The organism is Microbacterium sp. zg-YB36 (assembly GCF_024623575.2).
In the GTDB taxonomy this organism is placed as follows: domain Bacteria; phylum Actinomycetota; class Actinomycetes; order Actinomycetales; family Microbacteriaceae; genus Microbacterium.
The window spans coordinates 1,452,215-1,507,515 of record NZ_JANJFD020000001.1 but is presented as its reverse complement, the minus strand read 5'-3'; the positions used below and the strand labels follow the sequence as shown (position 1 = coordinate 1,507,515).

Annotated in this window: 59 protein-coding genes and 3 tRNA genes (2 of these 62 running past the window's edge); 47 read left to right on the top strand and 15 right to left on the bottom strand. The window is 69.4% G+C overall.

Annotated features, from left to right (window positions below):
• Positions 1–1,662, top strand: partial view of a 2-succinyl-5-enolpyruvyl-6-hydroxy-3-cyclohexene-1-carboxylic-acid synthase gene (gene menD / locus NQ151_RS07765; RefSeq protein ID WP_257527625.1) — the 3' portion only. It extends 123 nt beyond the left edge of the window; 1,662 of the gene's 1,785 nt are visible here — the last part of the coding sequence; its start codon lies beyond the left edge, outside the window; it ends in the stop codon at positions 1,660–1,662.
• Positions 1,663–1,712: 50 nt separating this feature from the next.
• Positions 1,713–2,576: a polyphosphate kinase 2 family protein gene (locus NQ151_RS07760; RefSeq protein WP_257507898.1), complete on the top strand. Its 864-nt coding sequence runs from the start codon at positions 1,713–1,715 to the stop codon at positions 2,574–2,576.
• Between the two features lie 183 nt (positions 2,577–2,759).
• Here the strand turns inward: NQ151_RS07760 and NQ151_RS07755 are convergent, their stop codons facing one another.
• Positions 2,760–4,013, bottom strand: a complete 1,254-nt coding sequence (locus tag NQ151_RS07755; RefSeq protein ID WP_285891941.1) for an isochorismate synthase — start codon at positions 4,011–4,013, stop codon at positions 2,760–2,762.
• Between the two features lie 29 nt (positions 4,014–4,042).
• Between NQ151_RS07755 and NQ151_RS07750 the strand changes: the two genes are divergently transcribed.
• From NQ151_RS07750 to NQ151_RS07670, 17 genes are all read left to right on the top strand, one after another.
• Complete coding sequence (locus tag NQ151_RS07750; RefSeq protein WP_257527623.1) at positions 4,043–4,603, top strand: DUF402 domain-containing protein; 561 nt, start codon at positions 4,043–4,045, stop codon at positions 4,601–4,603.
• A 9-nt stretch (positions 4,604–4,612) separates the two neighbouring features.
• A complete protein-coding gene (pnuC, locus tag NQ151_RS07745; RefSeq protein ID WP_257527622.1) occupies positions 4,613–5,230 on the top strand; it encodes a nicotinamide riboside transporter PnuC in 618 nt (205 codons plus the stop codon).
• Positions 5,223–6,293, top strand: a complete 1,071-nt coding sequence (locus NQ151_RS07740) for an AAA family ATPase (protein ID WP_257527621.1) — start codon at positions 5,223–5,225, stop codon at positions 6,291–6,293. The genes pnuC and NQ151_RS07740 overlap by 8 nt, the downstream gene beginning before the upstream one ends.
• Positions 6,294–6,302: 9 nt before the next feature.
• Positions 6,303–7,874 (top strand): AAA family ATPase, encoded by a 1,572-nt coding sequence (locus NQ151_RS07735; RefSeq protein ID WP_257507903.1) that lies wholly within the window; start codon positions 6,303–6,305, stop codon positions 7,872–7,874.
• Positions 7,871–8,527: a potassium transporter Kef gene (locus tag NQ151_RS07730; protein WP_257527620.1), complete on the top strand. Its 657-nt coding sequence runs from the start codon at positions 7,871–7,873 to the stop codon at positions 8,525–8,527. Before NQ151_RS07735 ends, NQ151_RS07730 begins: the two co-directional genes overlap by 4 nt.
• Positions 8,524–10,380 carry a VWA domain-containing protein gene (locus NQ151_RS07725; RefSeq protein ID WP_257527619.1) on the top strand — a complete coding sequence of 619 codons (1,857 nt, stop codon included), beginning with the start codon at positions 8,524–8,526 and terminating at the stop codon, positions 10,378–10,380. Before NQ151_RS07730 ends, NQ151_RS07725 begins: the two co-directional genes overlap by 4 nt.
• Complete coding sequence (locus tag NQ151_RS07720; protein WP_257507906.1) at positions 10,373–10,981, top strand: phosphohydrolase; 609 nt, start codon at positions 10,373–10,375, stop codon at positions 10,979–10,981. Before NQ151_RS07725 ends, NQ151_RS07720 begins: the two co-directional genes overlap by 8 nt.
• Complete coding sequence (locus tag NQ151_RS07715; RefSeq protein ID WP_257527618.1) at positions 10,974–12,362, top strand: AMP-binding protein; 1,389 nt, start codon at positions 10,974–10,976, stop codon at positions 12,360–12,362. The genes NQ151_RS07720 and NQ151_RS07715 overlap by 8 nt, the downstream gene beginning before the upstream one ends.
• 66 nt (positions 12,363–12,428) lie before the next feature.
• Positions 12,429–13,103, top strand: a complete 675-nt coding sequence (gene ubiE / locus NQ151_RS07710) for a bifunctional demethylmenaquinone methyltransferase/2-methoxy-6-polyprenyl-1,4-benzoquinol methylase UbiE (protein WP_502883569.1) — start codon at positions 12,429–12,431, stop codon at positions 13,101–13,103.
• 62 nt (positions 13,104–13,165) lie between these two features.
• Positions 13,166–14,227, top strand: coding sequence for a polyprenyl synthetase family protein (locus tag NQ151_RS07705; RefSeq protein WP_257507909.1), 1,062 nt, complete (start codon positions 13,166–13,168; stop codon positions 14,225–14,227).
• A 61-nt stretch (positions 14,228–14,288) separates the two neighbouring features.
• The gene (locus NQ151_RS07700; RefSeq protein WP_257507910.1) at positions 14,289–15,662 is read left to right on the top strand and encodes an FAD-dependent oxidoreductase; all 1,374 of its coding nucleotides are present in this window, start codon (positions 14,289–14,291) and stop codon (positions 15,660–15,662) included.
• Positions 15,663–15,721: 59 nt separating this feature from the next.
• Positions 15,722–16,714 (top strand): alpha/beta hydrolase, encoded by a 993-nt coding sequence (locus tag NQ151_RS07695; protein WP_257507912.1) that lies wholly within the window; start codon positions 15,722–15,724, stop codon positions 16,712–16,714.
• Between the two features lie 357 nt (positions 16,715–17,071).
• The gene (locus NQ151_RS07690) at positions 17,072–17,422 is read left to right on the top strand and encodes a DUF4190 domain-containing protein (protein ID WP_257507913.1); all 351 of its coding nucleotides are present in this window, start codon (positions 17,072–17,074) and stop codon (positions 17,420–17,422) included.
• Positions 17,423–17,473: 51 nt separating this feature from the next.
• Positions 17,474–17,926 (top strand): hypothetical protein, encoded by a 453-nt coding sequence (locus NQ151_RS07685; RefSeq protein ID WP_257527616.1) that lies wholly within the window; start codon positions 17,474–17,476, stop codon positions 17,924–17,926.
• Positions 17,923–18,471 (top strand): J domain-containing protein, encoded by a 549-nt coding sequence (locus NQ151_RS07680; protein WP_257527615.1) that lies wholly within the window; start codon positions 17,923–17,925, stop codon positions 18,469–18,471. Before NQ151_RS07685 ends, NQ151_RS07680 begins: the two co-directional genes overlap by 4 nt.
• A gap of 47 nt (positions 18,472–18,518) precedes the next feature.
• Positions 18,519–19,982 carry a protein adenylyltransferase SelO gene (locus tag NQ151_RS07675; protein ID WP_257527614.1) on the top strand — a complete coding sequence of 488 codons (1,464 nt, stop codon included), beginning with the start codon at positions 18,519–18,521 and terminating at the stop codon, positions 19,980–19,982.
• A gap of 81 nt (positions 19,983–20,063) precedes the next feature.
• The gene (locus NQ151_RS07670; RefSeq protein WP_257507917.1) at positions 20,064–20,501 is read left to right on the top strand and encodes an SRPBCC family protein; all 438 of its coding nucleotides are present in this window, start codon (positions 20,064–20,066) and stop codon (positions 20,499–20,501) included.
• Positions 20,502–20,531: 30 nt separating this feature from the next.
• Here NQ151_RS07670 and NQ151_RS07665 read toward each other — a convergent pair whose 3' ends face one another.
• Positions 20,532–21,020 (bottom strand): YajQ family cyclic di-GMP-binding protein, encoded by a 489-nt coding sequence (locus NQ151_RS07665; RefSeq protein ID WP_257507918.1) that lies wholly within the window; start codon positions 21,018–21,020, stop codon positions 20,532–20,534.
• Positions 21,021–21,023: 3 nt separating this feature from the next.
• On the opposite strand from NQ151_RS07665, the gene NQ151_RS07660 reads away from it, so the two are divergent.
• From NQ151_RS07660 to NQ151_RS07650, 3 genes are all read left to right on the top strand, one after another.
• Positions 21,024–21,965, top strand: coding sequence for a bile acid:sodium symporter family protein (locus tag NQ151_RS07660; protein ID WP_257527613.1), 942 nt, complete (start codon positions 21,024–21,026; stop codon positions 21,963–21,965).
• Positions 21,966–21,975: 10 nt separating this feature from the next.
• The gene (locus tag NQ151_RS07655; RefSeq protein WP_257507920.1) at positions 21,976–22,467 is read left to right on the top strand and encodes an FBP domain-containing protein; all 492 of its coding nucleotides are present in this window, start codon (positions 21,976–21,978) and stop codon (positions 22,465–22,467) included.
• A gap of 84 nt (positions 22,468–22,551) precedes the next feature.
• Positions 22,552–22,636 (top strand) — tRNA-Tyr (locus tag NQ151_RS07650).
• A 147-nt stretch (positions 22,637–22,783) separates the two neighbouring features.
• Here the strand turns inward: NQ151_RS07650 and NQ151_RS07645 are convergent.
• On the bottom strand, positions 22,784–23,839 hold the full coding sequence (locus tag NQ151_RS07645) for a LacI family DNA-binding transcriptional regulator (RefSeq protein ID WP_257527612.1): 1,056 nt from the start codon (positions 23,837–23,839) through the stop codon (positions 22,784–22,786).
• A gap of 191 nt (positions 23,840–24,030) precedes the next feature.
• Here NQ151_RS07645 and NQ151_RS07640 point away from each other — a divergent pair, with 191 nt between their 5' ends.
• Genes NQ151_RS07640 through NQ151_RS07625 form a run of 4 tightly spaced genes read left to right on the top strand, consistent with a single transcriptional unit; the run spans position 24,031 to position 28,176 of the window.
• Entirely contained in the window at positions 24,031–25,377 is a 1,347-nt protein-coding gene (locus NQ151_RS07640; protein ID WP_257527849.1) for an ABC transporter substrate-binding protein, read from the top strand.
• 6 nt (positions 25,378–25,383) lie between these two features.
• Positions 25,384–26,349: a carbohydrate ABC transporter permease gene (locus NQ151_RS07635; protein ID WP_257527611.1), complete on the top strand. Its 966-nt coding sequence runs from the start codon at positions 25,384–25,386 to the stop codon at positions 26,347–26,349.
• Positions 26,346–27,170, top strand: coding sequence for a carbohydrate ABC transporter permease (locus NQ151_RS07630; RefSeq protein WP_257507923.1), 825 nt, complete (start codon positions 26,346–26,348; stop codon positions 27,168–27,170). The genes NQ151_RS07635 and NQ151_RS07630 overlap by 4 nt, the downstream gene beginning before the upstream one ends.
• A gap of 49 nt (positions 27,171–27,219) precedes the next feature.
• Entirely contained in the window at positions 27,220–28,176 is a 957-nt protein-coding gene (locus tag NQ151_RS07625; RefSeq protein WP_257527610.1) for a glycoside hydrolase family 68 protein, read from the top strand.
• A 43-nt stretch (positions 28,177–28,219) separates the two neighbouring features.
• Here the strand turns inward: NQ151_RS07625 and NQ151_RS07620 are convergent, their stop codons facing one another.
• A complete protein-coding gene (locus NQ151_RS07620; RefSeq protein WP_257527609.1) occupies positions 28,220–29,212 on the bottom strand; it encodes an NAD-dependent epimerase/dehydratase family protein in 993 nt (330 codons plus the stop codon).
• Positions 29,213–29,354: 142 nt separating this feature from the next.
• Positions 29,355–29,507: an endonuclease/exonuclease/phosphatase family protein gene (locus NQ151_RS07615; RefSeq protein ID WP_257527608.1), complete on the bottom strand. Its 153-nt coding sequence runs from the start codon at positions 29,505–29,507 to the stop codon at positions 29,355–29,357.
• A 107-nt stretch (positions 29,508–29,614) separates the two neighbouring features.
• On the opposite strand from NQ151_RS07615, the gene NQ151_RS07610 reads away from it, so the two are divergent.
• Positions 29,615–30,625, top strand: coding sequence for a hypothetical protein (locus NQ151_RS07610; RefSeq protein WP_257527607.1), 1,011 nt, complete (start codon positions 29,615–29,617; stop codon positions 30,623–30,625).
• A 3-nt stretch (positions 30,626–30,628) separates the two neighbouring features.
• Here the strand turns inward: NQ151_RS07610 and NQ151_RS07605 are convergent, their stop codons facing one another.
• Positions 30,629–32,209, bottom strand: a complete 1,581-nt coding sequence (locus NQ151_RS07605) for a phytoene desaturase family protein (protein WP_257527606.1) — start codon at positions 32,207–32,209, stop codon at positions 30,629–30,631.
• Positions 32,210–32,241: 32 nt separating this feature from the next.
• On the opposite strand from NQ151_RS07605, the gene NQ151_RS07600 reads away from it, so the two are divergent.
• The 4 genes from NQ151_RS07600 to NQ151_RS07585 all read left to right on the top strand — a co-directional run bounded on the left by NQ151_RS07600 (position 32,242) and on the right by NQ151_RS07585 (position 34,648).
• Positions 32,242–33,066 (top strand): inositol monophosphatase family protein, encoded by an 825-nt coding sequence (locus NQ151_RS07600; RefSeq protein ID WP_257527605.1) that lies wholly within the window; start codon positions 32,242–32,244, stop codon positions 33,064–33,066.
• 460 nt (positions 33,067–33,526) lie between these two features.
• A complete protein-coding gene (locus NQ151_RS07595) occupies positions 33,527–34,414 on the top strand; it encodes a M23 family metallopeptidase (protein WP_257527604.1) in 888 nt (295 codons plus the stop codon).
• A 64-nt stretch (positions 34,415–34,478) separates the two neighbouring features.
• Positions 34,479–34,550, top strand: a tRNA-Thr gene (locus NQ151_RS07590).
• 24 nt (positions 34,551–34,574) lie between these two features.
• Positions 34,575–34,648, top strand: a tRNA-Met gene (locus NQ151_RS07585).
• A gap of 51 nt (positions 34,649–34,699) precedes the next feature.
• Here the strand turns inward: NQ151_RS07585 and NQ151_RS07580 are convergent.
• Genes NQ151_RS07580 through NQ151_RS07570 form a run of 3 tightly spaced genes read right to left on the bottom strand, consistent with a single transcriptional unit; the run spans position 34,700 to position 36,326 of the window.
• Positions 34,700–35,014 carry a DUF6510 family protein gene (locus tag NQ151_RS07580; RefSeq protein ID WP_257527603.1) on the bottom strand — a complete coding sequence of 105 codons (315 nt, stop codon included), beginning with the start codon at positions 35,012–35,014 and terminating at the stop codon, positions 34,700–34,702.
• Positions 35,014–35,736 (bottom strand): ferredoxin reductase, encoded by a 723-nt coding sequence (locus NQ151_RS07575; RefSeq protein ID WP_257527602.1) that lies wholly within the window; start codon positions 35,734–35,736, stop codon positions 35,014–35,016. The genes NQ151_RS07580 and NQ151_RS07575 overlap by 1 nt, the downstream gene beginning before the upstream one ends.
• Complete coding sequence (locus NQ151_RS07570; RefSeq protein WP_257527601.1) at positions 35,733–36,326, bottom strand: sulfite oxidase-like oxidoreductase; 594 nt, start codon at positions 36,324–36,326, stop codon at positions 35,733–35,735. The genes NQ151_RS07575 and NQ151_RS07570 overlap by 4 nt, the downstream gene beginning before the upstream one ends.
• Before the next feature lie 200 nt (positions 36,327–36,526).
• Between NQ151_RS07570 and NQ151_RS07565 the strand changes: the two genes are divergently transcribed.
• The 3 genes from NQ151_RS07565 (at position 36,527) to NQ151_RS07555 (ending at position 38,450) form a co-directional block, all read left to right on the top strand.
• Positions 36,527–36,787, top strand: coding sequence for a hypothetical protein (locus tag NQ151_RS07565; RefSeq protein ID WP_257527600.1), 261 nt, complete (start codon positions 36,527–36,529; stop codon positions 36,785–36,787).
• Between the two features lie 72 nt (positions 36,788–36,859).
• Positions 36,860–37,603, top strand: a complete 744-nt coding sequence (locus NQ151_RS07560) for a histidine phosphatase family protein (RefSeq protein ID WP_257507939.1) — start codon at positions 36,860–36,862, stop codon at positions 37,601–37,603.
• A complete protein-coding gene (locus NQ151_RS07555) occupies positions 37,587–38,450 on the top strand; it encodes an NAD(P)H-hydrate dehydratase (protein WP_257507940.1) in 864 nt (287 codons plus the stop codon). The genes NQ151_RS07560 and NQ151_RS07555 overlap by 17 nt, the downstream gene beginning before the upstream one ends.
• Here the strand turns inward: NQ151_RS07555 and NQ151_RS07550 are convergent, their stop codons facing one another.
• Both NQ151_RS07550 and NQ151_RS07545 read right to left on the bottom strand, forming a co-directional pair.
• Positions 38,451–38,801, bottom strand: coding sequence for an MmyB family transcriptional regulator (locus NQ151_RS07550; protein WP_257527599.1), 351 nt, complete (start codon positions 38,799–38,801; stop codon positions 38,451–38,453).
• A 73-nt stretch (positions 38,802–38,874) separates the two neighbouring features.
• On the bottom strand, positions 38,875–39,234 hold the full coding sequence (locus NQ151_RS07545) for a DUF7882 family protein (protein WP_257507944.1): 360 nt from the start codon (positions 39,232–39,234) through the stop codon (positions 38,875–38,877).
• Between the two features lie 140 nt (positions 39,235–39,374).
• Here NQ151_RS07545 and NQ151_RS07540 point away from each other — a divergent pair, with 140 nt between their 5' ends.
• The 7 genes from NQ151_RS07540 (at position 39,375) to NQ151_RS07510 (ending at position 44,174) form a co-directional block, all read left to right on the top strand.
• Complete coding sequence (locus NQ151_RS07540) at positions 39,375–39,542, top strand: hypothetical protein (protein ID WP_257527598.1); 168 nt, start codon at positions 39,375–39,377, stop codon at positions 39,540–39,542.
• Between the two features lie 51 nt (positions 39,543–39,593).
• Positions 39,594–40,424: an aldo/keto reductase gene (locus NQ151_RS07535; RefSeq protein WP_257527597.1), complete on the top strand. Its 831-nt coding sequence runs from the start codon at positions 39,594–39,596 to the stop codon at positions 40,422–40,424.
• 269 nt (positions 40,425–40,693) lie between these two features.
• Positions 40,694–41,347, top strand: a complete 654-nt coding sequence (locus tag NQ151_RS07530) for a DUF2510 domain-containing protein (RefSeq protein WP_257507947.1) — start codon at positions 40,694–40,696, stop codon at positions 41,345–41,347.
• A gap of 3 nt (positions 41,348–41,350) precedes the next feature.
• Positions 41,351–42,148 (top strand): sulfite exporter TauE/SafE family protein, encoded by a 798-nt coding sequence (locus NQ151_RS07525; protein ID WP_257527596.1) that lies wholly within the window; start codon positions 41,351–41,353, stop codon positions 42,146–42,148.
• 40 nt (positions 42,149–42,188) lie between these two features.
• A complete protein-coding gene (locus NQ151_RS07520) occupies positions 42,189–42,638 on the top strand; it encodes a MaoC family dehydratase N-terminal domain-containing protein (RefSeq protein WP_257507949.1) in 450 nt (149 codons plus the stop codon).
• Positions 42,635–43,036 (top strand): MaoC/PaaZ C-terminal domain-containing protein, encoded by a 402-nt coding sequence (locus NQ151_RS07515; RefSeq protein ID WP_257507950.1) that lies wholly within the window; start codon positions 42,635–42,637, stop codon positions 43,034–43,036. The genes NQ151_RS07520 and NQ151_RS07515 overlap by 4 nt, the downstream gene beginning before the upstream one ends.
• Position 43,037: 1 nt before the next feature.
• Complete coding sequence (locus tag NQ151_RS07510) at positions 43,038–44,174, top strand: UDP-N-acetylmuramate dehydrogenase (RefSeq protein WP_257527595.1); 1,137 nt, start codon at positions 43,038–43,040, stop codon at positions 44,172–44,174.
• Between the two features lie 34 nt (positions 44,175–44,208).
• On the opposite strand, the gene NQ151_RS07505 is transcribed toward NQ151_RS07510, so the two are convergent.
• On the bottom strand, positions 44,209–45,408 hold the full coding sequence (locus NQ151_RS07505) for a pyridoxal phosphate-dependent aminotransferase (RefSeq protein ID WP_257507952.1): 1,200 nt from the start codon (positions 45,406–45,408) through the stop codon (positions 44,209–44,211).
• A gap of 284 nt (positions 45,409–45,692) precedes the next feature.
• Here NQ151_RS07505 and NQ151_RS07500 point away from each other — a divergent pair, with 284 nt between their 5' ends.
• The 5 genes from NQ151_RS07500 (at position 45,693) to NQ151_RS07480 (ending at position 50,516) form a co-directional block, all read left to right on the top strand.
• A complete protein-coding gene (locus tag NQ151_RS07500) occupies positions 45,693–46,592 on the top strand; it encodes an ABC transporter ATP-binding protein (protein ID WP_257527594.1) in 900 nt (299 codons plus the stop codon).
• Positions 46,589–47,398, top strand: coding sequence for an ABC transporter permease (locus tag NQ151_RS07495; RefSeq protein WP_257527593.1), 810 nt, complete (start codon positions 46,589–46,591; stop codon positions 47,396–47,398). Before NQ151_RS07500 ends, NQ151_RS07495 begins: the two co-directional genes overlap by 4 nt.
• Positions 47,399–47,440: 42 nt before the next feature.
• Positions 47,441–48,628: a sensor histidine kinase gene (locus tag NQ151_RS07490; protein ID WP_257527592.1), complete on the top strand. Its 1,188-nt coding sequence runs from the start codon at positions 47,441–47,443 to the stop codon at positions 48,626–48,628.
• Complete coding sequence (locus tag NQ151_RS07485) at positions 48,625–49,260, top strand: response regulator (RefSeq protein ID WP_257527591.1); 636 nt, start codon at positions 48,625–48,627, stop codon at positions 49,258–49,260. The genes NQ151_RS07490 and NQ151_RS07485 overlap by 4 nt, the downstream gene beginning before the upstream one ends.
• 140 nt (positions 49,261–49,400) lie before the next feature.
• Complete coding sequence (locus tag NQ151_RS07480) at positions 49,401–50,516, top strand: helix-turn-helix transcriptional regulator (protein WP_257527590.1); 1,116 nt, start codon at positions 49,401–49,403, stop codon at positions 50,514–50,516.
• An 18-nt stretch (positions 50,517–50,534) separates the two neighbouring features.
• Here NQ151_RS07480 and NQ151_RS07475 read toward each other — a convergent pair whose 3' ends face one another.
• The 3 genes from NQ151_RS07475 to aceB all read right to left on the bottom strand — a co-directional run bounded on the left by NQ151_RS07475 (position 50,535) and on the right by aceB (position 54,293).
• The gene (locus NQ151_RS07475) at positions 50,535–50,870 is read right to left on the bottom strand and encodes a YciI family protein (protein ID WP_257507958.1); all 336 of its coding nucleotides are present in this window, start codon (positions 50,868–50,870) and stop codon (positions 50,535–50,537) included.
• A gap of 131 nt (positions 50,871–51,001) precedes the next feature.
• A complete protein-coding gene (locus tag NQ151_RS07470) occupies positions 51,002–52,597 on the bottom strand; it encodes an isocitrate lyase (RefSeq protein ID WP_257527589.1) in 1,596 nt (531 codons plus the stop codon).
• Positions 52,598–52,628: 31 nt separating this feature from the next.
• The gene (gene aceB, locus NQ151_RS07465; protein ID WP_502883559.1) at positions 52,629–54,293 is read right to left on the bottom strand and encodes a malate synthase A; all 1,665 of its coding nucleotides are present in this window, start codon (positions 54,291–54,293) and stop codon (positions 52,629–52,631) included.
• A 180-nt stretch (positions 54,294–54,473) separates the two neighbouring features.
• Between aceB and NQ151_RS07460 the strand changes: the two genes are divergently transcribed.
• Positions 54,474–55,301, top strand: partial view of a helix-turn-helix transcriptional regulator gene (locus NQ151_RS07460; protein ID WP_257527847.1) — the 5' portion only. Its footprint extends 597 nt past the window's final position; the window shows 828 of its 1,425 coding nt (coding positions 1–828); the start codon lies at positions 54,474–54,476; its stop codon lies beyond the right edge, outside the window.

Here is a 55,301-nt window from a genome sequence, read left to right as displayed (position 1 = left end):
GTCGCAGCCGAATTGGAGACCCGCGGGCTCGTGCGGCTGCACGTGCGCATCGATGAACGTGTCGCGGGATTCACCGCGCTGGGACTCGGCCGCGAGTCCGGCGCACCCGCCGCGGTGATCTGCACCTCCGGTACGGCGGCGGCCAACCTGCTGCCGGCCGCACTCGAAGCCCACCATGCCGGCGTGCCGCTGCTGCTGCTGACCGCCGACCGGCCGCCGGAACTGCGCGGCGTCGGGGCGAACCAGACCACCCGCCAGCCCGGCATGTTCGCCGCGTGCGCCCGGTGGGAAGCCGACCTTCCGGTGCCGGACCAGACCGATGCCGACGGCTCCGGGCAACAGTCCGCGATGTTCCGCAGCGTCGCAGACGAGGCGTTCGCCGCCGCGATCGGCTGGGGCAACCGCCCGAGCGGACCGGTGCACCTGAACTTCCCCTCGCGGGAGCCGCTGGGCGGCGTGCTGCCCTCATGGCTGCTCGCGGCGCCGGTCGCGGTGGACGCCGACGACGTGCCGGTCGAAGAGCTCACGACCGATGAGGCATCCGGCGCGCTGTACCAGGGCGGCGGCGGCATCGGGCAGGCCGACGTGCCACTCGAAGCCGACGACCAGCCGCTGCTGCTGCCGGCGGGACGGCGCACCGTCGTGGTGGCCGGTGCGGATGCCGGAGCGGCTGCCGAAGAACTCGCGCACCGCGCCTCGTGGCCGCTCATCGCCGAGATCGTCAGCGGCGCCCGCTTCGGCCGCAACCTCGTGCACGGTTACCGCGCCCTGCTGCGCGACCCGCAGCTGGGTGGACGCGTGGAGCGCGCCGTGGTCTTCGGACACCCGACCCTCAGCCGCGAAGTGGTCGCGCTCCTGTCTCGTGACGACGTCGAGGTGCTCGCCGTACGAGGCCCCGGCGAGCCCCTCAACCTCAACGGTGCGACGACCGCGGTCGGTGCGATCGGCGTCGCCGCGGCCGAACCCGACCGGGAATGGCTCGGCCAGTGGATGCGCGCGTCGCGTGAAGCCTCCGTCGACCTCACCCCGCCCGCCCCGGACGCCGACGCACTGGCATCGGCCGAACCGGCGCAGCGCCTGGGGGCGATCGCCGCCGAAATGCAGGCCATCCGCGCGCCGCTGGACCGGGAGTCGCTCGTCGACGCGGTGTGGCGGGCCACCTGGCCGCACGATCGGCTGATGTTCGGCTCATCGCGCCTGGTGCGCGTGGCCGACGCGGTGCTGGGCGGCAAGAAGGTGCCGGTGCATGCCAACCGGGGTCTTGCCGGTATCGACGGCACGATCGCGACCGCGTTCGGCATCGCCGCCGCTTCGCAGAGCGGGGGAGGAGCCGGCGTCACGCGCCTGCTGCTCGGCGACCTCGCCTTCCTGCACGACGTCGGCGCGCTGCTGCTGCCGCCGGGTGAGGCCGAACCGCGCATCCAGGTGATCGTCGGCAACGACGGCGGCGGCACGATCTTCGACAGCCTGGAGGTCGCCGCGGTGGCCTCGACCGTGGCCATGGACCGGGTGCTGTACACGCCGCAGACGGTGCGGCTGGAGCAGCTGGCCACCGCCTACGGGTGGGAGTACCAGCGGGTGACCACGCGCGCCGCGCTCGACCAGGCGCTCACCGCTCCGGTCGGCGGACGCCAGATCATCGAAGTGCCGCTGCCGCGCTGAATCGCACGCGCACGGATGCCGCCGCACGCGGCATCCGCCATGATGACTGCATGACAGCGAGAAGTCAGAAGCACTGGAACGGCGACGTGGCCGAACTGCTGCGGGTGGGCGCGGGCTTTCGGCTCGCCGACGTCGACCCGGGCGCCACGCCCGGTTACGGCAGCGACCGCAGCAACGCCGCGCAGGACCTCGAGGCGGGGGCAGAGGAGTTCGACGAGCTGCAGGAGCGGCTGTTCGCGCAGAGCCGGGAAGACCCGACCAAGCCCTCGCTGCTGCTGGTGCTGCAGGCGATGGACTCCGCCGGCAAGGGCGGCATCGTGCGGCACGTCATCGGGGCGACCGACCCGCAGGGCATCCACCTCAAGGCGTTCAAGAAGCCCACGCCCGAAGAACTCGCCCACGACTTCCTGTGGCGCATCGACGAGCACGTGCCCGAGGCAGGGTACATCGCGGTCTTCGACCGGTCGCACTATGAAGACGTGCTGATCGGCAAGGTGCGCCAGCTCGCGCCGGCGGCGGAGATCGAGCGCCGATACGGCGCCATCAACGACTTCGAGCAGGGCCTGGTCGAGACCGGCACCCACATCGTGAAGGTCATGCTGCACATCTCGCCGGACGAGCAGAAGAAACGGCTCATGCAGCGCCTGGACCGGCCGGAGAAGCACTGGAAGTACAACACCGGCGACGTGGACGAGCGCAAGCTCTGGCCGCAGTACATGGACGCGTACCAGACCGTGTTCGACCGGACCTCGACCGACCACGCCCCGTGGCACGTCGTGCCGGCGAACCGCAAGTGGTACGCGCGGCTCGCGGTGCAGCACCTGCTGCTGGAGGCGCTGGAGCGCATCGACCCGCAGTGGCCCGCGGCGACGTTCGACGTCGAGGCCGAGAAGGCGCGGCTCGCGGCGACCTGACGCGCCGCGTGCGCCGGCGGCGGCCCGGTTCGGTCGTCGCATCCGGCCCTCGCGCGCGCGTCGGCGGGGACATTCGCGACGACCCAGCGCGCGCGGCGCGCGACCCCGTGCGTTCGGTGGTCGCGATGGGGCCGTCCGGCGCGCGGGCGGGGACGTTCGCGACGACTGAACGCGCGCGGCGGGCTAGGCCAGCGCGTCCACGATCGGGCGGAACTTCACGCGGGTCTCGATGAGCTCGGTCTCCGGGTCGCTGTCGGCGACGATCCCCGCGCCGGCATACGCAGTGACGGGGATGTCGTCGGAACCGTCGGTGGGCACGACGTGCGGGTCGAACTGGGCGCAGCGCAGCGCGATGGCCCATTCCCCGTCGCCGCGGGAGTCGATCCACCCGACGGGACCGGCGTAGCGGCCCCGATCGAACGGCTCGAGGCGGTGGATCACTTCGATCGCGGCAGCCGTCGGCGTGCCGGCGACGGCTGCGGTCGGGTGCAGCGCGGCGACGAGATCCAGAGCGGATGCCACTCCGCCCAGTTCCCCCTCGACGTCGGTGGCGAGGTGCCACACGTTCGGCAGCTTCAGCGTGAACGGCGCCTCGCTGGCCACGAGCGCGCGGGTGTGGGGGCGAAGCGAAGCCAGCACGCTCTGCACCGCGAACTCGTGCTCGTCGATGTCCTTCGTGCTGGATGCCAGCGCGGCCGCGGCGGCGGTGTCGGAATCGGCATCCGCGCCCCGCGGCGTCGTGCCGGCCAGCACGCGGGCCGTGACGGTGCCGCCGTGCACGGTGACGAGGGTCTCGGGGCTCGCGCCGATGAGGCCGTCGACGGCGAACATCCAGGTGTCGGGGTATTCGGATGCCAGTGCGCGCGCGAGGCGGCGCAGGTCCGAGCCGATGGGCACGCTGCCGCGCAGGTCGCGGGCCAGCACGACCTTCTCCACCTCACCGGCGGCGATGGCGTCGAGCCCCTCCCTCACGGCGGTCATGTACCCGTCCGGTGATTGCGCCCCGGGTCCGACGGTGCCCGACCAGTGCACGCCATAGGGCGTTTCGACGGGTTCCGCCGGGGTGCCGCCTGCGGGCCCGATCGTGGTGACCCACGACCGGGCGCCGCGGCGGCCGACCACGATGTGCGGGACGGTCAGCACGCTCTGCCGTGCGGAGCGGGGATCGAACGTGAGCGCGCCGAAGGCGACGAGCCCGGTGCCGGGCAGCTGCAGCGGGTCGTCGATCACCGCAGCGGTGGCCAACTGCTGCCACGCCTCCGCGAGCGACGCGTGCCCGTCGGGGCCGCCGTAGGTGAACGAATACGCGTCCCCGTACCCGACCATGCCGTCGCCGCGGCGGATCCACGCGGTCGGGTCGGAAGGGGAGGTGAAGGGGAGCAGATCCTCGATGTGGTCGATCTCCCGTGTCTGGACGACGAGGCGGGGAGGGGTCAAAGTCACCCCTCAAGCCTAGACTCGCCAGGGTGAACGCGATCTCCGCGGTATCCGCCCGTCCTGCCCCCGGCACCCCGCTGCTGTTCCGCTGGCGAAAGTGGGACGGTGGGGCGCATTGGGTGCACGAGTGCGTGTATCTCGGCAGTGACCGCTGGGGTGACTGGGTCGGTCAGCGGGTGGGGGACCGCAGCGTGCGCCCCGGCCGCGACATCCCGGCGCCGCAGCCCAACGTCACCCTCATCCCGCCCGAGGGTGATTGGGTGTTCACGACGAACGCGCCACCGCACCGCACTCACATCTACATCGACCTCGCGTGGGATGTGACGTGGATCGACGGCGAACCCGGCGGTATCGATATGGATCTCGATGTCGTGCAGCGCGTCGGCGCCGACGTCTACATCGAGGACCGCGACGAGTGGGACGAGCACCGGGTGGCCTACGGCTATCCGCTGGACATCGTCGATCGCCTCGAGCGGGTCGCCGTCGACCTCGAGACCCGGGTGCGCAACCGCGAGGCGCCGTTCGACGAAACCACCGCCCAGCAGTGGCTCGACCGCCTCGCGGCGAATGGGGATCCGCGCAATCCCTAAGCTCAACGAGTGATCGAATGGATTCTCGCCGAGTGGATGCAGATCCTCGGGTTCGCCACCGGCGCGGCTTGCGTGCTGCTGTCCGCACTGCGGAACGTGTGGACGTACCCGCTCGGCATCGCGAACAACCTCGTGTTCCTCGCCGTGTTCCTGCCCGCCGGTCTCTACGCCTCGGCTGCCCTGCAGGTGGTGTATCTGGCGCTGGGCATCCACGGCTGGTTCCGCTGGACCCGCCGGGTCGAGCATGATCGCCACTACATCGCGCGCACGCCCCGCCGCGCGATCGTGTGGCTCGTGGTCGCAGGCGTGGCTCTCGCCGCCGTGCTGACCTGGGTGCTGTCGACGTTCACCGACTCGCAGGTCGCCCTCGCCGACGCCGCCACGACCTCGGCGAGCCTCGTGGCGCAGTACATGCTCAACCGCAAGTGGCTGGAGAACTGGTTCGTCTGGATCGGCGTGGACATCGCCTTCGTCGCACTGTCCATCGTCACGGGGCTGTGGATCGTGGCGGCGCTGTATGTGCTGTTCGTCGCGCTGTGCATCTTCGGGTGGCGGTCGTGGCGGCGCGTGCAGGGCGAGACGGCGGCCACGGACCCCGAACCGCACGCGGTCGCCGCCCGTGCCTGAACCACGGTTTCGTCACGGCCTGGTCATCGGGAAGTTCTACCCGCTGCACGCTGGCCACTCGCACCTCATCCGCGCCGCGGCGCGCGCCTGCGACCGGGTCACGGTTCAGGTGATCGGCGCGTCGGTGGAGTCGATCACCGTCGCCACCCGGGAACGGTGGATCCGTGAAGAGCACCCCACCGTGCACGTGGTCGCCTTCGTCGACGACACCCCCGTCGACTTCGGCTCCGACACGGCCTGGGACGCGCACACCGCGATCATCGCCGGTGCGCTGGAGCGCCCCGTCGACGCGGTGTTCACCTCCGATGCGTACGGCGAGGAGCTCGCCCGGCGCCTGGATGCCACGTGGGTGCAGGTCGACCCCGGCCGGGTGATGACCCCCGTCTCCGGCACCGCGGTGCGTGCCGACCCCGCCGCGCACTGGCACGAACTGGCCCCCGCGGTGCGCGCGAGCCTCACGTCGCGCATCGTCGTGCTCGGCGCCGAATCGACCGGCTCCACGACGCTGGCCGCCGCGCTCGCCGCAGAGCTCGGCACCCACTGGGTGCCCGAGTACGGCCGCGAGCACTCGATCACCCGCGCGGGCGGGCTCACCGCACCGTGGCGCAGCGACGAATTCGACGTCATCGTCGACCGGCAGGTCGCGCTCGAGGATGCCGCGCTGCGGCAGACGCCCGCCCCGGTGCTGGTGTGCGACACCGATGTGCTGGCCACCACGCTGTGGCACGAGCGCTACGTCGGGCAGCGCGCGGCCCGCATCCATGACCGCGCAGCCGAGCACCGGCCGGCGCTGTATGTGCTCACCGGCGATGAGATCCCGTTCGTCCAGGACGGCACCCGCGACGGCGAGCACATCCGCTCCCGCATGCAGGAGAGGTTCCGCGCCGTGCTCGAGGACCAGCCCGTGCCGTGGCTCGAAGTGCGCGGCGATGTGGCCACCCGGGTGCAGGCGGCGCTGCCGGCGGTGCACGACGCCGTGGCCCGGGCGCTGTCGTTCGCCGCGCCGCTGGAGGGCCGGCCGCTGGCGGAGCAGCTCGCGTTGCAGCGACTGGGCGCCCGTTAGGCTGGCGCGATGTTGGATCGCTGGCACAAGGTCTCCGAGTCGCCCACGACCCCGTTGGCATCCGGTGGCGTGCTGCAGCTCACCGCGGACGATCTGTTCCGGGGAGCGGATGCCGATTCTCCCGTCCCGCTGGATGAGAAGCTGCGTCGCACCTACTACTGGATCGTCAACCGGGCCGTCATCTCGCCCTACTACGACGTGGAGTTCTCCACCGGCGCGCCCGTCACCTTCCCGCTCGGCGACGCCGGGGCGGAGCTGACGCTGCCGACCGAGGCATCCTTCTCCTCGAACGTGCTGCTTCCTCTGCTGACCTTCGCCGTCGGCGGCAAGTGCCTGCTCGTGGGCGGACCGGGCCGGGGCAAGACGACCCTCGCGGTGCTCATGGGAGTGATCGCCGGGTCGTCGGCCGAGGACGTGCGCCGCGGCGTGCAGCAGGGCCAGCCGCAGCTGACGATCAGCGACCTCGTCGGCATCCCGTTGCCACGTGACCTCATCAACGCCGGCCGCATGACCGACATCGGCATCGCGTGGCGCGAATGGCTGACGCGGCCGGTGAAGATCATCGACGAGTACAACCGCATCCCCACGAAGACCCAGTCGGCGCTGCTCACGATGGTCGCCGAGGGGTACGTCGAAAGCCACGACCAGCTGCACCGCACCGCGCCGGCGTCGGGGGTGGAGAGCTGGTTCTTCACCGCGAACGACGACGGCGGCGGCGGTACGTTCCCCGTCATCCAGGCGCTGCGCGACCGCATGGATGTCACGGTGCAGGCCGCGAGCTTCAACAGCCGGTTCTTCGACGAGCTGGTCGCCCGGGTGGAGGCGGGGGAGAAGCCCGAGGAGCACGTGCCGGAGGAGCTCGTGTTCACCGGTGACGAGCAGGCGCACATGCGCGCGGCCATCCGCGCGGTGCCGGTGCCGCCCGAAGTGCGCCGGCGCCTGGAGTTCTTCCTCAGTCATTTCGAGTTCGTGCAAGCAGGCGGCCGGCGCTTCGAGTACCGCACGAAGGACACCGTCACCACCGCCGGCGGCCGCGTCCCCGAGGCGATCGAAGCGAACTCGGGTGCCGATCTGGCCGTCGATCTCGGCGCGCAGTCGATCAATGGGCTGTCCGTCCGGGCGCTGCAGACGCTCATCGTGTACGCCAAGGCCGTCGCCTGGTTCCGCGGCCGAGGCGCCGTGGGTGTCGAGGACGTCGCCGCGGTGCTGCCGTTCGTGCTGCGCGGCAAGCTGCTGCCCAACCCGACGCATCCGCGCTTCGACGTCGGCGCCGAGCGGGAACTGACCACCGACGTGATGAGCTGGCTCGCCGACCTGTTCGCGCAGTCCTGCCGGCAGTACGACGCGCTCGGCCGCGGCCAGGACGACCCGGTGCGCGACCTGCTCGCGCAGCTGGATGCCGGTCTGGACGGCCTCAGCGCGGTGGACGCGTCGCGCCGGGTGACCGAGATCGAGTCGCGCGTGCGTGCGATCGCCGCGACCGGCAAGCTGTACGGCCGGGACTTCGACGACCTCACCGCGCTGAAGTACCTGCACCAGCGCTACACCGCATACCTGCGGTGGGCGGAGCAGCAGGCGTGATCCAAGTGCCCGGGCACCTCGCCGACCGCGGGAGTCCCATCGGCGAGCCCGAGCCGGTCGCGGGCCTGGACTGGGCCGTCGCGACGCGCAGCGTGCAGCGCGCCGGCGGACGCCCCGACCGGTTCACCGGGGCGATGGCCGCCGCCCAGCGCGCCGCCGGCGGACCGGACGACACCGCCCTGCTCGCCGGGATCGCCGGCATCGCCGCGTGGCGCGCGGGTGCCCTGGCCTATCGCCAGGACGCGCTCGCCCGGATCGACGCGCTCGCCTCCGACGCCGCACGCCGGGCCGCCGGTGCCGCGCTCGATCTGGACGTGTCCGGCCTCGATGAGTTTGCGAATCGGCAGCGGACCGACCGGTTCTGGTGGCCGGGCCGTGCCACCCTGGATGGCTACGTGTGCGCCGTCGGCGGCTTCGCGGGGCTCGGCGGGGCGTGGGTCGCGCCGGCGGACGCCTGGTACCCGCTGGGCGAACCCGGCGCCTTCGCGATCCGCACCGGGGACCGGTGGTGGCGCCTGGATGCCGATGTGTGGGGCTCCCGCCTGCTGCCGCTGGACGCGCAGCCGCAGGAGCGCGGTCCCGACCAGGCGGCATCCATCGTCTGCCTCCCCGACACGTACCTCGCCTGGGTGCACGTGGAGGACGCGGCGTGAGCGCACCGCACGGCGGCGTCCCGATGGATGCCGCGGCGCGCGGCGCCTGGGAACGCGCGCTGGCCCTGTGGGGCGTGCACATGCACGACGCGCAGCTGCTTCCCGGTGCCGGGGCCGAACAGGGCGCGCCGGCGTGGTTCACGTTCCCGCCCGCCATCACGGTCGACCCCGTCTTGGTGCAGGCGCTCGGCGGTGCGGCCGAGCTCGAGAGCGTGTTCGCCCACGAACTGGGGCACCACGTGCTGGCACCGAGCACCCGCATCGACGCGCTGAAGATCCGCCACCAGCTCGCGCGGGCGCTGGTCGCGGCGGGGGCCGAGACCATCGCCGACGGCGATGTCGCCCTGCTGTCGAACCTGTGGGCCGATCTGCTGGTGAACACCCGGGTGGCGCTGCTGCAGCGGCGACGCGACGCGGACGGCGGGGAACCGGGCATCGTGCGGCTCGCTCGTGAGCTGTACCGGGAATCCGCCGGAACGCAGAGCCGACTGTGGTGGCTGTACCTGCGGGCGTACGAGCTGCTATGGAACCTCCCCGCCGGCGCGCTGGTGCCGGTGCAGGCGCCGGAGGCGCCGGGACCCGCCGCGCCTGCGCCGGTCGACGAGCTCCCGCTGGAGCGGCTCCCGGAGCGACTGCGCGAACAGGAGGTGGCCCTGCGCGCGGCGCGGCGCGAGGCGCGGCGGGTCGCCGCGGAACTGGCGGGGGCGATCACGACCCACCCGGTGCTCGACGCCGACCTGCTCGCCGGGATCGTCCGCACGTTCGCCGGCGACCCCGTCACGGGTGCGCTGCGGTTCGGTGTGCTGGTGGCGCCGTACCTCGTCGAAGAGCGGGCCGCGGGGGCCGCCGCTCGTGGGCGCATGCCCGGCGGTGGGTGTGCCGCCGATCACGCCCCCGCGACGGCGGGCGAACTCGGCCGCATCCTGGCCGACCGCCGTCTGCAGGGACCGGTGCCCGACCGGTCCGGCCGCGACAGTGACGAGGTGGGCTACGGCCCGGGTGCGACAGGGCAGGGCCGCGGACAGCGGCTGGATGTCGCGCGCACGCTTGAGTTGTACGCCGCATCGGATGCCGACGCGGTGGTGGCTGCGTGGTATCGGGCGCAGGCCGCGCCGTGGGTGAAACCGATGAGCCAGCGAGTGTCCTCCCGTCCCGCGGCGAGCCTGCCCGGACCCCTCGAGCTGTGGGAGACGGGCGACGACCTCGCCGACCTCGACTGGCCGGCGACGCTGCAGGCCGGCGCGGTCGTGATCCCGGGGGTGACGACGCGGCGCCGCTCGGTCCTCGACGATGAACCTGAGAAGCAGGAGGGGAGCATCGAACTCGATCTGTACATCGACTCCTCAGGGTCGATGCTCCACCCCCATGCCGGGTCGCCGGCCGTGCTGGCCGGGACGATCCTGGCGCTGTCGGTGCTGCGGGGCGGCGGCCGGGTGCGGGTGGCGAGTTTCTCCGGCCCGGGGCAAGTGGCCGGCAGCGAAAGGTTCACCCGGGACGCCGCCCGGGTTGCAGCAGACCTGGCCTGCTACTTCGGCCACGTCACGTCGTTCCCCCTGGATCTGCTCGACCGGCGCTACGCACAGCTGGCGCCGCCGCGCAGCGAGGAGCGCCGCCACCTCGTGGTGCTCTCCGATGACGGCTTGACCTCGATGTTCGGCGACGGCAACGAGCCGTTCGCCGACGTGGCGGCGCGGACCCGCACGAAACTGACCACGGCCACCCTCGTCGTCCTTGCCCGGGCGCGGCGGGTCGAGCCGCTCGCGCGGGCCGCGGGCTACGACGTGCTCTATCTGGAACTGATGGCCGACGCGCCCCGGGTGTGCGCACGACTGGCGGAGGTGCTGCATGGCTGAGGCCGACGAGCTGCTCGCGGTGTGGTCGGGCATGGCGCCCGCCGACGACGCGATCTGGGCGGCCACGCGGCCCGGGCCGGCACTCGCGGCCGTCGCCGCGCGGCTGTCGAGCGTGCCCAGGTCGTTCCTGGACGACCAGGTCTCGATCACCGCCCTGGCCGGGGACGTGCGGGCCGGCGACGTGGTCGCGGCCGCACACGCCGGCGACCGCCGCGTGCGGCTGGGCGCCGCACTGGGCCTGTGGCTCTTCGCCAGCGAGGCCATCGTCGAGCCCTTCGACCCGCCGCTGGCGGACGGCACCGGCTCGCTCGCCGTCGACGCGCTCGCGCTGCGCCTGGCCCCGGTCGCCGATCCCCTCGAATGGCTCTCCGACGACGAACGCCGCGAGGAGGCGGTGCGCACCTTCCTGCTGTGGTGCGGGTACCGCCCTGCGGGGGAGGACTCCACGACGGCGCGCTCGCTGCTGGACGCGCGGGACTCGCTGCGTCGCAACAGTGCGCTCGCCGAGGCGTACGAGGCCCACCGGCATCGCGCCGAGATCGCGCGGCGCCTCGCCGCGGCTCGGGCCAAGGAGGCCGCGGCGCGGTACAGCCATGAGTGACCCGCCCGACGATCCGCTCGTGCTGGCCGAGTACGTCCCCGGTGGGGCCGCGGTGCTCACCGACGCCGAACGCTGGCCGACAATGGATGCCGCGGGGGCGGCGCGGCTGCACCGGTGGCGCACCCATCCGGCCGCGCCGGAGTGGGTGCATGAGACCGGCGACCGGCTCACCCCCGACATGCTCGACCGGGTGCGCGCACCGCTGCCCACCGAGGGGTGGCTCGACGCGCACCTGCGCACCGCGCGGCGTCTCCTGCACTACCGCGGGATGGTGGGGCTGGACACGGTCGCCGACTTCCCGCCGATCAGCCGTGCGCACCTGGCCGCCGACATCGCCGCGTTCGTGCCGCTCGACGCGGACCTGGACCGATTGCTGCACGGCACCAGCTCGGGCTCCACGGGCGCAGCACTCAACATCCCCGACGACGTCGAAGAGGTCGCCCGCGGCTTCCACCATCTGGTCGCACTCGTGCAGGGTGCCGGTGTCGCGTGGCATCCGGACGGCGAACGGTTGGCGCTGGCCGCGGTCGTGCATCAGCGGCAGGCCTTCACCTACGTCTCACTCATCAGCGGCTTCGCACAGCGCGCGATGGCACGCCTGAACCTCGCCGAGGGCGCTTGGGGCGCGGCGTCCGATCGCTCCCGATTCCTCGCCGAGGCCGACCCGCAGGTGATCTCCGGCAACCCCACGAGTCTCGCCGAACTCCTCGCCGCCGACCTGCGACAAGCGGTGCGCCCCCTGGCGTTGTTCTCGGGCGCGATGGCGCTGGCCGGGCCGCTGCGCGCCGACCTCGAGGACGCGTTCGGCTGCCCCGTCTTCGACGTCTACGGCCTGCACGAGACGCGCCCCATCGCGGTGCGCACCGATGATGGACCGTTCCGCGTGCTGGACCGTCGCGTGATCGTCGAGACGCTCGACGAGGTCGGGCAGCCCGTCGCCGACGGTGAGGTGGGCGAGATCACCGTGACGGCGGGCGAGAACCCGCTGCTGCCGCTCGTGCGCTACCGCACCGGCGACTTCGGCAGGCTCGTGCAGCTGCCCGGCGGCGGCGTTGGCATCGCCGATCTGGAGGGTCGCGAGCACACCGTGTTCCTGGGTGGCGGCGGGCGCCGCATCGCGTGCGTCGACCTGACGCAGCAACTGCAGACCTACGGCGCGCGGGGGTGGAGCGTGACGCAGTCCGCCGACGGGCGGGTCCTCGCGCGCATCGCCGGCGGCGACCAGACCCTCATCGCGCGGGCGCTGGGCGCCCTGTTGGACCAGCCCGTCGAGGTGCAGCGGGTCGACCGGGTCACCGACCTCGGCGAGGGCAAGCCCCGCCGCTACCGGAGCCTCGCGGTCGACCTCCCCCTCGACATCCCCGCCAGCCCCGCGCCGTAGGATCGAACCGTGACCTCCGACTCGCATCGCGCCGACCTTGGTAAAGACCCCTCGCGTGTCAGCGGGATGTTCGACGAGGTCGCCCCGGCGTACGACCGCACCAACACCGTGCTGAGCCTCGGCAACGACCGGCTCTGGCGCGTCGCCACGACGCGGGCGATCGCCCCGCGGCCCGGTCAGCGCATCCTCGACCTCGCCGCCGGCACCGGCGCGAGCTCCGTCGCCCTGGCCGCCAGCGGTGCAGAGGTGGTCGCCGCCGACTTCTCGCCCGGCATGATCGCCGAGGGCCGTCGCCGCCACGGCGGCGTGGCGAACCTGTCGTTCGTCGAAGCGGATGCCACGGCGCTGCCGTTCGAGGATGGCTCGTTCGACGCGGTGACGATCTCCTTTGGCCTCCGCAACGTCAACGAGCCGAGGAAAGCGCTCGCCGAGCTGCTGCGGGTCACCGCTCCCGGCGGTCGCCTGGTGATCTGCGAGTTCTCGCACCCGCGGTCTGCGGTCTTCGCCGGGCTGTACCGGTTCTACAGCGACCGCGTGCTGCCCGTCATTGCCCGCACCGTGAGTTCAAACGCCGCCGCGTACGACTACCTCAACGAATCGATCCGCGACTGGCCCGACCAATCGACGCTCAGCGCGTGGCTGCGCGAGGCCGGCTGGACCGACGTCGCACACCGCGACCTGACCTTCGGCATCGTCGCGCTGCACCGCGCCCGCAAGCCGCTGGCCGAGCCCACCGCCTGAGACTCTTCCGTGGGTCCGGACCGCGCAGCAGCACCCGCCGCGACCCCGGTAGGCTTGATGACGTGACTGCGAGCCCCCCTGCGCCGGGTACGCGCCTGGCCAGCCGTCTCGGACTGACCGAGCGGGTGTTCGCTGGACCCCGCGGACGGAAACTCATCTCCGTCGTCGAGGAGGGCCTGGACCGCGTCGAGGCGAACATCGCCGTCGAGCTGAAGAGCGCCGACCGGCTCGTGGATGCCACGACGCGCTACCTCTACGAAGCAGGCGGCAAGCGCGTGCGCCCCATGCTGGCGCTGCTGACCGCGCAGCTGGGCGACGGCGCCACCGACGAGGTCATCTCGGGTGCCACCGCCCTGGAACTCACCCACCTCGGGTCGCTGTACCACGACGACGTCATGGACGGTGCCGATGTGCGCCGCGGCGTTCCCAGCGCCCATGCGGTGTGGGGAAACAGCCTCGCGATCCTCACCGGCGACCTGCTGTTCTCGCGGGCGAGCCAGATCATGGCGCGACTGGGCGAGCGGGCCATCCGCCTGCAGGCTGACACCTTCGAGCGGCTCGTGCTGGGTCAGATGCACGAGACGGTCGGCCCGCAGGCATCCGATGATCCCGTCGAGTTCTACCTGCAGGTGCTCGCCGACAAGACCGGTTCGCTCATCGCGGCATCCGCGCAGGCCGGCATCACCTTCGGCAATGGGCCACGCGAGTTCGAGGCGCCGCTGATCGCGTTCGGCGAGCGGGCCGGAGTGGCCTTCCAGCTGCTCGACGACGTCATCGACCTGTCCGCCGACCCTGACGAGACCGGCAAGGTGCCTGGTACCGACCTGCGTGCCGGCGTGCCGACCATGCCCTACCTGCTGCTGGGAACGCGGACGGATGCTGCGTCGAAGGCGCTGCGCGCCGAGATCGACGAAGGCGTCGCCGGCATCGCCGACGGTGCCGACCCGGCCGTGCTGGACGAGCCGCTCGCGCAGCTGCGCGACCATGAGGCGACCGCCGCGACGCAGGCGCTTGCCGGCGACTGGTCGGATGCCGCGATCGCGGCGCTCGCGCCCATCCCCGACGGTCCGGTGCGTGAGGCGCTCACCCGCTTCGCCCGCGCCGTCGCCGACCGCTCCAGCTGACGGCATCGCTCTCGACGGGCGCGGGAACGGCGTTCCCGGTGTCGACCACGAAAGGATTACCATGACCAAGCTCCGACTCGCCATCGTCGGCGCCGGCCCGGCGGGAATCTACGCCGCCGACATCATCCTCAAGGCCGAGCGTCGCTTCGATGTGTCGATCGACCTGTTCGAGCAGCTGCCGGCGCCCTACGGGCTGGTTCGTTACGGCGTCGCCCCCGATCACCCGCGCATCAAGGGCATCATCACCGCGCTGCGTGAGGTGCTCGACCGTGGTGACATCCGCCTGTTCGGCAACGTGCGCTTCGGCGAGGACATCACCCTCGACGATCTCAAGCGTCACTACAACGCCGTCATCTTCGCGACGGGCGCGATCCGCGACTCCTCTCTGGACATCCCCGGCATCGACGCCGAGGGTTCCTACGGCGCCGCCGACTTCGTCAGCTGGTTCGACGGGCACCCCGACGTGCCCCGCACCTGGCCGCTGGAGGCCGAGTCGATCGCCGTCATCGGCAACGGCAACGTGGCCCTGGACATCACCCGCATGCTCGTCAAGCACGCCGACGATCTGCTGCCCACCGAGATCCCCGACAACGTCTACGAGGGTCTCAAAGCGTCGCCGGTCACCGACGTGCACGTGTTCGGGCGCCGCGGCCCCGCGCAGGTGAAGTTCACCCCGCTCGAGCTGCGTGAGCTCGGCGAGCTGCGTGACGTGGACATGGTCGTCTACGACGAGGACTTCGACTACGACGAGGCATCCAAGACCGCCGTCGCCAGCAACAAGCAGGTCATGGTCATCGACCGCGTGCTGCAGTCCTGGCGCAAGCGGCCGTCGGCAAACAACGCCGGCGGCGAGGCATCCCGCCGGCTGCACCTGCACTTCTGGGCCAAGCCCGTCGAGGTCAAGAAGGATGCCTTCGGCCGCGTCAGTGCGTTCGTGTACGAGCGCACCCGCCCGGACGGTCAGGGCGGCGTCGTCGGCACCGGCGAGCTGCGCGAAGTCGCCGTGCAGGCGCTGTACCGCGCGGTCGGCTACCTCGGTTCACCGCTGCCCGGCGTGCCGTTCGACGAGCGCCACGGCGTGATCCCCAACCACGAGGGTCAGGTGCTGCACCAGGAGTCGAACGATCGGGTGCCGGGCGTCTACGCGACGGGCTGGATCAAGCGCGGCCCCGTCGGCCTCATCGGACACACCAAGTCGGATGCCATGGAGACGGTGAGCCACATCATCAACGATCAGGGCTCCTGGTGGGACCCGGAGGACCCGTCCGAGTCGGCGATCCCGGAGCTGCTGGCCACGCGCGGCGTGCGCTGGACCGACCTCGAGGGCTGGCATCGCCTGGACGAGTACGAGATCGCCCTGGGTGCGGCGAAGGAGCGTCCCCGCATCAAGGTCGTTCCCCGCGAAGAGATGATCACCGTCTCGCGCGGCGAGTAACCCTCCCGCCGAGCAGCCGCACCCCTGCGCTCGGAGGACCCGCCAAGTAGGCTGACCACATGCCGGAGCAGTGGGTCACGGACATCCTTGGGGCACCGTTCCAGAGTCTCACCCTCCCGCTACCTGAGGACGACGAAGGTCCCGTTGTCGCCACGCTCGTGCGCAGTCTCCCAACGGTGGTGCAGCGGATCGCCCAGCCGCTGCGCGACGTGGACGTGCTGTACGTGCACGGCTGGTCGGACTACTTCTTCCAGACCGAGCTCGCCCGCTTCTGGAACCACCTGGGCGCCCGCTTCTACGCCGTGGATCTGCGCAAATACGGCCGCAGCCTGCGCGTCGGGCAGACACCTGGCTACATCACGAGCCTCGACGACTACGACCCCGACATCCAAGCCGCGCTGGAGGTGATGGGGTACGGGCAGGATGACGATCCCGACCGCCGCCTGGTGCTCTTGGGCCATTCCACCGGTGGGCTGACCCTCACGCTGTGGGCGGCGCGGCACTCCGGGGTCGCCGCCGCGCTCGTCCTCAACAGCCCGTGGCTCGAATTGCAGCTGGGAGCGATCGGGCGCCAGGCCATCGCGCCGCTGGTGCAGGTACGGGCGCGCTTGGATCCGCTGGGCACCCACCCGGCCGTGGACCTCGGCTTCTACACCCGCGCGCAGACCGAGCTGGGGTCACTCCCGGCCGGCGAACATCGCGCGCTATGGCGGCCGGACCGGGGATTCCCGACGCATCCCGGCTGGCTCCTGGCGATCCTGGAGGGACACAGCCGGGTCGCGGCTGGAGTCGAGGTCGGCTGCCCGGCGCTGGTCATGCTGTCGGCTGGCTGGTCGAACCCGCTGGTCTGGGCGCCCGAGATGACCTCGACCGATTCGGTCCTCGTCGTCGACGACATCGCCAAGGCCGCGACTCGCATCGGTGCCCGGGTGAGCGTCGAGCGCATCGAAGGCGGCATCCACGACCTGTTCCTCTCGGCGCCGGGGCCCCGCGCCGAAGCATACGAGGCGCTGCAGCACTGGCTCACTCGAGGTGCGCTGCGCGAGCGGTGATCCTCAGGCTGCGTGAGAGTCAGGTGCGCGCAACCCGAACACGTTCCTCCACCGAGCGCCCGACGGTAGCGCCTCTCGAAAATAGGGCGTGGTGAGATGCCGCCACGCACTGAAAAGAGACCGCTCCGAACGGCGCATTAGGCGGTGGTAATCGGGCTTCACGATATGCGCACAACGCACCGGGAAATGTTTGCGGCGTGGCCGTTTGTTCTGACAGGATGGGCGCGGCTGGGGAGCTTAATTGGGAATTCGTGCGCTGGTAAACAATTGTCGTTTGCGCGGCGGTGGTGACACTTCCCGGGCCATAGGCCCCATTGCGGAGGCAATCCGCATTCACGAGGAAGCGTCGACGAAGAAATGACCGATTCGTACCCGAACCAGCAGCACGTCCATCAGCACTTCGTGCGGGGGCCTTCGAACGGGAAAGGCGTCGCTGCGCTCGTCGTCGGCGTGATAGCGGTGTTTTTCGGTGTCTCGGTCCCGATTCCGGTATGGGGATTGATCGTGAGCTTCCTGGCTTTCCCGCTCAGCGTCGTCGCGATCATCCTGGGCCATTTGGGCATGAGCACCGCGCGCCGCGTGGGGATGGGGCGCGGGAACTCGCTGGCCGGGGCGATCCTCGGGTACGTGACATTGGGAATCTGCGTACTTACGACCGGGTTTTGGTTTTCGGCCATCGCCGGTGCCGCGTCCGCCGCGACGATCTGAGGGAACCGCGTGCGCAGAATCCGAGTCCGCGGGGTTGCGGCAGATTTCCTCGTGCCGCCCAAATGGCCCATACCGACAGACAAATGGATCCGTGCCAATGCGTTCTGGGAGCCACCCGTCGACTGGATCCCCATCGGCGGACTCCCGTCGGCGCCGGCCGACTGGCAGTTCTGGAAGCCCAACCCGCAATTCCAGCCCCGGCGGATCGCAACCGACGCAACCCTCGCCATGTGGCGGCGGATCTCGAACGTCCTCGCCACTGTCATGGTGGTCACCTTCGCCGTCAACGTACTTCTGCCGCTAGCCGGCGCCGAACGCGTACCCACGCTGGCCTTCATCGTGTCCGCTGCCGCGTGCGGCAATGTCGTGTGCCTCCTCGTGCGGGAATCCCGCAAGGCGCAACTTATCCGGCACAGCGCAGCACACGCGGCGATCGGTGCGGCGGAAGAACGACAGCGCCGGCTCGTCCGCGACTACCAGGCTTATCTGGCGGACCCGGGATGACGCTCGAGGAAGCACGATCCATCCTCAACCTGGAGCGCGGCGCGAGCCGGGAGGAGATCCGCAAGGCGTTCCAGCGGCGTGCGCGCGAAGCTCACCCCGACCGCCACCCGGGCGCGGATGAGCGAGCACGTGCGCATCATGCCCACGAATTCGATCGAGCGCGCGAGGCGCGCGACATCCTGCTGCTTCTCGTCCCCGAGCCTGGCCAGCAGGCGAGCAGGGGGTTTCCGGCGGCTGCGGGACAGACGCAGACGCCACGCCAGGCGCCGCCGGCGAGCAAACCGCCACCACCGGCGAGCCCCCCGCCGCAGCCTGGCACTCGGCGTGCAGCGCGCGCACAACGACCGCAACCCGCTGCGACGGACCGGCCGCCTCGGACGACTCTTCGCTTCGACGAATTCGTGCGGCAGACGGATGCCGGGGGTTTCGGGCCGGGCGTGAACTCGCGGCCGTACCACGACGTCGTGAGGATCGTGGTGTGGTCGGGGCTCGCGCTCGTCGTCTGCGGCTTCGCGGCGGCCATTGCCGTGGCCTCCGGGTGGTGAGACGCACGATCGGATCCCCCCGGCGCCACCGCGCGTAGCCTGGAGGTATGAGTGTCGCGCTGCAGTCGACCATGACCCTGGGGAACCACTTCGCCACGGAGCTTCCGGAGCTGGCCGTGCCGTGGCAGGCGGCGGAGTTTCCCGATGCCCGCCTGCTCGTGCTCAACGAGCCGCTGGCCGCCGAACTGGGCCTGGACCCCGCGTCCCTGCGTAGCCCCGCCGGGGTGGGCCTTCTCACCGGCAATCTGCTCCCCGACGGGGCGACGCCGGTGGCGCAGGCATACGCGGGTCATCAGTTCGGGGGCTATTCACCGCGGCTGGGCGATGGGCGCGCACTGCTGCTCGGTGAGGTCGTCGACGCTCACGGCGCCCTGCGGGACATCCATCTCAAGGGCTCCGGAGTGACCCCGTTCGCTCGCGGCGGCGATGGGCTGGCGGCAGTCGGCCCCATGCTGCGCGAGTATGTCGTCAGCGAGGCGATGCACGCGCTGGGCATTCCCACGACGCGCGCGCTGGCCGTCACCGCTACGGGCCAGGACGTCTACCGCGAGACGGTGCTGCCCGGTGCCGTGCTCACCCGGGTCGCGAGCAGTCATCTGCGGGTCGGCAGCTTCCAGTACGCCGCGGCCACCGGCGACGTGAACCTGCTGCGGCGCCTGGCCGCCCACGCGATCGACCGTCACTACCCCCACTTGGCGGATGCCGAGAACCCCTCGCTGGCGCTCCTGCAGGCCGTGACTGACGCTCAGGCGTCGCTCATCGCGCAATGGATGCTCGTCGGCTTCGTCCACGGCGTGATGAACACCGACAACATGACCATCTCGGGCGAGACGATCGACTACGGGCCGTGCGCCTTCATGGATGCCTTCGACCCGGCATCCGTGTACAGCTCCATCGACCTGGGCGGTCGCTATGCGTTCGGCGCGCAGCCGCTCGTCGGCGAGTGGAACCTCGCGCGCCTCGCCGAGGCGCTGCTTCCCACGCTCGACGACGACACCGAGCAGGCGATCAGCCTCGCCCAGGACGTCCTGGGGATGTACCGCGACCAGTACAACGCGGCCTGGTTCGCCGGCATGCTCGTCAAGCTCGGGCTTGCCGAAGGTCTGGACGACGAGGTCACGACGCGGCTGTGCACCGACGTGATCGAGCTGCTGCAGGTGAGCCGTGTCGACTACACCGGCTTCTTCCGGCGCCTCAGCGCCGTCGCGCGCGGCGACGCGTCAGAGGTCCGGGCGCTGTTCGCCGACCCCGGCCCCTTCGACATCTGGGCGGAGCGCTGGCTGAGCCTGAGCCCCGACCCCGATGCGATGGATGCCGTCAATCCGGTCTACATCCCGCGCAACCACCTCGTGGAGGAGGCGCTCGCCGCAGCCACCGAAGGCGACCTGGCGCCGTTCGAGCAGCTCGTCGCGGTCGTGACCGACCCGTACACGCCGCGCCCGGGCTTGGAGCGCTACGCGGATCCCGCACCGGACACCTTCGGCCCCTACCGCACCTTCTGCGGGACCTGAGCCGCAGTCGCCGACTATTCCGGGCACGTGGCCTGGTGCCCAGGCTGGCGCGGACGCACAGCAGAGCGTAGAACTGGGCCCATGGCCCGGATCACCAACACGATCGACATCGACGCGTCTCCCCAGCAGGTCTATTCGGCTCTCCGCGCTCTCGACGCCTATCCGACCTGGCTCAGACATTCCATGGTGTATCGGGGAACGAGGATGCGAACGCCTGAGGCGGGGGCGCGGCTTATCTACGAAGACTCGACCATGCTCGGCCGAATGCGTGGTGAACTCGTCGCGGACGTACCCGATCAGGTGCTGCAGTTCCACCAGCGCAAGCCGTCCGGCCGCCTGGATGCGCTGATCCGGTACGACCTGGAGGCCGCCGACACAAGCACGCACCTGACCAGGGTCGGCGAGCTGACGACCCACGGAGCACTTCGCCTGGTTCAGCCGATCCTTCTGCGGATGGCCGCCGCCGAAAGTGAGCGGACGATGAAGTCCCTGAAGACCTACGTCGAACGAAGGAGATGAGTCCCCAGAGACCCGACTCAGAGGGGTGCTCTACCGGTAGTTGATGAACTGCAGGTCGACGTCGAGGTCGGAGGCCTTGAGGATCCGCATGACTTCCTGCAGGTCATCGCGGCTCTTGGACTGCACGCGCAGTTCGTCGCCCTGGATCTGCGACTTCACAGACTTCGGGCCCTCGTCGCGGATGATCTTGCCGATCTTCTTCGCGTTCTCCTGCGAGATCCCCTCCTTCAGCGTGGAGGTGATGCGGTACTCGCGGCCGCTGGCGACGGGGTCACCGGTCTCGAGACTCTTGAGAGAGATGCCGCGCTTGATCAGCTTCGACTGGAACACGTCCAGCACGGCCTTCGCCCGCTCCTCGCTGTTGGACTTGATCAGGATGGAGTCGCCGCTCCAATCGATCGACGAGCCAGTGCCCTTGAAGTCGTAGCGCTGCTCGACCTCTTTGCGCGCCTGGTTGAGGGCGTTGTCCGCCTCCTGGCGGTCGATCTTCGAAACGATGTCAAAGGAGGAATCAGCCATGTCGTGAGTCTACCGAGCCCCGGGTCGGGCACTATGTGTCTCATGGGATCAGCGTTGACCACCATTGGATTACCCGTCGCCCTCGGCATCATCATGTTCGGCCTGGGCCTGAGTCTCACCCTGCGCGATTTCGCGCGGGTCGCGAAGCAGCCGAAGGCGGTGATCGTCGCGCTGCTGTGCCAACTGGTGCTGCTGCCGGCGATCTGCTTCGGCCTCGTGCTGCTTTTCCAGCTGCCGCCGGTGCTGGCCGTCGGCATGATGATGCTGGCCGCCTCGCCCGGCGGCACCACGGCGAACCTCTACAGCCACCTGTTCCGCGGCGACATCGCCCTGAACATCTCACTCACGGCGATCAACTCCGTCATCGCCGTGATCACGCTTCCGATCATCACGAACCTGGCGATCGCCTACTTCGACCCGTTCGACGGTGAACTGGGGATGCAGTGGGCCAAGGCCGCCGAGGTGTTCGCGATCGTGCTGCTGCCGGTCGCCCTCGGCATGGTTGTGCGGCGCGTCTGGCCCGCGTTCGCGGACCGCATGGACAAGCCGGTGCGGATCGTGTCCGTGATCGTGCTCATCGTCGTGATCGCGGGCTCGGTGGCATCCAACTGGGAGCTGCTGATCGAGAACGTTGCGAGCCTCGCGCTCATCACGGTGCTCTTCTGCCTCGTGAGCCTGGCGATCGGCTACGCCGTGCCGCTGCTGCTGAAGGTCGGCAAGCGTCAAGCGATCGCGTCGTCGTTCGAGATCGGCATCCACAATGCAACGCTCGCGATCGTCATCGCGCAGACCGTGCTCGGGTCGGTGGAGCTCAGCCTGCCGGCGGCCGTGTACGGCGTGCTCATGTTCTTCATCGCGTTCGGGTTCGGCTTTCTCATCCGCGACAGGTCGACCGCGGCATCCGATGCACGCAGAGAGGATGCCGCAACGCCAGCGCCTTCGTAGACTGGCAGCCATGCGTCCGCTCACCGAGGACGAACTGCGTACGTCGTTCGTCAACGCCGGCCCCGACGACATCCGACTGGTCACAGTGCCCGCCGACTTTCTGTTCGCCGACTGGGACCATCTGGACTTCTACGCCTGGCGGGACCCTCGCAACCGCGGGCGCGGCTACCTGGTCGCCGAAGTCGAGGGCGAGCTTGCCGGGGTGGTGCTGCGCGCCGCAGACGGATCGAGCCGAGCGCGGTCGGCAATGTGCAACCTCTGCCACACGATGCAGCCCGCCGACCAGGTGGCGCTGTTCACCGCCCGCAAGGCCGGGGATGCCGGTGCGCACGGCGACAGTGTGGGCACCTACATCTGCGCGGATCTGTCCTGCCACGAGAACGTCCGGTTGGCTGCGCCGCTGGCGCCGAGCGAGGTGCGGGCCAGCGTGGACCGCCGCATCGACGGCACGAAACAGCGCACCGAGGCGTTCGTCGCGCGGGTGCTCGAGGGTGTTGCCTGATCCGATTTCAGCTACCCGCCTGGACAGAGTACGATTGACAATCGCGCCTCCGGTCGACTGTACAAGCCGGGCGGGTGCGCACCTGGCGAGTTACCCAAGCGGCCAAAGGGATCTGACTGTAAATCAGACTGCTCAGCATTCGGGGGTTCGAATCCCTCACTCGCCACCAAAATCTGAGCCACAACCAAGAACGAGAGCCCGGCCACTGGTCGGGCTCTCGTTCTTGGTTTCGCCAGTTGCTGCCGACGCACGGTTTCCCCTGCTTCGACGACGTACGAATCGAAAGCGCCGAGCCGGCGGACCGAACTCCGACGGGCTAGCCCGTTTCGTCATCGCCAATGACCCGAACCGAACTGCGGAGTCGAAGCGGCAGAGGCAATCGTTCGATCGCCGGATCCCCGGCGGGGCTCGGGCCCAGCAAGATGTCGATGGCGCGTAGCCCGAGTTCCCGGTGCGGGATGGCGAATGTCGTGAGCCCGGGATGCAGCCAGCTCGCGAGCTGATGATCATCGAACGACACGATCGAGAAGTCCGACGGGATCGAGAGCCCCGCCTCTGCGATCGCCTGGTATGCGCCGAACGCCAGCCGGTCGTTGAAGGTGATGATGGCTCCGCGGTCGACGCCGGACCGGATGAGGTCCGTCATTGCGTTCCAGCCGTCTAGCGGGAGCCAGATCGAAGACCTGTGCCCACTGGCCGGTCGGCGTCCGGCGGCCGCGAGTTCTTCCAGAATGCCAGCGAGGCGCTCCTGTCCAGCGATCGTGTCGGGGGCGACGTCGGTGGGTCCTGGACCTGCTCCGATGAGGTGGATGTCGCGGTGGCCCGCTTCGAGCAGAAGGCGAGCCGCCTCGCGTCCGGCGGTGAACTCGTCAGGTATCACAGCGGGCACGAGTACCCCGTCTGGGCCGGGCACCGTGTTGACTAGCACGACCTTCTTCCCGGAAAGCGACTTCGGGAGGGTGCGCTGGCGGGTGAACATCGATGCGATGACCAACCCGTCCACTTGTCTGTCGAGCATTGCCTCTGCCAAGAGCGCGTGCTGCTGGTCGTCGCCCTCCGATTCGCCGATGAAGAGCATGTAACCGTGTTGGCGCGCTCCTTCGAGCGCACCCTTGATCATGTCGCCGGCGAGTTGAGATGTCGCCACCGTGTCCGAAATGAAGCCGATGGTGCGACTTGTTCCGCTGCGGAGACTGGCGGAGAGCATGTTTGGGCGGTAGCCCAACTCCGAGGCCACACGGCGAACGCGCTCCTGCGAGCCTTCCGAAATCCTCAGTTCCGTACCCCGGTCGGAGAGCACGAGCGAGGCGGTCGTGCGGGAGACCCCCGCCGCTTCCGCGACGTCTGCGAGCGTGACGCGTCGAGTGCTCATCCGTCACCTTCCTCGGTCGCGAGCCTATTGAGCCAGACGCGGAACGCCGCCGATTCGTTACCCCTGGGCAGTTGACAACGGATTGCAGACAGGCAGAGTATAGCGACGCTAATCCGATTTAGCATGTGATCGGTCGGCTCGACGATCGCACCCGAGCAATGCCGTTCGGAAAGGAGACACCGGTGTCTCAGATGCACAAGACCTTGCGCCCGATCGTCCTATTGGGAGTGACTTCGGTCGCGCTCGCACTGGCCGCCTGCGCGCCTCCCGGAGGGTCCGCGGCCCCGTCCGCTTCGGCGGCGCCCAACGGTGGGGAAGCTGCCACATGCGGCGACGAGGACATCGTCCTCAAGGGGTACTTCGAAACGGGGTTTCCACTCCCGTCAGCTCTCGCTGAGGAGTTCACCCGCCAGTACCCGAACGTGACGTTCGACATTCGCGAGGACCAGTTCGCGATCATCACGCAGAACGCCCCGCGCGTCTTGCAGGATTCGCCGCCGGACCTCATGCGGCTTCCGCAGATGTCCGAGCTCGCCACCGACGGGCTGTTGCTCGATCTTGACCCCTACGCCGAAGGTTTCGGATGGACCGATTGGCCGCAGTCTCAGCTCACGCAGCTTCGCGTGGACGAGGAAGGGAGGCGCGGTTCGGGTCCCCTCTACGCGCAGGGGCTCAACTACTCGATGACCGGGGTGTTCTTCAACAAGGAACTCGCGGCGCAGATCGGCATGGACGAAGCGCCCGCAACCCTTGAAGAGTTCGACGCCGCTCTGCAGGCGGCGAAGGATGCCGGGATCGTTCCGATCGCGCAGTTCAATGGGGGCGCTACCGGCGGCCTGGCGTTCCCACTCCAGGGGCTGATGGCGTCCTACGGCGATCCGGCCGCGATCAATGAGTGGATCTTCCAACAACCCGGTGCCACGATCGACACCCCGGAGAATCTCGCCGCGGCGGAGCACCTGCAGAGCTGGATCGACGCCGGCTTCTTCGCCGAAGACATCAACTCAATGGATTACGCGCAGATGATGAGCCGGTTCATCGGTGGAGAGTCGCTGTTCATGTTCAACGGCGACTGGGAATCGGGGAATCTTGATGCTCAGATGGCGGGTAACGCGGGCTTCTTCCTCGTGCCACCGGTTGAAGAAGGCGGGCAAATCGGAGCGATGTCAGCCCCCCTCACGTTCGGCGTAGCTGCGGCGGCGGAGAACCCGGACTGCGCGGCGTTCTTCCTTGACTGGACGGCAACGAATGAGGACGCCCGTGCGCTCACTGTCGAGGTCGGCGGTTCGCACCCGATGGGGCCGGCAGACGCCTTCATGCCGGCGATCGAAGAGGGCTCGACCACCGACGAGACGCTCGCGGCGGGCTCGATCATGGGCGAAGCCAACGGCGGCATGGACTTCATCGCCAACGCCACTGGGGCGATCTACGCGCAGAGCTGGACTCCCAACCTTCAGAAGATGGTCGCGGGGGAGCAGACCCCCGCTGGTCTCCTCGAGTCTGTGCAGGCTGATTACGAAAGCCAAGTCGGGAACTGAGCCTCGATGGAAGGCGTTCGAACAGCTGCTGCGCCGGTGGAGTCCGCCGGCGCAGCAGCGCTGACGGATGAACGCCTTCTTCTGCGTCGACGACGCCGCAGGAAGGCAATCCGCAACCTGAGTGCTTACGGGCTCGTACTGCCAGCGGCGGGGTTCTACGTCTTCTTCGTCGTCCGTCCGATCATCCTCTCCGCCCAGTACTCGTTCTACGAGTGGAATGGCATCGGCCCGGCGACATGGGTGGGCATCACCAACTACATAGAGGTGTTCACCAACCCCAAGCTCGTCGGCGCGATCCTCAACGCGTTCGAGCTGATCCTTTACTTCACAGTGCTGCCCGTTGCGATCGCGTTGCTCGCGGCGAATCTCATCCGGGCTATCGCGGCGAGCCGGCTCGCGGGGGTGGCGCGAACGGTTCTTTTCCTCCCTCAAGTGATCCCGCTCGTCGCCGCCGGCATCATGTGGAGTTGGCAACTCTCCACGGACGGCCTTGTCAACCAGATACTCCGACTTTTAGGTCTGGGCGGAATCACGCGAGCATGGCTCGGCAATTTCGACACGGCACTTCCGGCCGTGGGGGTAATCGGCGCATGGGTCCTCGTAGGGCTGTGCCTGGTGCTGATCCTCGCCGGCATGACCAAGATCGATCCCGCGCTTTACGAGGCCGCACGAATCGACGGAGCGGGGCCGGTGCGCGAGTTCTTCACGATCACGCTTCCCGGTGTCCGCCAAGAAGTCGCGGTGTGCGTCACGGTCACCGTCATCGCCGCCCTCGCGAGCTTCGACATCATCTACATCTCCACCCAGGGCGGCCCAGGTGACAGCACGCTTGTGCCAGGTCTCCAGATCTTCTACCTGGCGTTCTATGAGCGGGAGATCGGCACGGCATCGGCCTTCGCCATAGTGCTCATGGTGCTCGTGCTCGTCGTGGTCGTCCCTCTCCAACGAGTTCTCAGAGGCAGAGAATCGTGATCGTCAGCGCTCGCGAGACCTGGATGGGGCGAGTCGTGCTCGTCGTCCTCATGATCGTCACGATCCTTCCGTTCCTCAGTCTGTTCGTGACAGCGCTGCACGAGCCGGGCACATATCCCCGGGGGCTCGAATGGCCGGACACCCCGCATTGGGGAAACTTCGTCCTCGCATTCCAGTCCGCGAATATGCTCGCCCTCCTCGGTTCCAGCTTCCTGATCGAGCTGGGAGTGGTGCCAATCGCCGTGCTCATCGCGACGCTCGCGGGATTCGCGCTCGGTCACCTCAAGCCGTGGGGCCAATCCTTCGTCTTCATCTTCTTCCTCCTGGGACTGACCCTCCCCTTTGAGGGCATCGTCACGCCGCTGTACTTCCAGGTGAGAGAAATGGGGCTGCTCAACACGAGGTGGGCGATCATCTTGCCACTGATCGGGCTGTTCATGCCGTTCGCGGTCACGTGGATGCGAGCGCATTTCGTCACGATGCCGCAAGAGCTTTCGGAGGCGGCGCGAGTGGATGGTGCCACGACGTGGCAGCTGTTCTGGCGCGTCCACGTGCCGCTGTCGGTGCCAGCGATCTCCTCGCTCGCTATCCTGCTGTTCCTATGGACGTGGAATCAGTTCCTGCTGGCAATCGTGCTCGTCGACGACCCGGCCAAACGGACGATGGCGGGTGCGTTAGGTGCCTTCCAGGGGAGGTACGGGACGGACATCCCGCTGCTGTGCGCAGGCTCGCTACTGATCCTCACCCCGACCCTGATCATCTTCCTGATCTTCCAGCGTCAGTTCGTCTCGGCCCTGATGCAAGGCTCACTCAAGGGCTGAACCACGGGGAAGCGCGCAGATCCCACGGCGCACATTACTGAAGGATGAGATGACATTCAGCCTGGATTCGTATTGGGTGTGGGACTTCTGGATCGCCGATGATGGCGGGACTTTCCACCTCTTCTATCTGCATGCACCGAAGTCGCTGAAGGACCCCGAGCTGCGCCACCGCAACGCGCGAATCGGGCATGCGACGTCGACGGACCTGATCGATTGGACCGATCACGGAGAAGTCCTCGGGCCCGGCCCGGCCGGGAGCTTCGACGAGACCGCGACGTGGACCGGCTCAGTCATTCGTGGGAATGACGGGATTTGGCGGATGTTCTATACGGGAGCGTCCTTCCCCTCGGCGGACAGCTCCGTCAACACGGAGTGCATCGGCATAGCGACGTCCCAGGACCTCTCTACGTGGACGAAGCGCGAGTCGTTCGTACTGCGAGCCGACATCGCCCACTACGAAAAGCTCGGGGAGAGTCCTTGGCCGGAAGAAGCGTGGCGGGACCCTTGGGTATTCAGAGACCCGGCAGGGCACGGCTGGCACATGCTCATCACAGCGCGTGCCAAGGACAGCGGCGTCACGAACGGCGGGGTGGTCGGTCACGCGTGGTCGGCCGACCTTGACTCATGGGCCGTTCGTCCCCCGGTTGGGCCGCGCGCCAACGATTTCCCTCACCTCGAGGTCTTGCAGATTGCAGAGGTAGGTAGCCAGTCGATTCTGCTGTTTTGCGGACCCCGTACGCGCGTGGGGTTCGAAAGAGACGAGGTGACCACGGGGATCTGGGCAGTGCCGTGCCCCGATTTTCCTCGCCACGTCCAGGTTGACGACGCCGAACTGATCGCCGCAGCCCCTCACTACGCGGGCCGAATCGTCCACGACCGTGCTGGCGTACCGGTACTCATGACCTTCATTGGGTCTGCCGGATCCGAGTTCCTCGGCACCATTAGTGATCCGATGCCTTTGGGGGCCATCGCGACTGAATCTGCACTCCTTAGGCCGTCGATCTGAGCCCGGCCGTTGTGGCCGGGCTCTCGTGCTCCGCTTCAGGCGTTCAGGCGATCGGAGTCCGCGACGCGACGCACACGCGCAGGCTCTCGCGGACGGCCGCTTCGACGTCTTCCGGGCCGTAGCCGAGGGCTGCCTGCACCGGCTCGGGATCGATGTACGCGAACCGCTCCTGCACGCGCACGGCGTCGGCCTGGTGCATGCCGTGCTCGATGCCGCGTGCCGCCTCGGCCTGGTCGTACGCCGCCATGCCGGGCAGGAACGCCTCGGCCGGCAGCGCCTGCACGCGCGCCGGGTCGGTGCCGAGTTGCTCGGCGATCATGCGGTGGAAGTCGGCGTAGGTCATGTTGATGCCGCCGAGCGCGTAGGTCTTGCCGTGCTCACCGCGTTCGATGGCACCGCGCGCCGCTGCCGCCACCTGGCCGGTGGTCACCATCACAGTGCCGCCGGATGCCACGGCGATGGGGGAGTCCTCGGGGAGGGCGGCATCCATCGTCACGAACATGTTCCACAGCGGAATCGTGTCGGGCATGGTGCCGAAGATCCAGGGGAGGCGGAGGGAGGTCACCGTCATGGCGCCATCGCCCTCGAGGAACGCCACCTGCTCCTGCAGAAGCCGGGTGCGGACGTATCCCGCGTTCTCGCGCAGGCCCAGTTCCGGCCAGCGCTCGGCGAACTCCGCGAAGTAGGAGCCGAACACGACGAACGAGCGCACGCCTGCCTGACGGGCGAGCCGCGCCATCCGCTGGGTGGGCAGCACGTTGGCGCGGTAGAAGAAGCCGGCTGCGGGCGCCTTCGGGGCGATGCGCTCGTCGGCGCCGGCCGCGTAGGCGACGGCATCCACGCCGTCGAGCAGTGCGAGCAGCTCGTCGTCAGATGCCTCGGTGACGTTGCAGTAGACGTACCGTACGCCGTCGAGCGGGTGGGCGGTCTCGGGCGGGAGCGCGATGGAGAGCACGTCGTAACCGTGGGCGAGGAGTTCCTCGGCGGTGGCGCGGCCGAGCAGTCCGGTTCCGCCGATGATGGCAACTGTGGACATGGTGCATCCCTTCTGATGGGTGCCAGTCCGCAGCGGTCGGCTACGTGTCTGGCCTGTGGTCTGACCACAGATTAATGCGTCGGCGTCGTTCGCACGCCGGCGTGGGGGCCGGGGAAAATGCGGCGCTACTCATCCGCGAACGTCACGTCGGTGACGGTGACGGTGGCAGGGTCTCCGCTTCCTGCAGCCCCACGATGTCCGGCTGCAACCGGTCCAGCACGGTCAGGAGCGCTCGCTCGCGCGCCCGCCGATCGGGAGCGAAGCGCCAGAGCACGTTCCAGGTGACCACCCGCATGGTGGCCAGCCTGCGAACGTGCGAATCCTACGTCAAGTGGTTCGCGCGTTCCCGGCGTGTCAGGATGGGGAACGCCGCCGCCGTCGTGCTGCGGGAGAGGATCGACGATGACCGAGCCCATCACAAGCCCCGCGTCCGCCAAACTACTTCGCACTGCGATCTGGGTCGCGATCGGAGCGATGATCGCCGCGGCCCTGGTGTGCGTAGTCTGGGTGCTGTTCGGCCCAGAAAACGGCCTGGTCGGCCGTGCATTCCTGACGATCCTGCTGCTGGCGTCGTTCGCCGGTGTCTCGATCCTCGAGGCGCAACTGGCCGACCGACGCCCCGCCTGGTTCGCCCTGGCGAGTATGGCCGTATGGGTGGCGACGCTCCTCATCGGCGCATTCATGATCTGGATGCCGGAGGCCGACCGTTACTTCGGGGTGGGGGCTGACCGCTTCTTCCGCTTCCTGCTGATCGTGTTGGTGCTGCAACTCGCCCTGCTGCACATTCGACTTTTCACGAAGGCGCACGCGCGGTATGCGACGTCGTTCACCACGATCGTGACCTACGTCACCATTGGGCTGGTCGTGATCCTTGCGGTCATGCTGGTGATCCCGCTGATGCTGTCGGAGTTCTTCGAGTTCCTCGCCATCTACTGGCGCATCGTCGTGGCCATCTCGATCCTCGCCGCCGTCGGTACGGCTCTCGTGCCGCTCGTGAACGTGCTGTTCGCCCCCAAGAAGCCCCGCCCGGTCGCCGCTCCCGTCGCGCACGTCGCACCGGTTCAGGCGCAGCAGCCGGTCACGCAGCAGTGGCCGACGTACGCCGACGGCTACACGCCGCTGCCGGTCATGCCTGACGGCTCGCCGGATTGGAACGCGTACTACACCGGGTACCCCACGTACTCGCAACCGGCGAATGCGGCATCCACGCCCGCTGTCGAGCAGCAGAGTGCGCCCGCGGCGCACGCACACGACCCGTATGCGGCGGTCGCGTACGAGCCGGCGCCGGTCGACGATGCGACCGAGCAGACGCGACCGTCCTCGCACACGCCCGCGCCGCAGCCCGAGGCCGAGCCGCCGCTGCCGCCCGTGCCGCCGCTGCCCCCCGTGCCGCCGCTGCCGCCGAAGCCGTAAGGCCTATCGCCCGAGAAGCTCCAACGCGGCCATGGCCGCATTGTGGCCACCGATGCCGCTGACCGCGCCGCCGCGGCGTGCCGCCGAGCCGCACCACAGCACGTGGGCGTGGTCGGTGGCCACGCCCCAGCGGTGCGCGGGGGAGTCGAGGGGCTCGTCGTCATCCGCCCAGGGCCACGACAGGTCGCCGTGGAAGATGTCGCCCCCCGTCATTGCCAGTGACGTTTCGAGGTCGCCGGTGGTGCGCGCCTCGATGCAGGGCGCGCCGTCGGCGGTTTCGTGGAGCACGTCGGTGATCGGCTCGGCGAGCACGCTGTCGAGCGTCGCCTGCGCGGCGCTCAGCAGGTCGGCGCGCGCGCGGTCGGGGTCCACACCGGCAATCACCCGGTGTGGCACCTGCAGTCCGAACAGGGTCAGGGTGTGGGAGCCGGACGCGCGCAGCTCGGGTCCCAGGATCGTGGGGTCCGTCAGCGAGTGGCAGTAGATCTCCGCCGGCAGCGGCTCGGGCAGTCGCCCCGCGGATGCCGCAGCGTGCGCGGCATCCAACTGTGTCAACGTCTCGTTGATGTGGAACGTGCCGGCGAATGCGGCAGCGGGTGCCACCGCGGTGTCGCGCAGCCGTGGCAGGCGGCGCAGCAGCATGTTCACCTTGACCTGTGCCCCCTCTGGACGCCGCGGAACCGCGGAGGCCGCGCCCGTCGCCTCGAGAAGTTCGTGCAGCACCGCGGGACCCACGCCGCTCAGCACGATCCGGCCGCAGAAGGATCTGCCGTCGGCGGTGCGCACCTCACCGTCGGGTGCCACCGATGTGACGCGCGCGCCGGGGATGAGCTGGGCGCCGGCCGCGCGCGCGGCGCGCTCCAGCTCTGCCGAGACGTGGCCCATGCCGCCCACCGGTACGTCCCAGTCTCCGGTGCCGCCGCCGATGACGTGGTAGAGGAAGCAGCGGTTCTGTCGCAGGCTCGCGTCGTCGCTCGCGGCGAACGTGCCGATGAGGCCGTCGGTCAGCGCGATGCCCCGCCCCAGGTCGGTGTGCAGGCTCTCGCGCAGCAGTGCGCCCAGCGGGGCCGCCGTCACCGCCTCCCAGAGGGCATCGTCGCCGACGCGGGCGCGCAGCTCGCTCGCGCGGGCCAGCGGCTCGGTGACCGTCGGGAAGATCGCTCGGGCGAGCGGGTTCAGTCGTGCCCCGAACGCGGCGAACCGCTGCGCTTCGGTGGCATCGCCGGTGGTGCGGGTGAAGCTCTCGGCGGTGACAGCGGCATCCGCCGTGTCGATCAGGATGCCGCGTTCGGGTCGTGCCGGGTCGGGCGTGTAGGAGGAGTAACGGCGGCGGCGCAGCGTGATGCGCAGCCCGAGGTCGTCCACGATGCGTGCCGGGAGCAGGCTGACCAGATAGGAGTAGCGCGACAATCGCGCCTCGATGTCGGCCCACGGCTGCTCCGAGACCGCGGCACCGCCGAAGTGCGCGAGCCGCTCCAGCACCGCCACGGTCTTGCCGGCCTGGGCCAGGTAAGCGGCTGCGACGAGGGCGTTATGCCCACCCCCGACGATGACGACGTCGTGCGTGCGGGCTGCCTCGACCATGGCGCCACGATAGTGCGCGTAGCGTGGAGCGCATGAGTCTGGAGCAAGAACTTGGAACGCTCGCCATCGAGATCGCTACGGAGGCCGGGGCGCTCGCGCACGCGCGCCGCAGTGAGGGAGTGTCGATCGCGGCGAGCAAGTCGGCGCTCGCCGACATCGTCACCGAGGCCGACCGTGAGGTCGAGGCTCTCATCCACAAGCGCATCGCGGCAGCCCGACCGGGCGACGGGTTCCTCGGGGAGGAGTCCGACGCCGAACCCGGCACCACCGGCATCACCTGGGTGGTCGATCCCATCGACGGCACGGTCAACTACGCCTACGGCATCCCGTCGTATGCCGTCAGCATCGCCGCCGTCAGCGGCGACCCCGATCCGCGCACGTGGACCGCGCTCGCCGGAGCGGTGTATGCCCCGGCGCTGGGCGAGATGTTTCATGCCGTGCGCGGCGGCGGCGCCTGGCTGGGTGGCCGTCGCATCGCCGTCAACGGCGAGGTGAACCCGGCCGGATCCCTGCTGGCAACCGGCTTCGGCTACGACCCGGCCAGCCACGCCCCGCAGCTCGCGCTGCTCGGACGGGTCATGCCGCTCGCGCGGGACATCCGCCGCATCGGCGCCGCCTCGCTTGATCTGGCCTACGTCGCGGCGGGCCGACTGGACGGCTACTTCGAACGCGGATTGAACCCGTGGGACCACGCCGCCGGAGTGCTGCTGGTGCAAGAAGCCGGGGGAGTGGCGGTCGGGGTCCCGGGCGCCGCGCCGACGCGCGAGATGACGATCGTGGGCAACGCGACCCTGGTCGAGCGCCTGTCGCAGGTGCTGTTCTCGGGCGCCGCGCCGGAGGTTGGGCGCGCCGAATGAATCGGTCCAATACTCGCGTGGCATTTCGGGCGTGCGCGCGGTAGTGTTTATACGATCGTTACTTTCTCGGCCCGAACGACGAAGGTGACGTCACTTCCACCCGAAGACGTCCCTCCGCCCCCCGAGCGGCTGACCCGAGAGCCACGAGTTGACCTTCGACGCCCATCCGGCAGTTCCTGCGCCTTCGCGCCGGTCCAGCCGCACCGTCGCCAAACCAGCGCCCGAGACCTCGGGCGCCCTCACGCGCGCTGAATTGCGCCGCCGTGCTGCTCAGCCGACGCCGCCGCAAAGCGAAGCCGGTGAGGGTGCAGCCTTTGTTGTCGCGGCTGCTGAAGTAGAGCTTCCCGCATCCCTGCTTCCTGATGCGCACCCCTTGACAGGGCCAACGAAAACCACTATCGGGTCCGCCGCTGTCGGTGAGGCCGTCTCGCCCCCGGCTTCCCGCCGCGCGCGCCGCGTCGTGGGCGACGTGCCCGCCCCGCTGCAGGGCGACGAGTTCGAGCGTGCCGCCCGGCTGTTCGCCTTCACCGGGCAGACGCCCGTGCAGGTGGCTGCCGCCGCGCTCGCGCAGGAGCAGTCGCCCTGTGCGCCGGCCAGCGCGCAGCCCCGCCACCCGTTGTGGACGTCGGCCCGCAAGCGTCTCGCCGCGGCATCCGTGTCCATCGGCGCCATGAGCGTGGTCGGCTTGCTCGCAGTCGGGCTGACGACTCCCGCTGCGGCACTTTCGGCCTCCGCAGATCTGAAGGCCGATGTGGCGACCACGTCGCCCAGCGCGGCCGCCTCGGCCGACGGTGAGGAGATTCAGGCTTTCGTCGCCTCATCGACCGTGCACGACGTGACCCTCGAACGCACCGAGAGCTATTCGACCGCCACGATGGCCGATCTGGCGGCCGCCTCGGGCGTGCGCAACTTCGACAATTCCTTCATCAGCAACCCCAGCTCTCCCGTGCAGTGGCCCTTCCCGGTGGGTGTGCCCTACACGTGGGGCTTCCAGATGCGCGACGGCAGCATGCACCACGGCGTCGACTTCGTGCCGGGGCAGGGCGCGGAGATCCACGCGATCGCCGACGGCACGGTTCGCATCGCGACCGAATCGGGCGGCCTCTACGGTGTGCACGTCGTTGTCGACCATGAGATCAACGGCGAGCTCGTCTCGAGCCACTACGCCCACATGGAGTACGGCTCGCTGCGGGTCAGCACCGGCGACACCGTCAAGGCGGGCGACGTGCTGGGGACCGTCGGGGACACCGGCTACTCGTTCGGCGCGCACCTGCACTTCGAGGTGTGGCAGAACGGCACCACCAAGGTCGACCCCCTCGAGTGGATGTACCAGCACACCGTGGGGTGACCCGCGTTTCTGAGGATGCTTTTGCTCTGATATCCTCGTCTAGTTGCCTGCTTGCAGGCTGCACGCCCCGATAGCTCAGTGGTAGAGCACTTCCATGGTAAGGAAGGGGTCGTCAGTTCAATCCTGACTCGGGGCTCGAAGCATCCACCGGATGCGTCGCGGCAGGGTAGCTCAGTTGGTGAGAGCGCACGACTCATAATCGTGAGGTCGAGAGTTCGAATCTCTCTCCTGCTACAGATTGAAACCCCCGGATTTCCGGGGGTTTTTTCGTGCCCGCGGGAGCCCCTAGGCGCTCGGGATCTCCCGCGGCAGCTCGATCCGGTCGAGGGCGCCCACGCGTAGCGTCAGCCCGTCCGCGCAGCGGAGAACGGTGAGCATCGTGTGGGTGCAGGAGCGGCAGCGCACGATCGCGGCCACGCCGTCGTCCTCGACGTCGGCACCCCCGAGCGGGCCTCTCGCGCCGCAACCGGCGCACACCATCACCGCGACGGTGATGTCCGTCGCGAAGACGTCGGCGAGCAAACCCGCCAGCGCGTTGCCGTCGACGTGGCGGACGACGGTGCGATCGGCATCCGTCGCAGGATGAGGCGTGCTGTCCATCACGACCCTCCGAATCTCTCGGTGCGCACCTGCTGCGGCGGATGCCCCGCCTGCACCAGCATGTCGGCGGCGGCCTCGACGAACCCGGTCGGCCCGCAGACGAAGATCGTCGGGGCCGCCTCGACCGGCCAGACGGATGCCGCGAGTACGGCAGGCGTCAGGCGGCCGACGCCGCCCGACCACCCGGCAGGTGCCTCGCGTGTGTAGATCCAGGTCGTCTCCAGGCCGGCGGCGGTGAGTTCCGCGATCTCGGCCCGGTACATCGCGTCGTGAGGCGAGCGCACCGAGTACAGCAGGCGGAACGGGGCACCGCCACCGGCGGCGGCGCGGGCGCGCGCCATCGCGATGAGCGGGACGACCCCGGAGCCGCCGGCGACCAGTTGCACGGGGGATGGGTCCGCGGCATCCCACACGAAGTAGCCGCCCAGCGGGCCCTTCACCTCGAGCATGTCCCCGGGCTCGATGACATCCACGAGGTACGGCGAGACTTCACCGTCGTCGACGCGGTCGACCCCGAGTTCTATCGCCTGTGCCGGCCCCGACGTGGCGATCGAGTAGGAACGCTCGGCCTGGTAGCCGTCTTCGGCGGTGAGGCGGAGGTCGAGGTGCTGCCCGGGAAGGTTGCCCGGCCACCCGGGGACGTCCAGCCACAGGATGCGGGCATGCGCCGTTGCCTGCGACACCGCTGCGACGTGGGCCGGCCGCCAGTCGCCGACGATCACCAGTAGCGCTCCTCCTGCCAGGGGTCGCCGTGGAGGTGGTATCCGTTCTGCTCCCAGAAACCCGGCCGGTCGCGGTCCTGCATCACCAGGGCGTTGACCCACTTCGCGCTCTTCCAGAAGTACAGGTGCGGCACCAGCAGCCGCGCCGGGCCGCCGTGCTCGGGCTCCAAGGGTGCGCCGTCGAACTCGAACGCGACCCAGGCCTTGCCGCCGAGCAAATCCTCCATCGGCACGTTGGTGGTGTAGCCGCCGTACGAGTGGGCCATCACGAACTCGGCATCCGTGTCCACCGCCGACAGGAGGGTGTCGACCGAGACGCCGCGCCAGCTGGTGCCGAGCTTGGACCAGCGGGTCACGCAGTGGATGTCGGTGTGCACGTCTTCGATCGGCAGGGCCAAGAACTGGTCCCACGTCCAGGTGGTCTGGCTGCCGCTCTCGGTGACGATCCGGAACGCCCACTCGTCGGTGGAGATCCGCGGCGTCGGACCGGCGGAGAGCACGGGGAAGTCCTCCGTGAGGTATTGCCCTGGGGGCAGGTTCGGGTCCGACTCGCGCCGCCGTCCGCCGAAACCCCGCGAGAAGATCGCCATCGCCCCTCCAACCGTCACCGGTATCGCTCAGGATAGGGCGGACGGGCACTGGCCGCGAGAGCCGATTTCCTGGGACGATGCAGGCGTTGAGTTGGCTGTCATCCGCTGGTGTTCGTACCTTCCCCGCGTGTTCGCGGTGTCGCGAGGTCTGGTACCTCATCGGCGCGCATCCCTCGCGTGCAACAGGGGTCTTCCCCGCCGTGGGCGCAACCATTCCGGGATTCGCCGTCCGTGGCGTGGTGCCGGGGAAACAACTGGTCCTCGCCGGCCATCACCGATTCTCGCGTTACGCGTTGGTGTTCACGATCGAGCCCGCCGCCACCGGCGCGACACTGTCGGCGCAGACCACCGCGGAGTTCCCGGGAGTTCTGGGATGGGCATATCGGTTACTGGTGATCCACTCGGGGGCGCACCGCATCGTGACGCGTCGGTTCCTCCGCGGGATCGCCGCGCACGCGTAAGTGGCGCGCACAGCGAATCGATCCCAGCGCAACCCCCGGTGCCGATGAACGACCACCGTCTAGGGTGGGCGGATGCCGGTGAAGACTCTGTGGCTCGTACGACACGGTGAGAGCGTGGGAAACGTCGCGGCGACCCGCGCCGAGCGGGAGGGCCTCGAACGGATCCCGCTCGACATCCGCGATGCGGATGTGCCCCTCTCCGAGACGGGGGAGGAGCAGGCCGCGGCGCTGGGCGGGTGGCTTGACGAGCACGCCCACGAGATCGAGGCCTACTGCGTCTCGCCATATTTGCGCGCCCGGCAGACCCTGGCCATCGCGCTGGGCGAGCGTCCCGCCGTCGCCAGCGTCGACGAACGACTGCGTGACCGTGAGCTCGGCATCCTGGATCTTCTGACGAGCAAGGGCGTCGCGCGTCTGCATCCCGAGGAGGCCGAGCGGCGCCGGCGGCTCGGCAAGTTCTATCACCGACCGCCCGGCGGGGAATCGTGGGCGGATGTCGTGCTGCGGATGCGGTCGTTCCTGAACGACCTGTTCCCCCGCCCGGAGGAGTCCGCGCTCATCGTCGCCCACGACGCGGTCGTGACCCTCATCGCCTCGCTGCTGCTGGACCTGCAGGAGCAGGAGGTGCTCGAGTTCGCCTCGGCCAATCCGGTGCTCAACGCCTCGATCACGCGCCTGGACTTCTCAGAAGATGGGTGGCGGATGTCGATGTTCGCCGATGTGAGCCATCTGCGCGAGGAGGGCGCCGAGGTCACCGTTCACCCCGGCACCCCCGATGTCGGGTTCCCCGGAGGTTCTGATGCCCGCGCAAAGTAACCCGCAGCCGGTCACGCCGGACCTGCTGACGTCATGGGGGCTGCCCGATCCCGGCGCCGACAAGAAGTCGCGGGGCGACGTGCTGGTCGTCGGCGGCTCGCGCCGCACCCCGGGCGGCGTGATGCTGGCAGGCGAAGCGGCCCTGCGGGTCGGTGCCGGCAGGCTCGGCGTCTTCGTGCCGGGCTCCATCGACGCGCAGGTGGGCACCGTGCTGCCCGAAGCGGCCATCTACGCCCTGCCGGAGAAGGCATCCGACCCGTTCGAAGACTCGGCGCGGCAGAACATCGCCAACGCGGACGCCGTGCTCGTCGGTCCAGGCTTCGACGACGCCGACGAGACGCGGGACACCCTGCTCGCCGTCGCCGATGCGGGTCCGCGCCGACTTGTGCTCGACGCGTACGCCCTCGGCATCCTGCCGCAGGTCGACCGGGCGCGGCTGCCGGACGACCTGCTGCTCACTCCCAACCGCGAGGAACTCGCGATCCTGCTGGATGTGGATTCTGCCGGCGATGAGATCGGCGACGACCTGGCACTCCCGGTGCGCAAGGCTGCGCACCGATATCGGGCGGTCGTCGCCTGTTACGACGTCGTCGCCGACGCGGACGGCACCGCGTTCCGGATCAGCGGCGGCGGGCCGGGGCTTGCCACCTCGGGCAGCGGCGACGTGCTGGCGGGCGCTGTCACCGGGTTCGTCGCACGCGGTACTGGCCTGGCACGGGCTGCGGTGTGGGGAGCGTCGGTGCACGCGCGAGCGGGCGACCGCCTGACCGACCGGCTCGGACTCGGTTTTCTCGCACGAGAGCTCGTGACGGAGCTTCCCCTCGCCCTGCGCGACCTGACCGCATAGTCAGAGCGACGCGGGCACCGTCTGACTCTGCGTCTTCCACCATGTACCGAGCAGGTGCAGGGCCTGGTGCGTTTCGGAGCCGGGCTCGGCCGTCAGCACCGTGAGCTGGATCGCGGGATGACCGACGAGGTCGAGTCCGTTGAAGCTCAGCGTGAGGTCACCGACGATGTGGTGGTGGTACTTCTTGACACCCGACTCGAGGATCAGCTGCTCGAGCAGCACGCCGAGGGCATAGGTCTTCCCCGACCCGCTCTGGCCGCACCAGAAGGTGTGCCGGTTCAGCTTCGTCGCGAGAACGTGGGCAGTGGCGCTCGAGCCGTGTCGAGTGCCGATGGTCAGGGCGTTCGGCATGACCGAAACCTATCCCGCAGACGGGCCGGGCGCACCGGGTCCCGTCGTGAGGCTGTGCCTGTGAGCGGGGCTGTTACGCGAGCGCTGCCGAGGAGTCCTCGCGGTGGTCATCGACCACGTCGATCGCCTCGGTGTCGAAGTGCTCTGCGATGAGCATGACGCCACCGGACGAGTTCGCGCTGCTGGCGAGCTCCTCGACCCAGCTGCGGCTGAGCTGTGTGGGCTCTGGATCGTCGAAGACGAAGCGCAGCGGGATGGAGGGGTGGATCCACACCGTGCTGCGTCCGCGCGGCTGGTCGTCGGGATGCCGCCAGGAAACGGTGAAGCTCTCCCCGCGGCGCAGCTTGGTCGCGATCACGACTTTCAGGTGCGCAAGTGCGCGATCCTCGATGTTGACGGGCGTCGACTCGCCGCCGTAGTACAAGGTACCCACGGTGCAACACTTCCTTCTGGCTGGGTGAGTCACACACCCGAGCGGGTGGCGTGCAGCACGACCGAGCTTATCTCTTAGAGCCCTCAGCGTCCCAGCGCAACCTCTCCCGCATATTGCTCCACCGGGCATACGGTGCCTGCATGGTGTATCTGTTGGTCGGAGGACCGAGGGCACGGCAGCTCGTGGATGATCTTCCCCGTGGCTACCGCCTGGTGGCATCCGAAAGCGGATCGGGGGTGGTCACGATCTTCGAGGATCTCGTCGCTGAGGAGGCCGTGTGGACGGGAGCGCCGGAACACGGGCTGTGACCTGGCACCAGGACGCGACGCGGTGAGCCCGGTCGTGTCAGGCTGGGAGCTATGACTGTTCCCACTCTTACGCTCAACGACGGCCACACCATCCCGCAACTCGGCTTCGGCGTCTTCAAGGTCGACCCCGCCGAGACCGAGCGCATCGTCACCGACGCGCTCGAGGTCGGTTATCGCCACATCGACACCGCAGCCGTCTACGGCAATGAGGAGGGTGTCGGCCGTGCGATCTCGGCATCCGGCATCCCCCGTGACGAACTGTTCGTCACCACCAAGCTATGGAATGCCGATCAGGGCACCCAGTCGTCGTTCGACGCGCTGGCGACGAGCCTGGACAAGCTGGGCCTGGACCAGGTGGACCTGTATCTGATCCACTGGCCGCGCCCTGACTTGGACCGCTACGCCGAGACCTGGCGGGCGCTAGAGCAGCTGCGCGACCGGGGACTGACCCGCTCGATCGGCGTCTCGAACTTCCACCGCTCGCACCTCGAGCGCATCCTCGCCGAGTCGGAAACCGTGCCCGCGGTCAACCAGATCGAGCTGCACCCCGCCTTCGCGCAGCGCGAGCTGCGGTCGTTCGCCGAGCCGCTCGGCATCCGCACCGAGGCGTGGGGCCCGCTCGGGCAGGGCAAGTACGATCTGTTCGGCGAGCAGGCGATTGCGGATGCCGCCGCCGCCCACGGCGCCACGCCCGCGCAGGTCGTCATCCGCTGGCACCTGCAGCAGGACATCATCGTGTTCCCCAAGTCCAACTCGCGTGAGCGCATGGCGGAGAACTTCGACGTGTTCGGATTCGAGCTGTCGGAGTCCGAGATGGCCGCGATCGATGCGATCGACCGCGGGCAGCGCGTGGGCGCCGACCCCGACCTCGCGACCTTCTGATCGCCCGGTGAACATGACACGGCCCGGGCGTGAACGCCCGGGCCGTCTTCCCGGTCGGGGTGACCCGAACACCGCGCAACCGGGGTAGTGCACTGCAACGCTAACCCGGATGCGGCCGAAGCGTGCGCGAAGGTGAGAACAATCTCATCGCTCACGCTTGGTTCTCCGCGCGGCGTGCGGTAGCTGTGGCGCCGGAACCGCTGGCCCTAGGCTGAATCACGGCGGCATCCGTCGCCGGGCTTGGGTCGTCCTAGACGCGAAGGAACGCCATGAGCACAACCCCTCCGGGCTGGTATGACGACGGCAGCGGCACCCAGCGGTGGTGGGACGGATCCGCCTGGACCGAGCACGTGCAACCGCAGGCACCCGCCGGCTATCCGGGATACGCCGGCCAGACACCGCAGTCCTCACCGTCCTCCCCGGGGGCCCCGGCGCAGAAGTCGAAGCTGTGGATCGTGTTCGTCGTGCTGGGCGTCGTGGTGATCGGGCTCATCGTGCTGGCCGCCGTGTTCATCCCGCGGATCATCAGCGCACTCGTCCCCACCGAAGGCGCGGCCGGCGGCGACGCGGAACGCGCAGCCATTGTGACCGTCGAGCGTTATGACGAGGCCTGGAACGAAGCGGACTGCGCCCTGTACTTCGCCTCGACCACCGAGGACTACCGCACCGCCGTCGGCATGACCGACTGCGCGGCATTCGAGGCAGAGGCCGAGATCTTCGGTGAATCCACCGATGAGTACGAGATCGCCGTCGATTCGGTGGAGCGGGAGGATGACGTCATCACGGTCATGACGACCGAGACGTTCCTCAGCCTCATCGACGAGAACGACCAGCCGCTGGCGACGCCGGAGGCGGTCTCGACCCCGTACGAGTACACCCTTGTCCCCGCCGGCGACGGCTGGGCCATCGACGACGTCTGGTAAGCGATGCCCTCCTCCCCCCAACGGGCCGAACGTTCGGCCCGGTTCATCTTCGCGTGCCTGGGTATCGGCCTCGGCGCCGGCTTGCTCTCGGGTCTGTTCGGCGTGGGCGGTGGCACCGTCATCGTGCCGTTGCTGGTGCTGCTGCTGCACTTCGACCACCGCCTCGCCGCAGGCACGTCGCTCGCGGCGATCGTGCCGACGGCGACGGTCGGCGTCATCTCCTACGCGCTGAACGACTCGGTCGCGTGGATCCCGGCGCTGATCCTCGCCGTCGCCGCCGTGATCGGCGCGCAGTTGGGCTCGTGGCTGTTGGCGCGGCTGCCGCAGAACGCGCTGCGGTGGGGGTTCGTCGGGTTCCTGGTCGTGGTGATCGTGTCGCTGTTCCTGGTGATCCCGTCCCGCGACGCCGAACTCGTGCTGACGTGGTTCAGCGGAGCGGGCCTGGTCGTGTTGGGGTTCGTCACCGGCATCCTGGCCGGCCTGCTCGGCGTCGGCGGCGGCGTCGTGGTGGTGCCGGCGCTCATGTTGCTGTTCGGCACGAGCGACCTCATAGCCAAGGGCACGTCGTTGCTCATGATGATTCCGACCGCGCTCTCCGGCACGATCGGCAACATCCGCCGCGGCAACGTCGACCTGCTCGCCGCAGCGCTGGTGGGTGTCGCCGCATGCACTACGACGGCCCTGGGCGCCTGGATCGCCACGCTGCTGGACCCCTTCACCGCCAACATGCTGTTCGCGGTGTTCCTCGCCTTCATCGCGGTGCAGATGGCGTTGCGCGCGTGGCGCGGCCGCCGGTCGTGACGCCGCGGCCGCCGCACGCGGCTGTGAAAGGATGGAACGCGTGTCCGTGAATCCCGAGCTCGTCGGTCGTGTCTTCCCGCCGACGACGCCGTACCTCGTGGGGCGTGAGAAGGTGCGCGAGTTCGCCCGCGCCGTTCACGCGACCGACCCGCAGCACACCGACCCCGCCGCCGCGCAGGCACTGGGCTACCCCGACGTGGTCGCCCCGCCGACCTTCGCGATGGTCGTCCAGGACCTCACCCTGCAGCAGCTGCTGGCCGAGCCGGATTCCGGCATCGCGCTGGAGCGCACCATCCACGCGGAGCAGCGTTTCCGCTACACCCGGCCGATCGTGGCCGGTGACGAGATCACCGCGACCCTGAAGGTCGCCACGGTCCGCCCGTTCGGCAAGGGCGCGATGGTCACCAGCGAAGCGGAGATGACCGACGCCACCGGCGCTCACGTCGTCACGGCGACCTCGGTGCTGCTGATCGGGGGAGAGGACGCATGAGCGAACTGACCGTCGGAGACGTCGTCGCCCAGCGCACCGTGCACCTCACTCGCGAGTCGCTGGTGCGGTACGCCGGAGCATCCGGAGATTTCAACCCCATCCACTACAGCGACGCCGTCGCCGAGCGGGTGGGGCTGCCCGGCGTGCTGGCACACGGCATGCTCACGATGGGGCTCGCCGTCGAGACGATCGTGCCGTGGCTCGGTGACGCCGGTCGCATCCTGGAGTACGGCGTGCGGTTCACCCGACCCGTCATCGTCGACGCCGAGAACGGCGCCGACGTGGAGGTCACCGCCACAATCGGTGCCGTGGATGAGCAAACCGCCCGTGTCGACCTCACGGTGACCAGCGGCGGAACATCCGTGCTCGGCAAAGCACAGGTGCGAGTGCGTCTCTGACATGCCAGAACTGACCCCCGTTCCGCTCGCCCAGTTGACGACACTGCGCGCCGGAGGCATCCCCACCCGGCTCATCGAAGCGCACACCCGCGACGAGCTGGTCGACGTCATGCGCACCCTGTGGGCCGACCACGCCGCGTGGCTGGTCGTCGGCGGCGGCTCCAACCTGCTGGTGTCCGACGAGCCCTTCGACGGCACCGTCGTGCTGGTGCGCACGCGCGGCATCGAGCGTGTGCCGTCCCCCCGGGAGGGGCACGTGCGCCTGCGCGTGGAAGCCGGGCACGACTGGGACGCGCTGGTGGCGTACACCGTCGAGGAGGGCCTGGCCGGGATCGAAGCGATGTCCGGCATCCCCGGGACCGCCGGTGCCGCACCGATCCAGAACGTCGGCGCGTACGGCCAGGAGATCGTGCAGACGCTGGTCGAGGTCGAGCTGCTCGACGAAGCCACCGGTGAGATCGAGACCGTGTCCGCCGCCGATCTGGGTCTGGGTTTTCGCACATCGGTGCTCAAGGACCACTACGGAATCGGCGCGGTGCGCCGCGGTGTGATCCTCTCGGTGACGCTGGAACTGGCCGAGGTCGGCCACGGCGACGTGCCGGTGCGGGGTGAGCAGCTGCGGCAGGCGCTGCGCCTGGCTCCGGATGCCGCGGTGTCGCTGGCCTGGGTGCGCGAGACCGTGCTGGCCACCCGCCGCGCGAAGGGGATGGTGCTCGACGACGCCGACCCCGACACCTACAGTGCAGGCTCGTTCTTCCAGAACGCGATCGTCTCGGCCGAGTTCGCCCGCACCCTCCCTGACGAGTGCCCGCGGTGGCCGGTGACCCCGCACGTGCCGACGGTCACGGTGATTCCGCTGGCGACTTTCGACGGGTACATCCCGCCGCCGGTCGTCGCGGAATCCGACGTCAAGGTCAGCGCAGCGTGGCTCATCGAGCACGCCGGACTGACCAAGGGGTTCCACCTGCCGCGGTCCCGTGCCGGACTGTCGACCAAGCACGCGCTCGCGATCACCAACAGGGGATCCGCCACGGCGGAGGAGCTCGCGGAGCTCGCCCGCTTCGTCCTGAACCGCGTGCAGTCCGAGTTCGGCCTGATCCTGCAGCCGGAACCCGTGCTGGTCGGCATCCAGCTGTAGCCGGGCGGGGCGGGTCGCGTTCGCCTGTCCGGCGTCAGGCGAAGAGGTCCTGCAGGCGGTGCATGCCCTCGAGCAACTGCTCATCGCCGAGCGCGTAGGACAGTCGCAGGTATCCGGAGGGGCCGAACGCCTCGCCCGGCACCACGGCGACCTCGGCCTGCTCGAGGATGAGATCGGCCAGTTCCAGGGAGGTCGTCGGGGTGACTCCGCCGTACGTGCGGCCGAGCAGGCCCGTCACGTCGGGGTACGCGTAGAACGCCCCGAGCGGGTTCGGCACGGTGACGCCCTCGATCTTCGACAGTTCCTCGACGATCAGGCGGCGGCGGCGGTCGAAGGCGAGGCGCATCTGCTCCGCCTCGTCCTGCGGTCCGGTCAGGGCCGCCAGCGCGGCACGCTGCGCGATGTTGTTGACGTTGGACGACAGGTGCGACTGCAGGTTGCCGGCGAGCTTGATCGCGTCGGCGGGGCCGACCATCCAGCCCACCCGCCAGCCGGTCATCGCGTAGGTCTTCGCGACGCCGTTGACCAGCAGCGTCTGGCCGGCCAGCTCCGGCACGGCCTCGACGATCGACACGGCACGCACGCCTTCGTAGACGAGGTTCTGATAGATCTCGTCCGTGATCACCCAGATGCCGTGCTCCAGCGCCCACTGGCCGATCTCGGCGGTCTCCTCGGGCGTGTAGACCGACCCGGTCGGGTTCGACGGCGAGACGAACACCAGCACCGTGGTCTTGGCGGTGCGGGCGGCCTCGAGCTGCTCGACGGTGACCTTGTACTCCTGGTCGGCTCCGGCGAACACCTCCACCGGCACGCCGTCGGCCAGCGCGATCGCTTCGGGGTAAGTCGTCCAGTACGGAGCGGGCAGCAGCACCTCGTCGCCCGGGTTCACCACGGCTTGGAACGCCTGGTACACCGCCTGCTTGCCGCCGTTGGTGACGACCACCTGGGCGGGCGTGACCTCCAGCCCGGAGTCGCGCAGCGTCTTGGCCACGATCGCCTCCCGCAGCACGGGCAGGCCGGCCGCCGGGGTGTAGCGGTAGTTCGCGGGGTCGCGCAGCGCTTCGGCGGCGGCATCCACGATGAACTGCGGCGTGGCGAAATCGGGCTCGCCGGCCGCGTACGAGATGACAGGGCGACCGGCCGCCTGCAGCGACTTCGCCTTGGCATCCACCTTCAGCGTCGCGGACTCGGCGATGGCGGACAGCTTGCGGGAAAGAGGAGCTCGATCAGTCACACAACGAGCGTAGCCCGCGGCTGTCTCGGGCTCACCCCGTGCCGTGGCATCCGCCCTCCCTGTCGCCACGACTTCGGAGATCGGCAGTATTTCGGAGTGGATGCCGAGATCGGCACCGGAGACGCGTAGATCTCCGAAGAACTGGCGCGCTGGGCGCGGCGGATGTGCTCACCCCGTGCCGCGGCATCCGCCCGCGACACGCCACGCGGGTCCACCGAATGGAGGACGGCGGCTCCGCCGGAAGACCCCTGGGGAAAGCGGCCGCGGGAGCGCACGCTGGAACCATGGATACAGATGCGGTGCGGGTGCAGAACCTGCGCAAGACCTACGGCGCCGCCGCGGTGGTCGACGACGTGAGCTTCGAGATCGCCCGCGGCGAGACGTTCGCGCTCCTCGGGCCGAACGGAGCAGGCAAGTCGACCACCGTCGAGATCCTCGAGGGCTACCGGCGCCGCACCGGCGGCGAAGTCACGGTGTTGGGCGTGGACCCCGAGTCCGCGGGCCTGGACTGGAAGGCGAAGATCGGCATCGTGCTGCAGTCGACCGGTCAGGCCGGTGCCTACACGGTGCGCGAGCAGCTGCGCCAGTTCGCCGCGTACTACCCCCGCCCGCGCGACGTCGACGAGGTGATCGCCTCGGTCGGACTGGAGAGCCAGGCCGGCACGCGCATCGCGAAACTCTCCGGCGGTCAGCAGCGACGCGTGGATGTGGCCCTGGGCATCATCGGCCGCCCCGAGCTGCTGTTCCTCGACGAGCCCACCACCGGATTCGACCCGCACGCGCGGCGCGAGTTCTGGGAGCTCATCCGCCGACTGCAGGGCGAGGGCACGACGATCCTGCTCACCACGCACTATCTCGACGAAGCGGCGCAGCTGGCCGATCGCGTCGCTGTGATCAACCACGGTCGCCTGCGCGCGATCGGCGCCGTCGCCACGTTCGGCGGTGAGGAGGCACGGATGCCCCGGGTTGTGTGGCGGGAAGGGGGCGTGATGCGCGAAGCGCGCACGGCCACCCCGTGGGAGTTCACCGCAGCGCTCGCCGCTCGCCTGGGCGACGAGCCGGAAGCACTGGAGATCCGCCGGCCTTCGCTCGAGGAGATCTACCTCGGCATGGTCGACGAGCCCGAGACGGCCGAGACCGCCCCGTCCGGCATCGCCACCATCGAAGAGGAGGTCGGACGATGAGCACCATCGCCCTCGGCGCGCACCGCGCCGCCTACGAAGTGCGCGGCTACTTCCGCTCCGGCGACACCCTGTTCTTCACCTTCCTGTTCCCGGTGTTCATGCTCGCGCTGTTCAGCACGATCTTCGACACCGAGGGCGGCATCAGCGGCGGACCGGGGATGCCGGCACTGTCGGCCGCTGAGCTGTACCTGCCCGCCATGCTCGCCGCAGGCCTGCTGCTGTCGGGATTCCAGAACCTTGCGGTGGACATCGCGATGGAACGCTCCGACGGCACGCTCAAACGCCTCGGCGGCACGCCGCTGTCGCCGGTGAGCTACTTCGCCGGCAAGATCGGCCAGGTTCTGGCCACCGGCCTCCTGCAGGCGGCCATCCTCGTCGCCGTCGCCGCGGTCGTGTTCAACGTGCCGTTGCCGTCGAGCCTCGAGGACTGGGGGACGTTCGCGTGGGTGTTCCTGCTCGGGCTGGTCGCATCCGCCCTGCTGGGCATCGCCGTGTCGGCACTGCCCAGATCCGGCCGCAGCGCGAGCGCCGTCGTCGTGCCGATCGCGCTGGTGCTGCAGTTCATCTCGGGCGTCTACATCTTCTTCTGGCAGTTGCCCGACTGGCTGCAGTACGTCGCCAGCGCGTTCCCGCTGGTGTGGATGGCGCGCGGCATGCGGGCGGCGTTCCTGCCCGACGAGTACGCCGCCCTCGAGCCGGGCAACGGCTGGGAGCTCGGCTGGGTCGCGATCGCTCTCGCGCTCTGGCTGGTCATCGGACTGATCATGAGCAGAGCGACGTTCCGGTGGATCCGGCGCGACGCGTAGCCTGGTGCCGACCGGCTCGATGCGCCGCGAGGAGGGCCTGACATGGTGAATCGGCGAGGGTGGGACATCGCGATCCTCGGCGCGGGGATCATCGTCGCCGTGTTCGCAGTGCTGATCTACGACGAAGGCACACCGGGCGAGCAGGCCGTGTCGATCGGCTCGGTCGCCGCCGTCGTGCTGGCCTATCTGCTGCTGGCCCGGCACGAGATCGGTGAGGACCCGCCCACCTGGCGCGTTCCGGTGTTCATCGTCGCGGTCAGCGTCGCGGTGGGCATCGGGGTGTCGGTCAACCCGTTCCTGGCGATGCTGCAGACGATCATCTATCCGCTGGTGTGGATGATCACCGCGAACAACCGGCAGGCGATCGTCGGGTCTGCGCTGCCGGCCCTGGCGATCCTCGTGGGCTTCGCCGCCGGCGAGGACTTCTCGGCGGGCGGCTGGGCTTCGGGGCTGGTCACCGCCGGCTTCTCGCTGCTGTTCGCGGTCGTGTTCGGGCTGTGGATCGCGAGCATCGCCGACAGTGCCGAGGAGCGGGGCCGGTTGCTGGCCGAACTGACGTCGGCTCAGGATGCCGTGCAGGCGCTCAGCCGCGACCGGGGCGCCGCACAGGAGCGGGAGCGCATGGCGCGCGAGATCCACGACACCCTCGCGCAGACGCTCGCCGGTCTCGTGCTGATCGCCGAACGTGCCGGCGGGCAGTACCGGTCGGGCAAAGCGGATGCCGCGATGCAGTCCATCGCCACGGTCGAAGCCGTCGCCCGAGAGGCGCTCGCCGAAGCCCGGGCGCTGGTCGCCCGCACCGCCGCCGTCCCCGCCGAAGCGGCGTTCGATGCGGCGCTGGAGCGGCTGGTCGAGCGGTTCCGGGCCGAGGCGGGGCTGCAGATCGACCTCGATTCCGCCCTGGATGCCGACGTCGACCGTGACGCGCAGGTGGTGATGCTCCGCTGCGTGCAGGAAGCGCTCGCCAACGTCCGCAAGCACGCGGACGCCGCGCGGGCCAGTGTGCGCGTGGCCGCCATGGAGGGCACCGTCGTGCTCCAGGTCATCGACGACGGTCGTGGTTTCGACCCGCTCGCGCCGCGGTCGGGTTTCGGTCTGGATGGCATGGCCGAGCGCATCGCGCTGGCCGGCGGCGCGCTCGACATCCAGGCGCGGCCCGGCGGGGGCACCGCGCTGCGCGTCACGCTGCCGACCTCGAGCGCGGCACACCCGGCGGTGGAACCGGCATGATCCGACTCATGATCGTCGACGACCACCCGGTGGTGCGGGCCGGGCTGGCAGGTCTGCTCTCGGACGAACCGGGGTTCGACGTGGTCGCCGAGGCCGCAGACGGCGACGAAGCTGTGCGCATCGCGGCGGCGACCCGGCCCGACGTGGTGCTGATGGACCTGCGGATGCCGCGCGTCGACGGCGTGGCGGCGACCGCCCGGCTGGTGGGCGGCGCGGCCGGCGACCCCGCACCTCGGGTGCTGATTCTCACGACCTACGAGACCGACGACCAGATCCTCGCGGCGATCGAGGCGGGCGCGAGCGGCTACCTGCTGAAGGCCGCACCGCGGGAGGAGATCGTCGCCGGAATCCGCTCCGTCGCCGCCGGTCAAACGGCGCTGTCGCCGCAGGTGGCGGTGCGACTGGTCGAGCGGATGCGGCGCCCCGAGCCGGAGGCGCTGCTGACTCCTCGCGAGACCGCGGTGCTGCGGCTGGTGGCCACCGGCCACAGCAACAAACAGGTCGCGGTGGCGCTGGGCATCGGGGAATCGACGGTCAAGACGCACCTGCTGCGGGTGTTCGAAAAGCTCGGCGTCGCCGACCGCACCCGCGCCGTGACCCTCGCGATGGAACGCGGGCTGCTCTCGTCGTGACCTGCTGCTGCCGGAGCGGGTTCGGCGTCAGGGGCGCACCTCCAGCACCCGGTTGAACGGCGTCTCGGCGACGCTGCGGAACCGGGTGAATCGCGCGGATCCTCGCCGGGCAGGGCGGGCCGCGGGAGATCAGGGCCGCGGTGCCTCTCCTCGAGAACGACCCCGACCTGCGCCATGACCCACGGCGACAGTCGTGGCTGCTGTTGGCGCCGCTGTTCCTGCGGGACGACACCGACGGTGCGCGGCTGCGTGCGCTGGCCGATGAGGTGCGAGGGGCGGCGGGAGTGGGCGACCTGCCCGCCGTGCTGTTCCACCTGGCGCGGGATCAAGCGACCACGGCGGGGTGGGCGCACGCGGAGGCGACCTATAGCGAGGCGATCCACCTCGCCGCCGACACCGGGCAGGACACCGAGCGAGCGATGTCGCTCGCCGGGCTCGCCGGGCTCGAGTCGCGCGCCGGCAAAGCGGATGCCTGCCGTGCGCATGCCGGCCAGGCGGCGCAGCTGTGCCTTGCGCGCGACATCCACATGGGCCGGGTGTGGGTGCTGTACGCGCTGGGTGACCTGGAGCTGTCGCTGGGCAACGCCGAGCTGGCCGTCGCGCACTTCACCGATCTCGCCGCGCTGCTCGCAGGACTGGGGCTGCAGGATGCCGACCTCGATCCCGCACCCGAGCTCACCGATGCGCTGCTGCGCCTGGGCCGGCGCGCGGAAGCGGAGTCGGTCGCGGCGAGGTTCCTTGCCGCTGCGCGGCGCAAGGGACAGCCGTGGTCGCTCGCGCGCGCACACCGGGGCACCGCGTTGGCGGCATCCGATGACCGGTTCGAGCGCAGCTTCGACGCCGCGCTGGTGCGGCACGACCAAACCCTCGACCGGTTCGAGACGGCGCGCACCCGGTTGGCCTTCGGGGAGCGTCTGCGCCGGGCCGGGCGCCGCGTGGATGCCCGCGTGCAGCTGCGGGCCGCGCTCGCCGAGTTCGGGGACCTGGGCGCCCAGGTATGGCGCGCGCAGGCCGCGGCCGAACTGACGGCCACCGGCGAGCGGGTACAGCAGCCGCAGGCACCCGCGCTGTCGGCGCTCACCCCGCAGGAGCTGCAGGTGAGCGTGCTGCTGGCCGACGGCCGCACGACGCGGGAGGCCGCCGCCGCTCTCTTCCTCAGCCCGAAGACGGTGGAGTACCACCTGCGCAAGGTCTACACCAAGCTCGGCATCGGCTCGCGGGCGCAACTGGCCGAAGCCATCGAACCCGCGAAGTGATCGCGGCGGCGGCGCGGGTCAGAGGTCCAGCGGCCAGGCAGGGTGCAGCTGGATGACGCCGGACGTGGCCATCGGATGCCGCGACGCGAGTTCGATGGCATCCTCCACCGTCTCGCACTCGAGCACGTCGAAGCCGCCGATCAGTTCGTACGCCTCGGCGAACGGTCCGTCGCTGACGATGACCTCCCGCCGACGCCGGCGGATGGTCTTGGCCTCGGTGGCCGGCCGCAGCCGATCGCCTTCGACTGCACGTCCGGTTCCGTAGGCCTCGTCGACCCAGGCCTCGATGGAGACGGGCACCTCCTCGTTGGCTTCCAGATCCGGATCGGTGAGGACCAGCATGAGGTATCGCATCGCACTGCCTTTCGTTTGTGAGTGACGTTACGACAGCGCGTCGAGCAGCGGGCGGCCGAAATCGACATTCCTGCGAACACGGCGGATGCCCCGGACCGGGCGGTCCGAGGCATCCGCTCTCGTTCGAGCGCTCAGCCGAACTGATTCATCGTGTTGTGCTGACCGCCGGCCTTGAGGGCCGCGGCGCCGGCGAAATACTCCTTGTGGGTGTCGCCGATGTCACTGCCCGCCATGTTCTGGTGCTTGACGGTCGCGATGCCCCCACGGATCTCGCGTCGCTGCACCCCCCGCACGTAGGCGAGCATGCCCTCGTCGCCGAAGTAACCCTTGGCGAGGTCATCAGTCGACAAGGCGGCCGTGTGGTAGGTCGGCAGCGTGATGAGGTGGTGGAAGATCCCGGCCCGCGCAGAGCCGTCGCGCTGGAAGGTGCGGATCTTCTCGTCGGCCAGCTGCGCCAGTTCGGTGTCGTCGTACGCGACGTTCATCAGGTCGCTGCGGTCGTAGGCGGAGAGGTCCTTGCCCTGTTCGGCGAGCAGGTCGTAGGCCTGCTGGCGGAAGTTGAGAGTCCAGTTGAACGACGGGCTGTTGTTGTACACGAGCTTCGCGTTCGGGATCTCCTCGCGGATCGCGTCGACCATGCCGGCGATCTGCTCCACGTGCGGCTTCTCCGTCTCGATCCACAGCAGGTCGGCGCCGTTGCGCAGCGACGTGATGCAGTCCAGCACGACACGCTGCTCACCGGTTCCGGGGCGGAATTGGTAGAGGTTGCTCGGGAGCCGCTTGGGGCGCAGCAGCGTGCCGTCGCGCTTGATGACGACGTCACCGTTGCCGAGATCGGCGTCCGAGACCTGTTCGACATCCAGGAACGCGTTGTACTGGTCGCCCAGGTCGCCGGGTTCCTGCGTGACGGCGAGCTTCTGCGTGAGGCCTGCGCCGAGCGAGTCGGTGCGTGCGACGATGATGCCGTTGTCGATGCCCAGCTCGAGGAACGCGTAACGCACCGCGTTGAGCTTGGCGATGAAGTCCTCGTGCGGAACGGTGACCTTGCCATCCTGATGGCCGCACTGCTTCTCCTCGGACACCTGGTTCTCGATCTGGATGGCGCAGGCGCCCGCCTCGATCATCTTCCTGGCGAGCAGGTACGTTGCCTCGGGGTTGCCGAAGCCGGCGTCGATGTCGGCGATGATCGGCACGACGTGGGTCTCGTACGTGTCGATCTGCGACTGGATGAATTCGGCCGCGGTCTCATCGCCGGCCGACCGCGCTGTGTCGAGCCGCGTGAAGAGCAGATCGAGTTCGCGGGCATCGGCCTGGCGCAGGAACGTGTAGAGCTCTTCGATCAGGGCCGGCACCGAGGTCTTCTCGTGCATCGACTGGTCGGGGAGCGGGCCGAACTGCGAGCGGAGCGCGGCGACCATCCACCCCGAGAGGTAGAGATACCGCTTGTTCGTGGTCTTGAGGTGCTTCTTGATCGAGATCAGCTTCTGCTGACCGATGAAGCCGTGCCAGACGCCGAGCGACTGGGTGTAGACCGACGAATCGACGTCGTACTCGGCCATGTCGCGGCGCATGATGTCGGCGGTGTACTGCGCGATCTCGAGTCCCGTCTTGAAGCGGTTCTGGGCCCGCATGCGAGCCACGGACTCGGGGTTGATCGCATCCCATGCGGAGCCGTACTCCACCTTGAGTGCCTGGATGGCGTCGATGTCGTCCTGGTAGGCGGTCATTTCTTTCCCTTCAGTGGGCTGACGGTGGGGACTACTCGGATTCGACGAGGAATCGCGAGTAGGCCGAGAGGGTGAGGAAGGCCGGGAAGTCCTGGCCGAGGGCGACATCGCGGAAGACGGCCGCGGCGTCGTCGAACCGGTCGTCGTCGCGCCGCTCGACCTCGCCGAGCACCTCGCTGATGAGCGCCTCGATGTACTCACGGGTGATGCGGTCGCCCTCGGCGGTGGAAAGGCCCTGGTGGATCCACTGCCACACCTGCGAGCGGGAGATCTCCGCCGTCGCGGCATCCTCCATCAGGTTGTCGATCGCGACGGCGCCCAGGCCCCGCAGCCAAGCCTCGATGTAGCGGATCGCGACCGACACGTTGTCGCGCACGCCCTGGGCGGTGATGGGGCGCCCGATGCGCACGTCGATCAGGTCGGCGGCGGTGACGGTCACCTCGGGGCGCTGGCGGTCCACCTGGTTGGGGCGGTCGCCGAGCACCGCGTCGAACTCGGCCCGGGCCACCGGGATGAGGTCGGGGTGGGCCACCCACGTGCCGTCGAAGCCGTCGCCGGCCTCGCGCTTCTTGTCGGCGGCGACCTTCTCGAACGCGCGCTGGGTCACCTCGGGGTCACGCCGGTTGGGGATGGAGGCGCTCATCCCGCCGATGGCGAATGCGCCGCGGCGGTGACACGTCTGCACGAGCAGCTCGGTGTAGGCCCGCATGAACGGCACCGTCATCGTGACCTCACTGCGGTCGGGGAGGACGAACCGTGCCCCGCGGCCGCGGTAGTTCTTGATGATCGAGAAGATGTAGTCCCAGCGGCCGGCGTTCAGGCCCGCGCAGTGGTCGCGCAGCTCGTAGAGGATCTCCTCCATCTCGAACGCCGCGGGCAGCGTCTCGATGAGCACCGTCGCGCGGATCGTGCCGTGCGGGATGCCGATGTACTGCTCGCTGAAGGTGAAGATGTCATCCCACAGCTTGGCCTCCTCGCTCGATTCGAGCTTGGCGATGTAGACGTAGGGGCCGCGTCCGTTCGCGATCAACTGGGCGGCGTTGTGGAAGAAGTACAGGCCGAAGTCGACGAGGGAGCCGGAGGCCGCCATCTCGCGGCCGAAGCGGTCGGTGAAGCGGAGGTGATGCTCGGTCAGGTGCCAGCCGCGAGGCCGCATCACGATCGTCGGGGTGCGCTCGGCGGTGACCTCGTAGCGCTTGCCCTCGGGGCTTGTGAACGCCAGTTCGCCCCGGATCGCGTCTCGCAGGCTCAACTGCCCTTCGATGACGTTCTTCCAGGTGGGGCTCGTCGCGTCCTCCTGATCGGCCAGCCATACCTTCGCACCCGAGTTGAGTGCGTTGATCGTCATCTTGGGGTCGGTGGGGCCGGTGATCTCCACGCGGCGGTCCTCCAGACCCGGTCCCGCCCCGGCGACCTGCCATGATCCGTCCTCACGGATGTGGCGGGTGTCGTCGCGGAAGCGCGGGTCGTGCCCGTTGCCGATCTCGAAGCGGCGACGGAGGCGATCGGCGAGCCTGTCGTGCCGACGCGCGCCGAAGCGGTGGTGCAGGTCGGTGAGGAACGCGAGGGCTTCGGGGGTGAGGACCTCGTCGTAGCGGGGGCCCATGCGGCCGGCGACCGCGATCGTCGGCTCGGAGGTCTGGATGGAGATGGGGCCGGTGCGCGTACGCATCGGGGTGGCCGTTGCAGGTGTCATGTCCTGTCCTCCTATGAACGAGTGCGGAAGGTCGTACCTCCACTATTCGGTGAACTTCGACCCCGCAAACGACCAGGAGTGAGGTGAACTTTCGGGATACTTCTGCTTTCGTGACAGAATCCCGGCATGACCACGCATCTCGACGGCGAGACCGGGCCCGTCACCGCAGACGATGAGGAGATGGACCCGCTGACGATGGGCCGGCGCATCCGGCAGTTGCGCACTGCGCGGGGGATGACCCTCGACGAACTCGCACGTGCTGTCGCGCGCGCGCCCAGCCAGCTGTCGATGATCGAGAACGGCCGGCGTGAGCCCAAGCTCACCCTGCTGCGTGCGATCGCGCGGGCGCTGGACACGTCGCTGGACGCGCTGCTGGAGAGCGAGCCGCTGGACGAGCGCTCGACACTGGAGATCCAGCTGGAGCGGGCGATGAGCGGGCAGACGTTCCAGGCGCTGGGGATCGCGCCGTTCCGGGTCGGCAAAACCGTGCCCACCGAGGTGCTGAAGGCGATGATGGCGCTGCAGGGCGAGATCGAGCGCCTCCGCGATGAGCGGTCGGCCACCCCCGAAGAGGCGCGCCGCGCGAACGTGGCGCTGCGGCGGCTGATGCGCACGCAGAACAACTACTTCCCCGACCTGGAACAGCACGCCCGCGGCATCCTGGACGCCGTCGGGCACCCCGGTGGACCGATCACGCAGCGCACGGCATCCGACATCGCCGCGCACCTCGGCTTCACGCTGCACTACGTGCCGGATCTGCCGCAGACCACCCGCAGCGTGGCCGACATCAAGAACGGCCGGCTGTACCTGTCCAGCCGCGTGACCGCCAAGGCGGACCCGCGCACCGCCGTGCTGCAAGCGCTGTCCAGTCGCATCCTCGGCCACTCCGAGCCGCACAGCTATGCCGAGTTCCTGCGCCAGCGGGTCGAGACGAATTACCTCACCGGGGCGCTGTTGATCCCCGAAGCCCACGTCGTGCCGGCGCTGCACGATGCCAAGCAGCGCCGG

Bases quoted from the DNA above. Each gene is read 5' to 3' on its own strand.
- NQ151_RS07760 (WP_257507898.1), top strand. From the start codon at position 1,713: ATGACAGCGAGAAGTCAGAAGCACTGGAACGGCGACGTGGCCGAACTG.
- NQ151_RS07735 (WP_257507903.1), top strand. From the start codon at position 6,303: ATGTTGGATCGCTGGCACAAGGTCTCCGAGTCGCCCACGACCCCGTTG.
- NQ151_RS07720 (WP_257507906.1), top strand. From the start codon at position 10,373: ATGGCTGAGGCCGACGAGCTGCTCGCGGTGTGGTCGGGCATGGCGCCC.
- NQ151_RS07715 (WP_257527618.1), top strand. From the start codon at position 10,974: ATGAGTGACCCGCCCGACGATCCGCTCGTGCTGGCCGAGTACGTCCCC.
- ubiE (WP_502883569.1), top strand. From the start codon at position 12,429: ATGTTCGACGAGGTCGCCCCGGCGTACGACCGCACCAACACCGTGCTG.
- NQ151_RS07700 (WP_257507910.1), top strand. From the start codon at position 14,289: ATGACCAAGCTCCGACTCGCCATCGTCGGCGCCGGCCCGGCGGGAATC.
- NQ151_RS07695 (WP_257507912.1), top strand. From the start codon at position 15,722: ATGCCGGAGCAGTGGGTCACGGACATCCTTGGGGCACCGTTCCAGAGT.
- NQ151_RS07690 (WP_257507913.1), top strand. From the start codon at position 17,072: ATGACCGATTCGTACCCGAACCAGCAGCACGTCCATCAGCACTTCGTG.
- NQ151_RS07680 (WP_257527615.1), top strand. From the start codon at position 17,923: ATGACGCTCGAGGAAGCACGATCCATCCTCAACCTGGAGCGCGGCGCG.
- NQ151_RS07675 (WP_257527614.1), top strand. From the start codon at position 18,519: ATGAGTGTCGCGCTGCAGTCGACCATGACCCTGGGGAACCACTTCGCC.
- NQ151_RS07670 (WP_257507917.1), top strand. From the start codon at position 20,064: ATGGCCCGGATCACCAACACGATCGACATCGACGCGTCTCCCCAGCAG.
- NQ151_RS07665 (WP_257507918.1), bottom strand. From the start codon at position 21,020: ATGGCTGATTCCTCCTTTGACATCGTTTCGAAGATCGACCGCCAGGAG.
- NQ151_RS07655 (WP_257507920.1), top strand. From the start codon at position 21,976: ATGCGTCCGCTCACCGAGGACGAACTGCGTACGTCGTTCGTCAACGCC.
- NQ151_RS07645 (WP_257527612.1), bottom strand. From the start codon at position 23,839: ATGAGCACTCGACGCGTCACGCTCGCAGACGTCGCGGAAGCGGCGGGG.
- NQ151_RS07640 (WP_257527849.1), top strand. From the start codon at position 24,031: ATGCACAAGACCTTGCGCCCGATCGTCCTATTGGGAGTGACTTCGGTC.
- NQ151_RS07635 (WP_257527611.1), top strand. From the start codon at position 25,384: ATGGAAGGCGTTCGAACAGCTGCTGCGCCGGTGGAGTCCGCCGGCGCA.
- NQ151_RS07625 (WP_257527610.1), top strand. From the start codon at position 27,220: ATGACATTCAGCCTGGATTCGTATTGGGTGTGGGACTTCTGGATCGCC.
- NQ151_RS07620 (WP_257527609.1), bottom strand. From the start codon at position 29,212: ATGTCCACAGTTGCCATCATCGGCGGAACCGGACTGCTCGGCCGCGCC.
- NQ151_RS07615 (WP_257527608.1), bottom strand. From the start codon at position 29,507: ATGCGGGTGGTCACCTGGAACGTGCTCTGGCGCTTCGCTCCCGATCGG.
- NQ151_RS07610 (WP_257527607.1), top strand. From the start codon at position 29,615: ATGACCGAGCCCATCACAAGCCCCGCGTCCGCCAAACTACTTCGCACT.
- NQ151_RS07605 (WP_257527606.1), bottom strand. From the start codon at position 32,209: ATGGTCGAGGCAGCCCGCACGCACGACGTCGTCATCGTCGGGGGTGGG.
- NQ151_RS07600 (WP_257527605.1), top strand. From the start codon at position 32,242: ATGAGTCTGGAGCAAGAACTTGGAACGCTCGCCATCGAGATCGCTACG.
- NQ151_RS07580 (WP_257527603.1), bottom strand. From the start codon at position 35,014: ATGGACAGCACGCCTCATCCTGCGACGGATGCCGATCGCACCGTCGTC.
- NQ151_RS07570 (WP_257527601.1), bottom strand. From the start codon at position 36,326: ATGGCGATCTTCTCGCGGGGTTTCGGCGGACGGCGGCGCGAGTCGGAC.
- NQ151_RS07560 (WP_257507939.1), top strand. From the start codon at position 36,860: ATGCCGGTGAAGACTCTGTGGCTCGTACGACACGGTGAGAGCGTGGGA.
- NQ151_RS07555 (WP_257507940.1), top strand. From the start codon at position 37,587: ATGCCCGCGCAAAGTAACCCGCAGCCGGTCACGCCGGACCTGCTGACG.
- NQ151_RS07550 (WP_257527599.1), bottom strand. From the start codon at position 38,801: ATGCCGAACGCCCTGACCATCGGCACTCGACACGGCTCGAGCGCCACT.
- NQ151_RS07540 (WP_257527598.1), top strand. From the start codon at position 39,375: ATGGTGTATCTGTTGGTCGGAGGACCGAGGGCACGGCAGCTCGTGGAT.
- NQ151_RS07535 (WP_257527597.1), top strand. From the start codon at position 39,594: ATGACTGTTCCCACTCTTACGCTCAACGACGGCCACACCATCCCGCAA.
- NQ151_RS07530 (WP_257507947.1), top strand. From the start codon at position 40,694: ATGAGCACAACCCCTCCGGGCTGGTATGACGACGGCAGCGGCACCCAG.
- NQ151_RS07525 (WP_257527596.1), top strand. From the start codon at position 41,351: ATGCCCTCCTCCCCCCAACGGGCCGAACGTTCGGCCCGGTTCATCTTC.
- NQ151_RS07515 (WP_257507950.1), top strand. From the start codon at position 42,635: ATGAGCGAACTGACCGTCGGAGACGTCGTCGCCCAGCGCACCGTGCAC.
- NQ151_RS07510 (WP_257527595.1), top strand. From the start codon at position 43,038: ATGCCAGAACTGACCCCCGTTCCGCTCGCCCAGTTGACGACACTGCGC.
- NQ151_RS07500 (WP_257527594.1), top strand. From the start codon at position 45,693: ATGGATACAGATGCGGTGCGGGTGCAGAACCTGCGCAAGACCTACGGC.
- NQ151_RS07495 (WP_257527593.1), top strand. From the start codon at position 46,589: ATGAGCACCATCGCCCTCGGCGCGCACCGCGCCGCCTACGAAGTGCGC.
- NQ151_RS07490 (WP_257527592.1), top strand. From the start codon at position 47,441: ATGGTGAATCGGCGAGGGTGGGACATCGCGATCCTCGGCGCGGGGATC.
- NQ151_RS07485 (WP_257527591.1), top strand. From the start codon at position 48,625: ATGATCCGACTCATGATCGTCGACGACCACCCGGTGGTGCGGGCCGGG.
- NQ151_RS07475 (WP_257507958.1), bottom strand. From the start codon at position 50,870: ATGCGATACCTCATGCTGGTCCTCACCGATCCGGATCTGGAAGCCAAC.
- NQ151_RS07470 (WP_257527589.1), bottom strand. From the start codon at position 52,597: ATGACCGCCTACCAGGACGACATCGACGCCATCCAGGCACTCAAGGTG.
- aceB (WP_502883559.1), bottom strand. From the start codon at position 54,293: ATGACACCTGCAACGGCCACCCCGATGCGTACGCGCACCGGCCCCATC.